Source organism: Methyloversatilis sp., assembly GCF_030696805.1.
GTDB lineage: Bacteria > Pseudomonadota > Gammaproteobacteria > Burkholderiales > Rhodocyclaceae > Methyloversatilis.
This window is the reverse complement of record NZ_JAUYRO010000079.1, coordinates 1-42,213: the sequence shown is the minus strand read 5'-3', so window position 1 is coordinate 42,213 and position 42,213 is coordinate 1. Positions and strand designations below refer to the sequence as shown.

Here is a 42,213-nt window from a genome sequence, read left to right as displayed (position 1 = left end):
CGTAGGTTGGGGTGAGCGCAGCGATGCCCGACATCACCCGGACAGAAAAGCGAAGGACCCGTAGGTTGGGGTGAGCGCAGCGATGCCCGACATCACCCGGACAGAAAAGTGCAGGACTCGTAGGTTGGGGTGAGCGCAGCGATGCCCAACATCACCCTCTCCAGGAAAGGTACCGACAAACCATGGACAGTCTCGATCTCGAAGTTCTGACCCGCGCGCGCGACTGGCTGCGCGCCGGTCACCGCGTCATGCTGGCCACCGTGGTGCGCACCTGGGGTTCTTCGCCGCGGCCGCCCGGGGCGCTGCTGGCGTTGCGTGACGACGGCCGCGCGGTGGGTTCGGTATCCGGCGGCTGTATCGAGGACGACCTCATCTACCGGCTGCGGCGCGACGGTCTGCCGGCCGCCGCGCATGTCGTGAGCTATGGCGTCAGCGCCGACGACGCGCGCCGCTTCGGTCTGCCGTGCGGCGGTACGCTGCAGCTGGTGCTCGAGCCACTTGCCGACGCGGCGGCGCTCGACGAACTGCTGACCCGCCTCGGACGTGGAGATTTGCTGACCCGCCGGCTCGATCTGGCCAGCGGCCGTGCCACGCTGCACGCCGGTCACGCCGACCAGGCGCTGCATTTCGACGGCCAGACGCTGATCAGCGTGTTCGGCCCGCGCTACCGGCTATTGCTGATCGGCGCCGGCCAGCTGTCGGCCAGTCTGGCGCGCATTGCGCAGTCGCTCGATTTCGCGGTCACCGTGTGTGACCCGCGCGCGGAGTACAGCGACGAGTGGGCCGTACCTGGCAGCACGCTGTCGCGCGACATGCCGGACGATCTGGTGATCGCGATGCAGCCGGATGCCCGCATGGCGGTAATCGCGCTGACGCACGATCCGAAGCTGGACGATCTGGCGCTGATGGAAGCGCTGAAGACGCCGGCTTTCTACGTTGCCGCCCTGGGCTCGCGCCGCAACAACGATGCACGGCGCGAGCGGCTGAAGGAATTCGACGTCAGCGATGCTCAGCTTGACCGTCTGCGTGGCCCGGCCGGTCTGTATATCGGCAGTCGCACGCCGGCGGAAATCGCGGTGTCGATCGCGGCCGAACTGGTGGCGATGAAGAACGGTGCCGCCGCCGACACATTACTGAACGTGCGCGACGCCAAGTCCGCACTCGACATCGCCGCCGACACGCTGAGCTCGTGCGCGGCGGGTCGATACTGAGTTCCGCTCCGATGGGTGCGCGCAGGCCCGGTATCCGGCCGCCCGTCGCGACGCTCTCCCCTCCGCTGCGCGCCTGGCTGGCTGACGCGCCACGGTCTGGGCGCACCCTCCGGAAGCGGAACATCCACTGATGCAGGGCATCCTTCTCGCCGCCGGCTATGGCCGGCGCTTCGACCCGACTGGCCAGACCAGCAAGCTGCTGGCGCGCCTGCCCGATGGTCAGACCGTCGCCGCCCGGGCGGCGCGCACGCTGTGCACGGCGCTGCCCGGCAGCATTGCGGTGATCCGGCCGGGTCAGACCGAACTGGCCGCGCAGCTGCGTGGTGCCGGCTGCCACATACTGGAAAGCGCAGAGGCCGAAGCGGGCATGGGCAGTGCGCTGGCGCATGCGGTGCGCGAGACGGCGGCTGCCGCGGGCTGGCTCGTTGCGCTGGCCGACATGCCCTGGGTGCCGGTCGCGGCCATCCGCGCCGTGGCTGCCGCCATCGACACCCCGAACCGCATCGCCGCCGCCGCATTCGACGGCCAACGCGGCCACCCGGTCGCCTTCGGCGCACACTGGGCGCCACAGCTGGCTGCCCTCAACGGCGAGCACGGCGCCCGCGACCTGCTGCGCGGCCCTGACCTGTGGCTGATCGACGCCGGCACCGCCGACGTGCTTCGCGACATCGACCTGCCGGCCGACCTTCCACGCTGACAGCGGCCGAGCGTGACCGGCGCCGGCCGTCGCTGCCGGCGCGCTCGAGCCTGCGAAGGTTCATAATCCGCTTACTCGTCTTGTCAGGTGTGTGCGATGCCAAACGCCGATTCGTTCGAAGTCCCTGCCGGTGATGCCGGCATATCGCTGACCGAGCAGATGCGCTGGCTGCACGCACGGGTGCGCCATCATCATCCGCAGGTGCACCGCATCGCCATCGCGCTGTATGACAGCCGGCACGACATGCTGAAGACCTATGTCGACAGTGGCGACGTGCCGGACCGACTGGCCTTGTACGAGCGCCCCCTGGCCGACGTCCCTTCCCTGTTCGATCTGGCGCACAACCACTCCGCGCGGGTCATTCACGACATGGCGCGCTTGCCGCCACCGCATGGCGAGCACACGTTGTGGCTGCTGTCGCATGGCTATCGCAGCAGCTATACGGTGCCGCTCTACCAGTCGGCGAAGCTGCTCGGCTTCCTGTTCTTCGATTCGCGCAGACCGGGCCTCTTCGACAGCCGGTTGCTGCATGCACTGCAGATGTACGTGCAGCTGTGCCGGCTGTCGGTGCTCAACATGTTCAGCCTGTGGCAGGCGGTCGCCGGGATTGCGACGAACGCGGGCGCAAGGGCGCACCTGCGCGACATCGAAACCGGTCGTCACCTCGACCGCATGTCGAGCTACAGCCGCCTCATCGCGAAAGCCGTCGCGCCGCAGTTCGGGCGCGACGACGAATTCGTCGAACACGTATATCTGTTTTCACCGCTGCACGACGTCGGCAAGGTGGGCGTCGCCGACAGCGTGCTGCTCAAGCCCGGGCCGCTGACTGTCGAAGAGCGTGCCGCCATGCAGGAACATGTGACGCTGGGCGCCTGGTTGATCGATTCGATGATGGAGGAGGGCGGCATCACGGCGACGCCGTATTTCGAGGTTCTGAACAACATCGTGCGCTGCCATCACGAATTCCTGGATGGCAGCGGCTACCCGCAACAGGTGGCGGGTGATGCGCTGCCGCTGGAAGCACGCATCGTTGCGATCGCCGACATATTCGACGCGCTCACCTCGGTACGCCCATACCGCACGCCGTGCAGCAATGACGAAGCGCTGACCGAACTGCAGCGCATGGCCGACGCTGGCCAGCTTGATCCGCATTGCGTGTCGGCACTCGCCTGCTCGCCCGGCGGCGTGACGGGCATCCAGCAGAAATTCGGGCTGACCGCCTGACGGGGCGCAGGCGCTAATTCGGGCCCGTCTCGATCCAGCCTTCGCAGGCGGGTCGCTCCACGCTGCGCACCTGCATCCAGCGCTTGAGCGCACCACCGCGCTCGCGCGGCCATCGGGTTTCGCGGAAATCGAGCACCGTGAACGCTTCCTTGTCGGCCTGGCGGCCACGCAGCGCCCGGAGCTGTTCGCGGTTGTAGGCGCAGACCGATGACTGCATCTGCTGGATCGACCGGGTGAGGCTGTGACGTTGCTGCACCGTTTCGCTGCCGGTTTCCGGCTGCGGAAAAAGCGGCAGCCTCATGGTGATCACGCCGTCGATGCCCTCGAACGGCAATTTCACGGTGTCGCCGACGGCGGGGGGTGCGGCCTGGGCGGCTGTCATGCAGGCGAATGCAGCCAGGGCAAGCAGGTATTTTGGATTCATCACACAGCGGGTCGGTTGGACACGGCAGCGATGGTACCGAACATTCAACCTCCGCCGCCCTGTGCCCGCGCAAGTTCGAGCATGTCGCGCGCCTCGACCGAATCCGGCTGCGCCATCAGCCAGCCACGACAGTGCTTCGCCAGCTCGTCCCAGCGCCCTTCGTGTTCGAACTGCACGGCCTGCAGAAAGGGTGCGCGCGTGGCGCTCGCCTCGGCCCAGAACGGCGCCTGATCGGGCTGGCGCGGCTTGATGCCGGCCGCCAGTACCTCGGGCACCCAGTCGGCCGGGATGGCGAAGAACATGCTCTTGTCCGGACTGAGCTTGTAGAAGGTCAGGATGCCGATGAGCCGACCCTCGTGGTCGAACAGCCCGCCGCCGGAGGCACCGGCGGCAAAGGCGGCGCTGCCGCGCAGCACGCGGCTGCCATCCATTGCATACATCTGCTTCACCTCGCCCACGTCGTAGGCGAAGCGCCCGGCGGTGAAGCCGAGGCTGAACACCACGTCGCGCTTGCTGACCTGGCTGGACGGAATCAGCGGCGCGGCGCGCGTGCCGATCTGGTCGGATTGGAGGATGCACAGGTCGCGCCGGTAGTCGGCCGCCACCAGGTCGACGGTCAGTGCCTCGCCGGTCTGAACCACCACGCCATGCGTCGCATCGCCCAGTACATGGCAGCTGGTCGCCAGCAGACCGGGGCCGACCATGACCGCCGACCCGCTCGAGGTGCCGCGCGCGCTTTTCGCGTACAGCTGGAACACCGTGCGGGCCGCGCCCGGCACGCGCTCGTAAAGGGCGTCGTTCGACACCGTCGTGTCATCGGCCGGGGCCCATGCACACAGCGCGCTGAGGCAGATTGCTGCCGACAATTGCTTCATGGAGCCCCCGGGAATGTCTGGATCGGATCACAAGCGCTTGGTGTCGCCAATCGGGCAACGGTTCCGTTGCCGCACTGCGTGCGGACAGTCGTTTACCATCGGGCGATGAATGCACCGCCGATGACCGCTTCGATGACTTCTTCCGCCGCGCAGGACGCTTCGACCGGCTGGCAGGCCCGCATCGCGCTCGACTACCGCCTTTCCGGTGGCCGCAGCGTGCTCGCACGGCGCGAGCACGTCGGACCGTTGCGCGTGCAAAAGGCGCTCTATCCGGAAGGTGACGCGGTGTGCCACACCCTGCTGCTGCATCCGCCGGGCGGCGTTGCCGGCGGTGACACGCTGCAGGCGGACATCGCCGCCGCCGGGGGCGCGCATGCGTTGATCACCACACCGGGCGCGACCAAGTGGTATCGCAGCGCCGGACCGGCGGCACAGTCCGGCCTGTCGATGCACATCGGTAGCGGTGCCTGCGTCGAATGGCTGCCGCAGGAAGCCATCGTGTTCGACGGCGCGCGAGCGCACATCGCCAGCCGCATCGAGCTCGATGCCGGCGCGTGCTTCATCGGTCTTGACCTCTACTGCCTCGGTCGCACGGCCAGCGGCGAGCGCTTTGTCCGCGGCGAACTGAAGCTCGACACGCGCATCACCCGCGCCGGCAAGACGCTGAGGCTGGAGCAGGCTCGGCTGGACGTCGCGGCGCCGCTGCTGCAGTCGGCGGCCGGACTGGCCGGTGCGCCGGTGTTCGGTACGCTGCTGTGCGCCGGGTTTGACGCCGACGACGCACTGCTTGCCGCCTGCCGTGCACTGCCCTGTGCCCGGGGCGACGGCGGCGTCACCCGCTTGCCCGGTCTGCTGGTGGCGCGCTACCGCGGGGCCTGCAGCCAGTCGGCCCGGGCATGGTTCGTGCATCTATGGTCGATGGTGCGACCGGCAATGACCGGGCGGGCGGCCCAGCCGCCCCGGATCTGGGCGACCTGATGGTCGATGGACAAGCTGTTCGACACCTCTGAAAGCGGAAGAAAAGAACCACGATGGAACTGACGCCACGCGAAAAAGACAAGCTGCTCATCTTCACCGCGGCGCTGCTCGCCGAACGCCGGCGCGCGCGCGGGCTGAAGCTGAACTACCCGGAAGCGGTGGCACTGATCACAGCCGCGATCATGGAAGGGGCGCGCGACGGTCGCAGTGTGGCCGAACTGATGAGCTTCGGAACGACCCTGCTTGCCCGTGACGATGTCATGGAAGGTGTGCCGGAAATGATTCCGGACATACAGGTGGAAGCCACATTCCCCGACGGCACCAAGCTGGTGACCGTCCACCAACCGATACAGTGAGGCGCACCGGTGAGCGATGAGGAAGTCGAACTGGCCCGTCGTCTTGCGCGCTTCAAGCTGAGCGTGCGGCGCACACTCGGCGTGTCGGTCAATCTCGACGCGCTGCTGGTCGACCTCGACTACCGCACCCGAACGCTGTCAGAGATCGAAGAATTGACCGACGACGAAGAACTGCTGGTGAACCTGCTGCTGGTGCGTGATTTGCTGTCGAAGAAGCGCGACAGCGCGGAGGACGAAGCGGGCACCAAGGCCGTGCGTGATTACCGTTTTGGTGCGCGTTCCGGGTGAGGCGACGGATGGACAAGCCTTGTGTCGCGGCCGGCACGCCATCGTTGTTGGGCATCGCTGCGCTCACCCCAACCTACGAAACCCGTCGCGTACGGCGAGAACCCGTAGGTTGGGGTGAGCGCAGCGATGCCCAACACCCCACCCGGAAATCCGGAATGAAGCCAAACATGAAACGACAGAAGATTCCCGCCAGCATCCGTAGGTTGGGGTGAGCGCAGCGATGCCCAACATCACCGCCTGCAAAACCGCACGACAGATATGAAGCCATTCAGGAACAGCCCATGATTCCCGGACAGATGCAGGTCGCCGAAGGCGACATCGAACTCAACGCCGGCCGCGCGACGATCACACTTGACGTGCGCAATACCGGCGACCGGCCGGTGCAGGTGGGCTCGCACTACCACTTTGCCGAAACCAACGACGGACTCGAGTTCGACCGGGCTGCGGCGCGCGGCTTCCGGCTGGACATCGCAGCCGGTACCGCGGTGCGTTTTGAACCTGGCCAGCTGCGCACCGTGCAGCTGGTCGCGCTGGCCGGCGACCGCCGGGTTTTCGGATTTCAGGGCCGCGTGCAGGGCCCGCTTGACCCCCTTGGAGACAGGACATGATCAGAACGACAGTGGCGCTTGTGGCGCTGTGGAGCAGTGCGGCCTCGGCGCACGAGGGCGAACATCACGGCAGCCTGCTTGCCACGCTGATGCATCTGGTCAGCCAGCCCGACCATGTCGCGATGATTGCCGCTGCGGCCATCCTCGGCGGCGTCGGTGCACTGGTGATGCGCCGGCGTGCGCGTGCCGCGCGCCGCATGTTCGGCAAGCAGTGAGCCGATGATCGCGTTCCGATGAGCACACGGATCAGCCGGCAGGCCTATGCGGAAATGTTCGGCCCGACCACTGGCGATCGGGTGCGGCTGGCCGATACCGGACTGTGGATCGAGGTCGAACGCGACTACACGATCTACGGCGAAGAGGTGAAGTTCGGCGGCGGCAAGGTGATCCGCGACGGCATGGGCCAGAGCCAGCGTATGAGCGCCGACGTGATGGACACGGTCATCACCAACGCGCTCATCGTCGACCACTGGGGCATCGTCAAGGCCGACATCGGCCTGAAGAACGGCTTCATCGCCGCCATCGGCAAGGCCGGCAATCCTGATATCCAGCCCGGTGTCGATATCGTGATCGGCCCGGGCACCGAAATCATCGCCGGCGAAGGCATGATCGTCACCGCCGGCGGCATCGACAGCCACATCCACTTCATCTGCCCGCAGCAGATCGAGGAGGCGCTGATGTCGGGTGTCACGACGATGCTGGGCGGCGGCACGGGGCCGGCCACCGGCACCTATGCGACCACCTGCACGCCCGGGCCCTGGCATATCCATTCGATGCTGGCCGCGGCAGAGGCGTTTCCGATGAACCTCGGCTTTCTTGGCAAGGGCAATGCCTCGCTGCCCGGCCCGTTGCGCGAACAGGTCGAAGCCGGCGTGATCGGGCTCAAGCTGCACGAGGACTGGGGCACCACGCCGGCTGCCATCGACAACTGCCTGTCGGTGGCCGAAGACATGGATGTGCAGGTCGCGATCCACACCGACACGCTGAATGAATCCGGTTTCGTCGAAACCACGATCGCAGCGTTCAAGGACCGCACCATCCACACCTTCCACACCGAGGGCGCGGGCGGCGGCCATGCGCCGGACATCCTGCGCGCGGCGTCGATGCCCAACGTGCTGCCGTCATCGACCAACCCGACGATGCCCTACACGGTCAACACCATCGACGAACATCTCGACATGCTGATGGTGTGTCACCACCTTGATGCGGCAATCGCCGAAGACGTGGCGTTCGCGGAAAGCCGCATCCGCCGCGAAACGATTGCGGCCGAAGACATCCTGCACGACCTCGGTGCCTTTTCGATGATGTCGTCCGACTCGCAGGCCATGGGCCGGGTCGGCGAAGTGATCCTCCGCACCTGGCAGACCGCGCACAAGATGAAACTGCAGCGCGGCACCTTGAGCGACGCGTCCGGCACTTCGCCGGCAGCCGACAATTTCCGCGTGCGCCGCTATATCGCCAAATACACGATCAACCCGGCGATCACGCATGGCATCGGCCACATCGTCGGCTCGATCGAAACCGGCAAGCTGGCCGATCTGGTGCTGTGGAAGCCGGCCTTCTTCGGCGTGAAACCCAGCCTGATCCTGAAGGGCGGCATGATTGCCGCTGCCGCCATGGGCGACCCGAACGCCTCGATCCCGACGCCGCAGCCGGTGCATTACCGGCCGATGTTCGGCAGCTTCGGCGGCGGCCTGCGCACCTCGCTCACCTTCGTGTCTCAGGCGGCGCTGAACAACCCTCGCGTCGCTGCGCTGGGTCTTGCCAAACGGCTCGAACCGGTGCGCAACACGCGTACGATCCGCAAGTCCGACATGGTGCTCAACAACTGGCAGCCGCAGATCGACGTTGATCCGGAAACCTACGCCGTGCGCGCCGACGGCGAACTGCTGGTGTGCGAGCCGGCCGAAGTGCTGCCGATGGCGCAGCGCTATTTCCTGTTCTGACACCGACGGGTTTTCATGCCGCGTGATCCGCGGCAGACACAGACATGCTGCTGATCGAATCCTTCGCGCCGACCGACGCCGTGCCGGCCGAAACACTGACTTTGTCGTTCGAGCTGCGCGCCAAATGCCGGCTGCGCACGCACCTCGATTCGGGCGAAGTGGTCGGCCTGTTCCTGCCGCGCGGCACGATACTGCGCAGCGGCGACCGGCTGGCCGGCAACGATGGCCGCGTCGTGCAGGTCGTTGCGGCCGCCGAAGCGGTCATCGAGGCGCGCAGCGACGATGCGCTGCTCGTTGCGCGGGCGGCGTATCACCTCGGCAACCGCCATGTCGCGGTCGAGGTACAGCCGGGCCTGCTGCGGTTGGCGGCCGACCATGTGCTGGCGCAGATGCTGGCGGGTCTGGGGCTGGATGTGAGCGAAACCCGCGCCCCCTTCGAGCCGGAAGCGGGTGCCTACGGCGGCCAGCCGGCGCACCACACGCACGCCCATGCCGAAGAAACCGGCGCGAAACTGCACCTGTTCGGTGGCGGTGCGTGACCCCGCTCGCGCTTGTCCGCCTGCTGCATCTGGCCAGCCCGACGCTGCCGGTGGGTGCGTTCAGCTATTCGCAGGGGCTGGAATGGCAGGTGGAGTGCGGTGCGATCCGTCACGAGGCGGACGCCGGCGACTGGATACAGGCCGTGCTCGATGCCGGTGTCGCGCGCTTCGAACTGCCGCTGCTGGCGACGCTGATGCGCGCCTGGGCAGCCGCCGATCACGCGGCGCTCGCGGCGCTCAATGACGATTATCTGGCCAGCCGCGAGGCGGCCGAACTGCGCGCCGAAACGGTGCAGATGGGCTATTCGTGCACGCAGTTGCTGAAGGCGCTCGACGCCTGCCGCGGCGTCGCCGATGTGCTTGCGGACATCCACGAGCCGGCGTTTCCGACCGCCTGGTCCGGTGCCGCAGTGGCGCTCGATGTACCGGTCGGGCCGGCGCTGACCGCCTGGACCTGGGCCTGGGCGGAAAACCAGGTGATGGCGGCGATCAAGGCGGTGCCGCTCGGCCAGACCGCCGGCCAGCGCCTGCTGATGATGCTGGGCGAGGCCATCCCGTCGCGCGTCGACGCCGCCATCGACCTGCCGCGCGCCGACTGGAGCAACTTCGCGCCGGGCCTGGCCATCGCCAGTTGCCGGCACGAAACGCAGTATTCGAGGCTGTTCAGGTCATGACGGCGGCACTCGATCCGTTGTCTCGGTCGGGCGCCGATCCGGCGCAGCGAGAGGTGACCAACCCGGGGCCTCTCGGTTGCTTGCAGACGGATCGCGGACAGGGTCCGCTCCTGCGAGAACCTTGCACGGTCCTGCCTTTCGTAGGAGCGGGCCCTGCCCGCGATCCGTCCGTCAATTACGTGCGCAGAATGATTTCAGCCTGAAAGGACACCCCATGACTTCACCCACTCCCCGCCCACCGCTGCGCGTGGGCATCGGCGGCCCGGTCGGTTCGGGCAAGACGGCGCTGACGCTGGCGCTGTGCCTTGCGCTGCGCAGCCGCTACAACATCGCGGCGGTGACCAACGACATCTACACCGAAGAAGATGCGCAGTTTCTGGTGCGCAACCAGGCGCTGCCGCCGGAACGCATCATCGGCGTGGAAACCGGCGGCTGCCCGCACACGGCGATCCGCGAAGACGCATCGATCAATCTCGAAGCCGTGGCGCGGCTCAATGCGCGCTTTTCCGGGCTGGATGTGATCCTGATCGAATCCGGCGGCGACAATCTTGCGGCGACCTTCAGCCCGGAACTGTCCGACCTTACGCTGTACGTCATCGACGTGGCAGCCGGCGACAAGATTCCGCGCAAGGGCGGGCCGGGCATCTGCAAGTCCGACCTGCTCATCATCAACAAGATCGATCTCGCGCCCATGGTGGGCGCGTCGCTGGAGGTGATGGAGCGCGACGCGAAAAAGATGCGCGGCGAGCGGCCGTTTGTATTCTCGAACATGAAAACCGGCCACAACCTCGACTTCATCATCGCCTTCATCGAGCGCGAAGGCATGCTCGGCGGCGTCTGAAACCAGGGTGAGAACCGGGCGAAATCCGCGTGAGCACCGGTTGATCATTGCGCTGCTGCACCGCAGCAGCCGCGTTGCAGCTACACTCGCGCAACTTTTTCGCAGGGTGGATGCGTGAAGATCATCATTCTGGGCGCCGGTCAGGTTGGCTCGTCAGTGGCCGAAAATCTGGCGTCGGAAGCAAACGACATCACCGTTGTCGATACCGACGCCGATCGCCTGCAGGCACTGCAGGACCGGCTGGACCTGCGCGTGGTGTTCGGCAACGGGGCCAGTCCATTGGTGATGCGCCAGGCCGGCGCTGAAGATGCCGACCTGCTGATCGCGGTCACCGCGTCCGACCAGACCAATCTATGCGCCTGTCGCATCGCGCAGACCCTCTTCAACCTGCCCACCCGCATTGCCCGGCTACGCTCGATCGATTACGCCGACTACCCGCAACTGCTGGACGACGACAACTTTGCGGTCGATTTCTCGATCTGTCCGGAACAGGAAGTCACCGACTACCTGAAGCGGCTGATCGCTTTTCCGGAAGCGCTGCAGGTGCTCGAATTCGGCAAGGGCCGGGTGACGATGGTGGCGGTGCGCGCGGTCGGCGGCGGGCCGCTGGTCGGCGGACCCGTGAAGGCGCTGCGTCAGCACCTGCCGGGCATCGATGCCCGCATCGCGGCAATCTACCGGCGCGACAACGCCATCATTCCTGACGGCAATACGGTGATCGAACCGGGCGACGAGGTGTTCTGCCTGGCGGCCAGCGAACATATCCGCGCGGTCACCGCCGAACTGCGCCGGCTCGACAAGCCGATGCGCCGCATCATGATCGCCGGCGGCGGCAACATCGGTTTCCGGCTCGCCACGTCGCTGGAAAAGGATTACGAACTCAAGCTGATCGAACACTCGCGGGTGCGCGCGGAGTTCCTGTCCACCCATCTGCCGAAAACGCTCGTACTGGCCGGCGACACCACCGACGAGGTGTTGCTGGAAGCCGAGAACATCGACGACATGGACCTGTATCTCGCGCTCACCAACGACGACGAGAACAACATCATGTCCAGCCTGATGGCCAAGCGCATGGGTGCGCGTCGCGTCGTCGCGCTGATCAACCGCAAGGCCTACGTCGACCTGGTGCAGGCGGGCGCGATCGACATCGCCATTTCGCCGGCCCAGGTGTCCATCGGTTCGCTGCTCGCCCACGTGCGCCGCGGTGATGTGGTCGCGGTGCACAGCCTGCGCCGCGGTGCCGCCGAGGCGCTCGAACTGGTGGTCCATGGTGACCGCAAGACGTCGAAGGTGATCGGCCGGCCGATCGAGGAAATCGGTCTGCCCGAAGGCGCCCTGATCGCCGCCATCGTGCGCCGCACGGATCGGCCGGTCACGATAGGCGTGTCCGACCAGGCGGTGCAGCAAACGCACGACGTGGTGATCATTCCGCACCACGACACGGTGATCGAGCCGGAAGACCACGTGATCGTGTTCTGCTCGAGCCAGAAGCTGGTGTCGCGCGTCGAACGGCTGTTCCAGGTCGGCTTCGGTTTTCTCTGATGCTGTCGGTCATCAATGTACTGGGTCGCCTGCTGATCGTGTTCAGTGCGGCCTACCTCGTGCCGATCGCCTGTGCGCTGATCTACGACGACGGCTCGGCGATGCCTTTCGTCGACGGCATGGCGATCAGTGCAGTCAGCGGACTGCTGCTCTACCTGGCTACGCGCGGCCGCTACGCCGAACTCAAGCCGCGCGACGGCTTCATGCTGGTCAGTTCGGCCTGGCTGTGCATGGCGGTCATCGCCACGGTGCCCTTCATGCTCACGCTCGATTCGCTGAGCTTCACCGACGCGCTGTTCGAGGCGATGTCGTCGCTGACCACAACCGGCGCCACCACGCTGGTCGGGCTCGACACCTTGCCGCCGGCGCTGAACCTGTGGCGCCACCTGCTGCAGTGGTTGGGCGGCATGGGCATCATCGTGTTTGCGGTTGCCATCCTGCCGCTGCTCGGTGTCGGGGGTATGCAGCTGTACAAAGCCGAAATGCCGGGCCCGATGAAAGAAAACAAGCTGACCGCCCGCATCACCGACACCGCCAAGGCGCTGTACTCGATGTACATCGGCCTGACCATCCTGTGCATCCTTTCACTGAAGCTGGCCGGCATGGAATGGATAGACGCCATCTGCCACGGTTTTTCGGCGCTCGGGCTGGGCGGGTTCTCGACACGGGACGCGAGCATCGGCGCCTTCGATTCGGTCGCCATCGAAGGGGTGCTGATCCTGTTCATGATCTTTGCGAGCATGAATTTCGCGACCCACTTCATCGCCTTCCAGCGCCGGTCGATCGGGCCCTATCTGCGCGATGCCGAAGCCAAATCCATCCTGCTCGTGCTGGGTAGCAGTTTTGTCGGGTTGACGCTCTACATCCATTTCCAGGACGTGCACGAAGATTTTCTGCTGACGGCGCGCCACGTGGCGTTCAACCTGGTGTCGATCGCGACCAGCAGCGGCTACGCGAGCACCGATTACGGCACCTGGCCACTGTTTGCGCCGCTGTGGATGCTGTTTCTCGGTGCAATCACGGCAAGTTCGGGTTCCACCGGCGGCGGCATAAAGATGATGCGCACCCTGGTGCTGATGGGCCAGAGCCGGCGAGAAATGGTGCGCCTGATCCATCCCGCAGCGGTGCATCCGCTGCGCGTCGGCCGCACCCCGGTGCCGGATCGCGTGGCGCAGGCGGTGCTCGGTTTCATCTTCGTGTACTTCATGAGCATCGTGCTCGTGACCTTCGTACTGCTGCTGTCCGGCGGCGATTTCCTGACCGCCTTCACGGCCGCGTTTTCGTGCATCAACAACATCGGCCCGGGCCTGCAGGAAGTGGGCCCGGCCACCAACTTTGCGTCACTGACCGACTTCCAGACCTGGGTGTGCAGCTTTGCCATGCTGCTGGGGCGTCTCGAAGTGTTTTCGCTGCTCATCCTCTTCACGCCGGGCTTCTGGCGCAAGTAGTGCCGCCTCGCCGAGGGGCGGTCGCATCGGCTATCCTTGCGGCCTGCGAAAACCCGATCGAACCAACCCTCCGGGACTCACCATGGCCGCTCCCCGCAACGACTCCTTCCTGCGCGCACTGCTGCGCCAGCCGACCGATCACACGCCGATCTGGCTGATGCGCCAGGCCGGCCGCTACCTGCCGGAATATTGTGCGACGCGCCGTCGCGCCGGCAGCTTCCTGCAACTGTGCAAGTCGCCGGCCATGGCCTGTGAGGTCACGCTGCAGCCGCTCGAACGTTTCCCGCTCGACGCCGCCATCCTGTTTTCCGACATCCTGACCGTACCCGACGCGATGGGGCTGGGGCTGTATTTTGCCGACGGCGAAGGCCCGAAGTTCGAGCGTCCGGTGCGCTCTGAAGCCGCCATCCACGCCCTGCGGGCGCCCGATCCGCACGACGAGCTGCGCTATGTGGTCGATGCAGTGAGCGAAATCCGCCGCGCGCTCGACAATTCGGTACCGCTGATCGGCTTCTCGGGCAGCCCATGGACACTGGCCAGCTATATGGTCGAAGGCGGCGCATCGGATGACTACCGACACCTGAAGACGCTGATGCTGGACCGCCCCGATTTGCTGCACCACCTGCTGGGCGTCACCGCGCGGGCGGTCACAGACTACCTGAATGCGCAGATCGAAGCCGGCGCGCAGGCGGTCATGATTTTCGATTCATGGGGCGGCGCACTGTCGGCGCACGGTTATCTCGAATTTTCGCTGGCCTACATGCAGCGCATCATTGCCGGCCTGAAGCGCGAACACGACGGCGAGCGCGTGCCGGTCATCATGTTCACCAAGGGCGGCGGCCAGTGGCTGGAAGCGCAGGCCGAAGCCGGCGCCGATGCGCTCGGACTCGACTGGACGACCGACATCGGTCTGGCGCGCCAGCGTGTCGGCCACAAGGTCGCGCTGCAGGGCAATTTCGATCCGACCGCGCTGTTTGCGCAGCCGGCATCGATCGCCCGCGAAGCCGAGCGCATTCTCGACAGTTACGGTCCGCACCCGGGCCATGTGTTCAATCTGGGACACGGCATTTCGCAACACACGCCCCCGGAGCACGTTTCCGCGCTGGTGGAAGCCGTGCACCGCCACAGCCGGTCGATTCGCGCCGCTGCAGGCGTGTAAACCGCGTCCTGCGGCGCTTTGCGCAAGGCGTGCAAAAGTGTCGCAGGGGTTGACTTATGCACAGTCAGCCGCTCAAGGCGCCGGCACGCCACGGATGGACAAGCTATTTTTTCCTTGACAGCCAAGCTGTTGGTTTTAATAGAGAATTTTTTTTCTTGACGCCCGTTCAAAAATTTGATGGAAAAAGCGTCCGGTCAAGTCACTGATCGCAACGAAGTTTCCCACAAAGTTATCCACAGCCTTTCCGCGCCTCAAACCCGTGTCGCCTGAGTGGCTTGCGGCCCGGATCGATCAGTCTTCTTGAACGACATGCCGCAAGTGACTGAATCCATTGATAGCGCCCGACAGGCCTTGGATAGCGCGGTGCTGCGACCACCCGGTAGCTTGTTGCAGGTGGCGCTGGCGCGGCCGATTCCGACGCTGTTCGACTATGACGCTTCGGCCTTCCCTGAAGTAGAACCTGGATGCCGTGTCCGGGTACCGTTCGGCCGCAGCGAAGTCTGGGGCATCGCCTGGGGCTGGTGCGCTGAGGCCGGCCTCGACCCGGCGCGCATCAAGCCGCTGCTCGCCGTGGACGCCCGCAGTGTGCCTTTGCCGGCCAGCTGGCGCGCACTGGTCGATTTCGTCGCTCACTACTATCAGCAGCCGATCGGCGAAGTCGCCGCGATGGCCGCGCCGCCGGCGATCAGCGCCACGCGTGCACAGCGCGCCGTGCGCCGGTTGCGCGTCACCGACGCCGGCCGGGCGGCGATCGACGCCCTGCCGGCGCGCGATGTCGGGCGCAAGCTGATCACTGCGCTGATGGCCGCCGAATCGCTGAATGAGGGCGAACTGCGTGCGCTGTCGGCGCGCGCCGGTGCGGTGATGCAAGCCCTGCTCGAACGCGGCCTGATCGAAATCGCACTGGCCGATGCGCCGGCCGAAGCGGGACATGCGCTGGGTACCGACCAGGCCAGCGCGCTGGCGACGCTGCTGGAACGCCCCGGCTACGCGGTCAGCCTGCTGCATGGCGTGACCGGCAGCGGCAAGACCGAGGTCTATCTGCGGCTGATCGAAACGCAGATCGCCGCCGGCCGGCAAAGCCTGTTGCTGGTGCCTGAAATCGCGCTGACGCCACAGCTGCAGGCGCGCGTCGCAGCGCGCTTTCCGCGCGCCTGCCTGCACGTGATGCACAGCGAAATGAGCGACGGCGCACGCGCCATGGCCTGGGCGGCCGCGCAGTCGGGCGAGGCGGACATCGTGCTCGGCACGCGGCTGGCGGTGTTCGTGCCGCTGCCGCGCCTTGGCTGCATCGTGCTCGATGAAGAGCATGACGCCTCGTTCCGGCAGACCGAAGGCGTGCGCTATTCGGCGCGCGACGTCGCGATCTGGCGTGCACGCGCTGAAAACGTGCCGATCGTGCTGGGCAGCGCCACGCCATCGCTTGAATCGCTGCGCCACGCCATCGACGGGCGCTACCGCTGGCTGCGCCTCACCACGCGCGCCGGCGAGGCCAGTCTGCCGTCGGTGAAGCTGATCGACACGCGAGTGCAACGCGCCCAGGAAGGCCTCAGCGTACCGATGCTCAAAGCCATCGAACAGCGGCTGGAACGCGGCGAACAAAGTTTGCTGTTCATCAACCGGCGCGGCTACGCGCCGGTGCTGAGCTGCCCGGCCTGCGGCTGGGCAGCGAGCTGCACCCAGTGTTCGGCCCATCTGGTGCTGCATGCGGTGGATCGCCGGCTGCGCTGTCACCACTGTGGCGCCGAAGGGCCGGTGCCGCGCGCCTGCCCGACCTGCGGCAATCAGGACATCCAGGGCTACGGTCGCGGCACCCAGCGCCTCGAGGAAACTCTGGCCAGCCGCTTTCCGGCGGCGCGCCTGCTGCGCATCGACCGCGACAACGTGCGCGGACGCGAACACTGGCAACAGCAGCTCGACCTGATCCGCTCGGGCGCAGTCGATCTGGTGGTCGGCACGCAACTGCTCGCCAAGGGCCACGATTTTCCGGGCATCACGCTGGTTGGCGTGGTCGGCGCCGATGCGTCGCTGCATGCGGCCGATTTCCGCGCGCAGGAGCGGCTGTTCGCGCAATTGATGCAGGTCGGCGGCCGCGCAGGCCGGGCCGGCACCGCAGGCGAGGTATTGATCCAGACGGCGCAGCCCGACCACCCGTTGTTCGCCGCGCTGCGCGCGCACGACTTCGACGGCTTCGCGCGCAGCCAGCTGGCCGAACGCGCCCAGCTCGGCCTGCCGCCTCACGGTTTCCAGATCATGCTGAGCGCCGATGCGCCCGAACTGGCGCTGGCCACGGAATTTCTCGCGGCTGCCCGCCGCGCGGCGCTGGCACTCGACGTCGGCGGCGTGCGCGTATACGACGTGGTGCCGATGCGCATGGTGCGCCGGGCCGGGCGCGAGCGCGCCCAGCTGGTGGTCGAATCGCGCAGCCGCCCGCCGCTGCGTGCGCTGCTCATCCCGTGGCTCGACAACCTGTACCGCTTGCGCCTCGCGCGCGGCCTGCGCTGGCACATCGACGTCGATCCGCTGGAGGTGTAGCGATCACCGTGCGCATCGCGGACAGGGTCCGCTCCTACAAAAAGGCGTCGCCGGGGCTTTGAACGTTTGATGGTTTTCGTAGGAGCCTGCCCCGCAGGCGATCCGCACCCCGAATACGCGGCTGGGCACGATCAACGTCCGGGTTCACTGAGCTGTTCGGCCTCGGCGGGCGGGTCCTTCGGCGGCCAGAAGAAGTCGCGCGGGCGGGTCAGGAAGCGCCGGGCCAGCTTGACCGACAGGCCGCGCGTATCGTCCGGCTGGATACCGCGCGAGCGCAGGGCCACACGCATCGCGAGGCTGAAGCTCACGGTCAGGTTGGTCAGGCCGATCAGCACGACGCCCAGCGCGCCGATGGCGATGGCGTGCCAGTCGACATCGAAGCTCAGCGCTTCCAGGCCGTAGGCGAGATTGGCCGACGCGAATGCGACGTGACGGATGTCCAGCGGCAATCCGAGCAGGCTGCCGATGACCGGTGTGCTGCCCAGCATGCAGCCGAACAGGAAGTTGCCCGCCAGCGCGCCAAGATTGAGTTCGATATAGCGCGCAAAGCGCGCCAGCCGGGCCTCGCCGAGCAGGCTGCGCAGCCATTTCACGCGCAGCAGGCGCTCCGGTACGCGGTGGTACAGCGACTGGTTGTCGTAGTAGCCGGAAATGAGGCCGCTGAGGAACAGGAAAATGCCGGCGATGGCCGCATGCACCAGTGCAAGGCTCTGCCAGGGGTGCAGGTCGTGCAGCAGATGGGCGCCCTTGACCGGATCGACCGGATGCCAGTCGATGAACTGGCCAGCCGTCATGGCGATGGACAACGCCATGATGAAGCCGATGCTGACATTGCCCGCGATCGATATCCACTGCGTGCGGCTCACCTGTGCCGCCAGTTCGACCAGCACGCCGAGGCGCGCGTCGCGGCTTTGCTGGCCATCGAGCGCGGCAGCCAGCGTGGCGGCCGTCATCGCCGGCTGTTTGGTGGCAATCGTCAGGTGCAGGATATGGATCAGCACGAAGCCCAGACCGTAGTCGAGGCTGTAGGCGACGGCTTCCCACACCGGCGGCAGCCCGAGTTTGGAAATGAGGATCTTGATCATCGCCATGGTGCCGATGATCACGCCGGCACCCGCCGCGGCGCGAAACATGGCTACGAATTCACTGCGCGTGCCGGTTACATAGTGTTCGCCCGAGCGGCTGGCCTGTTCGGTCACGCGCCGCGCCAGCAACTGCGTGGTGCCGGTGAACAGGTCACGCAGGCTGTTGCGGCGATTTTCCTGCTGCACCAGCCGCAGGAAGAAATCGATCGCGCGGGCGCGCAAGGCGGGCCGGTCATCGGCCTCGTCGGGCAGCGCCAGCGTGCGCAGCAGGCGCAGGCGGTCGGCGATCTGTTCGATGCGGGCCAGCAGGAACACCAGATTCACGCCCACGCCGGCTTCGCGCGAACGCCGCCTGATGGTGTCGATATAGCTGCTGCACTGATCAAGCAGCACTTCGAAATGGCCGTCGTAGGGTTGCGGCGTTTCGCCGCCGGCATGCAGCCGTATGAGTTCGCGTACTTCGTCGCTCTGCGCGAGGAAAGGCGACTCGTGCCGCGCCAGCGCCGGCATGTAGCGCAGCAGCGCCGGTTCCATGCCCAGTGCAGCCAGGCGGTGCGACGCCATGCGCATGGCTTCGAACAGTTCGTGCCGGCACTGCCGGCGCGCCGCGGCGAAGGCCTCGCCATCGAGATCGAGTCGCTCGAACAGCGTTTCCCAGTCTTCGCGCGGAATGGCCACCATCCATTCACCGTCGTCGGAGGCGTCGAAGACTTCGCTGAAAAGGTCGCGCAGGAAGTCGTCGTTGATCGCCGGCGGCAGCATGCGGCCGAGTACGCGGCTGATCAGGCCGCTGAAAAAGCCCTGGTTGGCCAGTACGCCGGATTCGGAATACAGCGTGCGGTGCATGCGTGCCAGCAACACCGTCTTCAGATAGTGCGACAACGCGGCCGCGAGGTCCGGGCGGCTTGCGAGCAGGCGCAGCAGGCCGTGAAAACGTGATTCGGCAGCGGCGAGACCTTCGCGCCCGTGCGGCCGGAGCAGCGCGACCAGGCAGGTCAGCCGGTCACCACTGCTGTCGTCCGGATGGCGCGCGGCGTCTTCAAGCAGGGCCAGCAGGGCCGACGGATAAGCGTTGTTGGCAGAGGTCATGCGAAATCCATGCGGAAACAGTCGGATCGAAACAACCCCGCTGCGCGGGGTCAGGCTGGTTCGGCAACAGACGTCGAAGCCGCGAGGCGGCCATCGACCAGTTCGATGCGACGGTCGCAGCGGGCGGCCAGTCGCGGGTCGTGCGTCACGATGAGGCAGGCGCTGCCCCGCTCGCGGTTGAATTCACGCAACAGCGCGAAGATATCATCCGCAGTGTGCGTGTCGAGATTGCCGGTCGGCTCGTCGGCCAGGATCAGGCGTGGTGACAGCGACAGCGCGCGCGCGATCGCCACGCGCTGCTGCTGGCCGCCAGACAGTTGACCGGCCTTCTTGTATTCGTGGCTTGCAAGCCCCACCCGCGCCAGCAGGTCGTGTGCCACCGCCTCGTCCTGCGCGGTGGCGACACCGTGCGCGATGATGGCCGGCATCATGACGTTTTCCAGCGCCGTGAAGGCCGGCAGCAGATGATGGAACTGGAATACGAAGCCGATGTGACGGCCACGCAACACCGTCAGCGCCTGTTCGTTCAGCCCGGTCGTGGATTGTCCGGCGACTGAAAGCTCGCCTGCAGTGGGCGGCTCCAGCAGGCCGATCAGGTTCAGCAGTGTGCTTTTGCCCGAACCGCTGGGGCCGATCAGCGCACAGAACTCGCCTTCGGCCAGTTCGACGTCGATGCCGTGCAGCACTTCGGTTTCCACCGGCGTGCCGATGCCGTAGGACTTGCGCAGGTTGCGCATCGAAATGATGGCCGGTTTGCCGGTCGCCTTATTCACGCCCGGCGTCATGTTCGACGTCATGCCCGACGTCATGCCCGTATCGCCTGCACAGGGTCCATCTTGGCCGCGCGCCGCGCCGGAATCAGCGCCGCCAGCACACCGACAGCCAGCGCAATGCCGGCGGCCGACAGTGCGATGCCGGTGTCGAGCTGAGGCTCGAAGATGGGCGCGCCGTCACCGGTGCGGTAGATGGTCGAGAAGATCTGCAGTAGCGCCCAGGCCAGCCCGACCCCCGACAGCGCACCGACGAAACCGACCAGCGCACCCTGCAGCAGGAACACGCCCATGATGCGGTTGGAACTGGTGCCCATGGCGCGCAGGATGCCGATCTCCTTCTGCTTCTGCACCACGCTGACCACCAGCACGCTGGAAATGCCGAGCGCCACGATGATGATGACGAAGCTGCGGATCAGGTTGTTCGATACCGACTGGTTGCGCAGCGCCGCCAGCAACTGCGAATTGGTCGTCATCCAGCTGTCCACCGTCATGCCGCTGCCCGCCTGCAGCCGCGCCGCCACCTGGCTGGCCTCGAAAATGTCGGTCACCGTGATGTCGATGTTCGATACGCCGCCCGGCAGGTCGAGCAGCGACTGCGCCAGCTTCATCGTCGTGAATACCCAGCGCCGGTTCAGGTCCTTGTTGCCGATGTCGAACAGGCCGGTCACCTGCAGCAGTTCGTCGCGCCCGCCGGCAGCGCGCAGGAACACCTTGTCGCCGACCGTCACGCCGAGGTCCTTCGCCAGTTCGGTGCCGATGATGGCGTTCGTGCCCTCGACCTGGAACTTGCCGCGCACCATATAGGTATCCATCTTGACGATGCGCCGGTAGCGGTCGGGTTCGATGCCGAGCAGCGCGACCGACTTGCTCGCCCGCCCGCGCAGCGCGAACGCGGGACCGCTCACCACCGGCGACACCGCCACCACGCCGGGCTGGTCTTCGGCCAGTTTCACAATGGCTTCCCACTGGTCGATCGAGCGCAGCCGCTGGGCACGCGGTTCGATCACCGCGGTACTGGCCGCATCGGTGCGGGCCCGCAGATTCACCTCTTCAAGCGGTCGCACGACCACATGCGCCTGGCTGCCCAGCACGCGGTCGATGATGGTGGACTGCAGCTGGGCGATCAGCTGCGACAGGAACACGATGACCGCCACGCCGCCGGTCACACCGAGCAGGATGAGCGCCGTCTGCATGCGCCCCTCGCGCAGGAAGCGCAGCGCAACGAGAAATTCGAACGGCAGTCTTGGTCTCGCCATCGTCAGATGCAGGATGCAGGATGAAAGATGCAAGCCAGACCGGCGCGGTTTTCCCTTGCATCTTTCATCTTGAAGCTTTCCTCTGCTTGACCCGGATGCGGTCGCCGTCGAGGGCGCCGCCGGCGGGCAGGATGGCGATATCGCCTTCGGTCACGCCTTCGGTGATTTCGATCCGGCCGACGCCGCGCAGGCCGGTCTTCACCGGCACCTTCACCGCCTCATCCGCTCGCGCCAGCAGTACCCAGGGTTCAGGCGTTTCGACGTCGCGCACCGCTTCGAGTGGCAGCGACAGCGCCGATTCGCTGCGACCGATCACCACTTCGACCGACACCGTCATGTCCGGCTTCAGGAAGGCCGGTGGTTCGGTCACGCGAAGGCGTACTTCGATCGTGCCACGCTGGGCGTCGATGGCCGGCGCGATGTAATAGACCACGGCTTCGAAGGCCTGGCCCGGGAAGGCATCCGCCACGGCTTGCGCGCGGGCATCGAGCTGCAGGTAGCGCAGATTCTTTTCGTCCAGCGTGGCGTAGATGCGGGTTTCGCCGGACTGCGCCAGCGTCAGCAACGCGCGCCCGGCCTGTGCCACGTCGCCCGGCTCGGCGTCGCGCGCAACCACCAGCGCGTCGACCGGGGCCCGCAACGTCAGCAGGTCGCGCCGCGCCTGGGCCGATGCCAGTGCCGCTTGCGACTGGGCCAGGCGCGCCTGAGCGCCCTGCCGCTCCGCGCCGCGCGGCAGGCTGGCGTCGCGTTGTGCCTGCGCGGTGCGCAGCTGGGAGCGCGCGTTGTCGAGCTGGCGCGCCGCCTCGTCGAGCTTCGACGGCGAGAAGAACTGCTGCGCCACCAGCGTCTGCGCGCGCTGGTATTCGGCGTCGGCCACCTTCAGATTGGCTTCCGCCTGGCGCACGGCCTGCTCGGCCACCGGCAGCGTGACGGCGTCGGTCTGGCGCAGTCGCGCCTGCGACTCCTGGATCTGGGTGCGCGCCTGTTCGACCGCCGCTTCGGCATCGGCGGCACGCAGCATCACCAGTGCGTCGCCCGCCTTCACCTGTGCGCCTTCGCGCACGGCCACGGCGTCGATGATGGCGGTGACCTGGGTGCCCAGTTCGATGCGCGCCGGCGTGGCGATGCGGCCGGTGGCCACGACGCTTTGGGTCAGCGCCGCACGGGTGACGGCTGCGGTGTCCACGGCGATGCCGCGCGGCCAGAACAGCCACGCAACGAGCACAGCAGCGGCCAGCAGCAGCGCGATCAGATAGCGGGATTTCATCGGGAAGAAGACGTCAGGGTCGGAGGTTCAGGACGGTGCGTCGAGCAGGTTTTCGATCAGCGCATCAAGCGCCGCATGGTCGGGAATGCCGATGATCTTCCTGACCACCTGGCCCTGCCGGTCGATCAGGTACGTGGTCGGCGTTGCATTGACGCCGCCGAAACCGCGCGCCACCTCACCGACCGGGTCGAAGCCTACGCGAAACGGCAGCGCCTCGCGACGGGTGAAGGCCTGCACATGGCTGGGCGCGTCGTAGCTCATCGCCACCGCGACCACGTCGAGGCCGCGTGCCTGATAGCGGTGGTGCGTGTCGGCCAGCGCCGGCATGCCGCGGATGCACGGCGCACACGAGGTCGACCAGAAGCTGACCAGCCTGACCTGGCCCTGCGGCTGCGAAAAGTCGACCCGGCCGCCGTCGAGCAGCGCAACCGGCACGGCCGGCGCCGCATCCGGAAAACCCTGGCCGCGCAGCAGCCAGACCAGGCCGAGCAGCACCGCCAGCACTATCGGTGACATCCATTTGCGGGACATAATCGTTGAGGAGTTCCGGTTAATCAGTTTGTTCGTTCAATCAGAAGGATTTCGACCATGCGTGCGATTGTCGGTTTTGTGGCCTGTCTTGTCATGTGTACCCAGGTGTGGGCCTTGTCGCTTTCCGACCTCTCCGACAAGGACGCAAGCGGCGGCCTGAAGGAAGCGCTGACCCAGGGTGCGGCCAAGGCGGTCGACATGCTGGGCAGGCAGGACGGCTTCCTGAAGAACAAGGCGGTGAAGATTCCGCTGCCGGACGGTCTGCAGCAGGCCGAAAAGCTGATGCGCACCTTCGGCATGAAGAAGCAGGCCGACGAACTGATCACTGCGATGAACCGTGCCGCCGAAGCCGCCGTGCCCGAAGCGAAGCAACTGCTGGTCGGAGCGGTCAGGGACATGAGTGTGGACGACGCCAAAAAGATCCTGACTGGCGGCGAAACGTCCGGCACCGAGTACTTCAAGGGCAAGACATCGGCCCAGCTGAAGGAGCGTTTCCTGCCCATCGTGCAGCAGGCGATGGACAAGGTTGGCCTGGCCAAGAGTTACGAGAAATTCGCGTCCAAGGGCGCGAAGTATGGCGTGATCAGCAAGGAAGACGCCGATCTCGACAACTATGTGACCGAAAAGGCGCTCGACGGCTTGTTCAAGATGGTGGCCGAGGAAGAGAAGGCCATCCGCCAGAACCCGGTCGGCGCGGCCGGCAGTCTGGCGAAGAAGGTGTTCGGCGCGCTCGGCCGTTAAGGGCGGCTGCGGGTGTCGCGCTTCATTCACTTCTTTCTGTGCCTGGCGCTGTGCGCGCCGCTTGTGTCCTGGGCGCAGGTCAAGCTCGACATCATTCCGCTGAAACACCGCACGACCGATCAGGTGCTGCCGGCGCTGCAGCCGCTGGTCGGCGAAGACGCGGCACTTTCGGGGGCCAACAACCGCATCTTCATTCGTGCCGACGCCGCCACGCGGCTGGCCGTGAAGCAGGCGATCGAGGCGATCGACACGCCGCTGCGCAGCCTGATGATTTCGGTGCGGCACGACAACGACGATTCGATCCGGCGCGACGGCGCCGCCGTGTCGGGCGACATCCGCGCAGGCGACGTGTCGGTCGGCGCCGCTGACGCAGGCAGCGAGGGTGCCGTCATCGAAGGCCGCAGCGGCGACAGCCGGGTCGCGACGCGTGTCTGGTCGACCCGCGGCAATTCGGCCGACCGGCTGTCGCAACGGGTGCAGGTGGTCGAGGGCGGTTCGGCCTTCATCCAGGTCGGCAGTTCGATTCCGGTGCCGTTCACGCAGATCATCGCCGGCCCGCGCGGCGGCGCCATTTCGCAGGGCACCGAGTACCGCGACATCGGCAGCGGCTTCTACGCCATGCCGCGCGTCAATGGTGACCAGGTGACGCTGGACATTTCGCCCCAGAAGGAATCGCTGTCCGACACGCAATACGGCGAAATCCGTACCGCACGGCTGGTCAGCACGGTGCGGGGCCGGCTCGGCGAATGGATGGAACTGGGCGGCAGCGGCTACAGCGAACAGGTCGACCAGCGCGGCATCACGCGCTACGGCACGCGCGACGCGCAGTCGCAGCGCCGGCTGTGGGTGAAGGTGGACGTCGTGCGGTGACCTTCATGAATTTCCTGAGCCGCGCTTAATTCCGCTGACGAGGCGGTGCGCAGCGGGGCGGTCGATACTGCAAGAGCGTTGCAACACAACGCATCTATTTCAAACGACCATCAGGAGACAAACATGAACTGGCAAACCCCCAAGGCTACCGACCTGCGTTTCGGCTTCGAAATCACGATGTACATCGCCAACCGCTAAGGTGGCGAGGACCCGGCGAGCGTTAGCTCCCGGGTCTCTGCAGCACCCGTCGGCGTCAAGCGACCGGCCAGACGAATACCGTGACGCGCCCTGAACGGGCGCGTTGCATTTGAATCAGAGTATCCGCACACGGATACCGGAGGAGGGGCATGCGACTGCACGTACTGGGGTCCGGCGCGGGCGGCGGCTTCCCGCAGTGGAACTGCAACTGTCACAACTGCGACGGCCTGCGCAAGGGCACGATCCGCGCCACGGCGCGCACCCAGTCGTCTATCACGGTGACCGGCGACAACGAGAACTGGGTGCTGTTCAACGCGTCGCCCGACATCCTGACCCAGTTCCAGCAGTTCCCCGAACTGCAGCCAGCGCGCGCGCTGCGCGACACCGCGGTCAAGGCCATCGTGCTCATCGACGGCCAGATCGACCACACGACCGGCCTGTACATGCTGCGTGAACACCGTCAGCCGCACGAAATCTGGTGCACGCCGCCGGTGCAGGAAGACCTGACGCAGGGAAACCCGCTGTTCCGTCTGCTCGGGCACTACTGCGGCGTGAACTGGAATGCGCTGCCGATCGACGAAAGCATGTTCGAAATGAAGCACGTGCCCGATCTACGTTTCCACGCCCACCATCTGCGCAGCAATGCTCCACCCTACTCGCCGCGGCGCGACAAACCGGTGCCGGGCGACAACATCGGCGTGACCATTGAAGACACGAAGACCGGCCGGAAGATCTATTACGCGCCCGGTCTGGTCGACATCGAGCCGCACGTGTGGGCGGCGATGCAGGCGGCCGACGTGGTGCTGGTCGACGGCACCTTCTGGACCGACGACGAAATGATCGCGCTCGGCGCCTCGAAGAAGTACGCACGCGACATGGGGCACCTGCCGCAGACAGGCGAAAGCGGCATGATGGTCTGGCTCGACAAGCTGCCGAAAACCACGCGAAAGATCCTGATTCACATCAACAACACCAACCCGATCCTGAACGAGGACAGCGCGCAACGGCGCGAACTCGAATCGCGTGGTATCGAGGTGGCTTACGACGGAATGGACATCACGGTATGAGTACGCAACAACCCTGGAATCACGCAGAATTCGAGGCGCAGCTGCGCGACAAGGGCAGCGCCTATCACATCCACCATCCGTTCAACGTCATGCTGAATACCGGCAAGGCGTCACCGGAACAGATCCGCGGCTGGGTGGCAAACCGGTTTTACTATCAGATCGCGATTCCGGTGAAGGACGCGGCCATCCTGTCGAACACGCCGGACCGCGAAATCCGCCGCCAGTGGATACAGCGCATCCTCGACCACGACGGATACGAAATCACCGCCCCGGATGGCGCGACGGCGCGCGACGAAGGCGGCATCGAAGCGTGGATCAGGCTGGGCGAAGCCACCGGCCTCACGCGCGAGGAAATCGTCGATCTGCGCCACGTGGTGCCCGGCGTGCGTTTCGCTGTCGACGCCTACATCAACTTTGCGCGCCAGCGGCCCTGGCAGGAAGCGGTGTGCTCGTCGCTGACCGAGTTGTTCGCGCCCAAGATCCACAAGGAACGGCTCGCCAACTGGCCCGAGCACTACCCGTGGATCGAATCGTCCGGCCTGCAGTACTTCCGCAACCGCGTGTCCCAGGCGCGACGCGACGTCGAACAGGGCCTGGCGGTGACGCTGAACCACTTCACGACACGCGCCGAGCAGGAACGCGCATTGACCATCCTGCAGTTCAAGCTCGACGTGCTGTGGGCAATGAACGACGCCATGGCCAACGCTTACGGCGTCAGCAAGTAACCCGGTGAGCGAAACGATGGCGATCACAACCGCAACCGTGCCGAAAGTGGGCCGCAACTTCCGCATCCAGTGGGAACCGGCGCAGGACGCCTACGTGCTGCTGTATCCGGAGGGCATGGTGAAGCTGAACCAGAGCGCCGGCGAAATCCTGAAGCGCTGCGATGGCGCAGCCGACGTCGCCGCCATCGTCGCCGACCTCGAAACGACCTTCAACGCGCAGGGGCTTGAAGCCGACGTGCTCGCCTTCATCGAACTGGCCGAGCAGCAGAAATGGGTGGATCTGACATGACCGATCTTTCCGAGGCAGTGGCCGTGCAGGACACCGCGAAGATCGGCCCGCCGCTGTGGTTGCTGGCCGAACTGACCTACCGCTGCCCGCTGCACTGCGTGTATTGCTACAACCCGGTCGATTTCGCCAAGACCGAAGACGAACTGACGACCGAACAGTGGTTCAAGGTGCTGCGCGAAGCCCGTGAGCTCGGGTCGGTGCAGTGCGGCTTTTCCGGCGGCGAACCCATGCTGCGCGACGACCTCGAAGTCATCGTCGCCGAGGCGCACCGCCTGGGCTACTACACCAACCTGCTGACATCGGGCGTCGGGCTGAACGAAAAGCGCATCGGCGCGCTGAAGGAAGCCGGGCTGGACCACATCCAGCTCTCGTTCCAGGACTCGACGCGCGAAATGAACGACTTCCTGTCGTCCACCCGAACCTTCGACCTGAAGCGCCGCGCGGCCGACATGATCAAAGCGCACGGCTATCCGATGGTCATGAACTGCACCATCCATCGGCATAACATCGACCACATCGAAGCCATCCTGCAACTCGCGTCCGACATCGATGCCGAATACGTCGAACTGGCCAACACGCAGTACTACGGCTGGGCGCAGGTGAATCGCGACCAGCTGCTGCCGTCGCGCGAGCAGCTTGAGCGCGCGGAACGCATCACCAACGAGTGGCGCGCCACGCACGGCAACAAGATGAAGCTGTTTTTCGTCGTGCCCGACTATTACGAAAAACGGCCGAAGAAGTGCATGAATGGCTGGGGCAACATCTTCCTGACCATCACGCCGGACGGCAAGGCGTTGCCCTGCCACACCGCGCGCATGTTGCCCGGGCTGGAGTTTCCGGACGTGCGCACCTCGTCCATCCGCGAAATCTGGTATGAATCCGAAGGCTTCAACCGCTACCGCGGCACCGGCTGGATGAAGGAGCCCTGTTCCAGCTGTCCGGAAAAGGAAAAGGACTACGGCGGCTGCCGCTGTCAGGCCTACATGATCGCCAACGACCCGGCCGCAGCCGACCCGGTGTGCGACAAGTCGCCGCTGCACAACCGGATCACCGAAGTCGTCGACCGCGCCCAGATCGCCGGCAACGCGGCGCAGGTCAAGCCTTTGATCTACCGCGGCCCGAAGGAATCGCTGCAGCTCGACCGGCCGTTCTGACGGCGGCCGGACACACCGGCCTCAACACACGCAAGGCAAAAAAAACGGCCCCCTGCTGGACAACGCAGGGGGCCGCTTCAATTCCGGCCAACGGCGCTTGCGCGCCGCCGACTGTTACAGCCTTGATTACGCCTTCGTGCGACGGCGGGCAGCCAGACCGATCAGGCCCAGACCGGCCAGCAGCATGGCGTAGGTTTCAGGTTCCGGGATCGCGGCGATGGGCGCGAAGCCTTCGAAGGTCGCGGTGCGCAGCGGCGGCGACATGCCGTCGATGCTCGGCGCCTGACGGATGGTGACCGCATCGATCAGGTAGGTGAATTCCGTTGCATTGGTCTTGAGCACATACCAGGCGGTCGACGGATTGCCTTCCTCGACCGAAATGTCGGTGCGGAAGTCGACCACGTTGTCGTCGAACACATCCACCGGGTTGGTCGGACGGGTTCGCACGCCATTCGAGGTATGGGCGGTCGATTGCAGGCGCAAATCGTCGTCGGTCGCGGCATACCATCCAACTGAAACGTCATAGTTGGCATAGCCACTGCGCAGGATGTCGTTGATTTCCGTCTCGTAGTCGAGGTCACCGATTTCGATTTCGCCAACATCCAGTTCGAAACGCGATGCGAACAGCAGCGTGCTGTCGGTGGTGCTGCGATAGACGAAGTCGTAGAAGGTGCCGATGTCGGTGCCGTCGTAGATTACCGAGCTGATGCGGCGGGCGGCGCGGGTGTAGCCGGCGCTTTCCGGCGTCCAGTCGAAGCCGAGGAACAGCGGGTCAGCCGCAGCGTTGCTGACGCCGACGATCCGCAGATCGCCGCTTTCCGGCAGGGCGACGAAAGCGTGCGCCGCGTGGGCGCCCAGGCCCAGCATCAGTGACAGTGCAATGGTTTTGATTTTCATGGAGTTGACCTCTTTGTTGAGTGGTGCGGAAAACTTCGGGTATCAGGCGCGCATGCGGCGGCGTGCAATCACGCCGATCATGCCCAGGCCCGCGAGCAGCATTGCGTAGGTGGACGGTTCGGGAATCGGCGCTGTGTTCGTCGGGACAAATCCGCCGATGAAGGCCTTCACGATCGGCTGGCCCTCTTCGCCCGCCTGAAAGTAGCCGATCGCGCTGTCGGCGACGGTGTAGTAGGTGGCGTTGGTCTTGATGAGATACAGGCCGCTGTATGGATTGTCTTCGGACAGGTTGATGTCCGACTGGAAGCTGATCGCATCCGGGTCGTACACGTCTGTCGACCCAAGGCCCTGATCGCTGCGTGCAGCGCTGTATAGCCGCAGATCGAAATCTGACATGTACATCCAAGCTGCCGCCGCGTCGAAAACGGTTCCGTTCTCCTCAAATCCGTAGCGGAAGACATTGTTCAGTTCAGCATTCTGCTGCTGGCCCGGAAGACCGAGAATCACACGAGTGCCAAATACCAGTTTATTGTCCCGCGAATCTCGATAAACGAAATCATACATATCGCCGATTGCTTGGCCCGCGAGCTGGACATCTTCCGTTAGCCGATAATCAAGTAGCGTAAGAACTCCACTGCCGGTAACCGTTCTCGGAATCGGACCTGATGTCGCGATCGAGTTGTAGCTGATACTGGAAGCGACTAGCGGAATTAATACATCTCCAATTTCGGTGGTGACGGTAAATGAAGATGTGATTGTTCTGCCAGTAGCATCAAGAAAGTAGCGGTCAGTGTTCTGATTATTAGCGCCACTAAGGCGAAACGGAAACGCCTTGTTAAGCTCAAAAAAATCACCCGCTACTGCGCCCAGACTGGCGCCCATCAAGACTGTCGCCGCGGCGACATGCGCTAATTTCATGATGCGATCTCCTTTTTGAAAAGATTCAGGGTGAGACAATGATTCGGCGGACACATGACGGGTTCGGCTGTGCCTCTTGTTGTAATCGATCCTTGTCCGATCGATGGAAAACGATCCGGTGCTCATGACCCGAATGCGTAGTTGAGGCCAAACCACACGGCGCGCGGGGCGCCGGGGCCGACAAAAAGCGAATGAGTCCAGTCGAACGAGTTGTAATTGAATCCTGAGGAATCCCGCGCGCCGAACGATCCGGAGGTGAATGGATTGACCGCGAGGTCGCCAGCGGTGGTGTATCGGCGGTCGAAGATGTTGTCGACCTTGCAGAACAGGGAAATATTTTTGTCTACCCGGTAATTCGCATTGAAATTGAATACCGCGAAGCCGGATGTCCTGCCCTTGCCGACGTAGCGTTTTCCAAGGCCGGGGATCTGTGCATTTCCGGTCAGGTCGGTGCCACCGGGTTCGGATTCATTGTTTTCGTTGCCGCGCGCAAATACGAAGGATTGCGCCACCATTGAAAATCCGAAGGTGAAATTGCTGGTGACATCCATGTTCCAGCCAAGGCGGAACGAATGCTTCGGAAGCCCCGGGATGACATCGCCCGGGTTGATTTCGAAGTCGTTCACACGTCCCTGGGTACGATCTGCGGAACTGTTCGACTGATTGACGATGGTGGCGCTGGATTCGAAGGTGGCATTCAGGCGGCTGTAGCCGGCACGCAGCGAATGGCGACCGAATCTGCCTTTCAGATTGAGTTCGAAACCGTCGCGTTCGGTCTTGCCGAAGGTGTCGAACACGCCGCGGTTGCGCTGGCCGAGCGACACGAACAGGATGTCGTCGGTCAGTTCGGTCCGGTAAGCCGTCGCGCTCCACGAAAGCTGGCCGTTCAGACTGGTACCCCTGAGACCGAGCTCCGTCGTCAGCGACCTGACCTGCGGCAGGAAAGGGTCGGAGGTCAGCGAGGTGGGAATGGTGCAGCCGAGATTCTTGCCGTCATTCAGCCCGTTCGGATCCTCGAGCGTCTTGTCGCGTGCGCAGCCCAGTTCGATGACCGAGGGAACCCGCGAACCGCGACTGACGTTGCCATAGACGTTCAGGTCCTGCGCGGGCAGCCAGGACACGCCAAGCGACGGATTCAGACTGCGGTAGCCGTAATCTCCTGTGGAGCAGAGAAATCGGGTCCCAACCGCAGATAAGGTTCCGCAAATTTCTGCGCGATTGTTGAAGAAATTCGAGGTGAATTGGTAAAGTGGAATTGGTTTGTCCGACTGCAGTTCGTTCTTGACTCGCGAGTAACTGAGCCGTGCGCCATAGGTGATGAACAGATTGGGCGCCGCGGTCCAGGTGTCGCTGAAGAACAGTGCAGCCGTCCGGCTCGACCCGGTCAGATTGTTTCGGACGATGTCCTGGCTCAGCGCGAGCAGACCCAGATCCGCCTCTCGTGAAGGATCGAGGAACACGGTGCGTTCGGAATCGATGAAGCCGAGCCGCTGGCTCTGCCGGAAGTCGACGTCGCTCCAGTCGAAGGAACTGCCGACGACGATCTGGTGCGTTTCGCTGATCTGCGTGAATTGCAGGGCGACACCTTCCGAGCGCTGATCCGAGCGGCTGAAATTGAACAGTCCGTTCGGTGCCAATCCTGCGCAGCCCGGGTAGGTCGGCCCGACGTTCTGGTCCAGCGCGCCATTCGGCGAACCGAAACCGTCCGGGCAACTGACACCCAGCCGGTTTGAGCTGGCCCCTTGGTCGAAGTCGTCCCACACGTCGCCACCCGTGCCCTTCTGCTTCAGGTCTCGGCGATACATCTGCAGGGCAACGCTGGACGAGTCGCTGATGTCGAAACGGACGCGACCCGTTAGATGATTCAGGTCGTTGATGTTCTCGTCCGGTGAGGTGAACACCGAATTCGGACTTTCACGCCACTGTTCTTCCGGGATCAGGCCGTTGCCGACCAGGGTGTTTTCGGCTTTCAGCAGGCTGAACGTGGCTTCGGTCGACCTGCCGCGGATGTCGATACGGCCGAAGTACTGACGCACGCTGGTCGGCGAGTTGGTTCGCCAGCCATCTTCATCGAACTTGTTGAGCGCGAAGAATCCCGCCAGCGGGCCCGAATTGCCACCGGCTGCAAGCTGGTACTGGCGTCTGCCAAACGCACCGCCGAGAGCCGAAAATTCCACTTTCGGGCTGGTAAAGCCCGATTTCGTATTGACCGAAATCGCACCGCCCAGCGTGTTGTGACCGAACATCGGATTGGACCCGGGCAGGAGGTCCATGCGCAGGATCGCGATGTTCGGGATCAGGTCCCAATTCACGACATCGCCGAACGCTTCGTTGATGCGCACCCCGTCGAGATAGACCGAAAGGCCCTGTGGTGTGCCGATCAGCGGCGACGCCGCGAAGCCGCGGAAGTTCAGGTCCTGCTGGAACGGGTTGCCTGCGTAGTCATTGACGTTGATCGACTGGAACTGCAGGTTCATTGCTTCCGTCAGCGACACTGCGCCCGACTGCTGCAGCTCGTCGCCGGTGAGGCTCTGGACGTTAGAGGTCGTTTGCTGCTCGTCGAGCACCACCCCCGGCAGCGGCGTGATCATTCGCGGGGCGCGGATTTCTACCGTCGGCAGTTCCTTGACCGGCTCTTCCTGCGCACAGACGAGGGCGCTCGCGCTCAGCAGGGCGAGCGCGGCCGGGGTCAGGCGCAAAGTCTGGGAACGCGAGGGTGTCATCGGGGTACGTGTAGGACGGCTCCCTACACGATCGATAGCTGTTTATTTCCCTCGCTTGTACCGACTGTTCCGACGCGACCACAGGGAAAAACTCCCGAGTTAGCGAGACAGGGAAACTTTCCCGTCGGTGGCGTCACCCGCTGTGCAAGGTGTGGTCATAAACGACGCGCCGCAAGTCCTTGATGGGGCGCAATCGGGCGTCGCGCTTAACATTCAGCAACATTTCCATGGGCGCGCCCGGCCCGTTCGACGGGTGCGTTGGTTCTTCAATGCACCACGCCCGAATCCGGAGCGGAAAGGGATGTTGCCTGCCGTTGACGGGTACCGGTCCCGCGGCCGGCTCAGCGCTTCGTTGCCTTCGCGAAAGCGGCCGCCAGCGCATTGTTGGCCGCCGGGGCATCCTGCCCGCGCTCGCTGCGTCGCGCGTCGCCCGGCCGTGCCGGCGGGCGGGCGTCCTTCGCGGCCGGCTTGCGTACCACCTCGTCGCCCAGCCGCATGGTCAGCGCGATGCGCTTGCGGGCGATGTCGACCTCGACCACCTTCACCTTGACGATGTCGCCGGCCTTCACCACCTCGGCCGGGTCCTTCACGTAGCGGTTGGCGATGGCCGACACATGTACCAGACCGTCCTGATGCACGCCGATGTCGACGAAGGCACCGAAGTTGGTCACGTTGGTCACCACGCCTTCGAGCAGCATGCCGGGTTCGAGGTCCTTCAGCTGTTCGATGCCGTCGCGGAAGGTCGCCGCGCGGAATTCCGGACGCGGGTCGCGGCCCGGCTTTTCCAGCTCGCGCAGGATGTCCTGCACCGTCGGCAGGCCGAAGCGGTCGTCGGCGTATTTCTGCGCCGACAGCGCCTTGACGGTCGCCGCGTCGCCGATCAGCTCGCGCGCCTTCTTCTTCACGTCGGCCAGGATGCGCTCGACCACCGGATAGGCTTCCGGGTGCACCGCCGAGGCGTCGAGCGGGTTGTCGCCGTTCATAATGCGCAGAAACCCCGCACATTGTTCGAAGGTCTTGTCACCCAGGCGCGGCACCGACAGCAGTGCCTTGCGCGACGGGAACGCGCCGTTGGCGTCGCGATGCGCCACGATGTTCTGCGCCAATGTGGCGTTCAGTCCCGATATGCGTGCCAGCAGCGGCACCGACGCGGTATTCACATCGACGCCCACCGCATTCACGCAGTCTTCGACCACGGCGTCGAGCGAGCGGGCGAGCCGCGTCTGGCTGACGTCGTGCTGGTACTGGCCGACGCCGATGGCCTTCGGGTCGATCTTCACCAGTTCGGCCAGCGGGTCCTGCAGCCGGCGGGCGATCGACACCGCGCCGCGCAGGCTCACGTCCAGCCCCGGAAATTCCTTCGACGCCAGTTCCGACGCCGAATACACCGACGCGCCGGCTTCCGACACGACGATCTTGGTCATGCCAAGCTCGGGTTTGAGCTTCATCAGGTCGGCCGCCAGCTTGTCGGTTTCCCGGCTGGCCGTGCCATTGCCGATGGCGATCAGCTGCACCCCGTGCTTCGCGGCGAGGCCGGACAGCACGTGCAGCGAGCCGTCCCAGTCGCGGCGCGGCTCATGCGGGTAGATGGTTGCGGTATCGACCAGCTTGCCGGTGGCGTCGACCACCGCCACCTTCACGCCGGTGCGGATGCCGGGGTCCAGTCCCATCACCACCCGCGGGCCGGCCGGCGCGGCGAGCAGCAGGTCCTTCAGGTTCTTGGCGAACACGCGGATCGCCTCCAGTTCGGCGCGCGCGCGCAGCTCGTTCATCAGATCGAGCTCGACATGCACCGACAGCTTCACGTTCCAGGTCCAGCGGGCCGTTTCGACAAGCCAGCGGTCGGCCGCGCGGCCGTTGTCGCGGATGCCGGCATGCACCATCACGCGCCGCTCGCACGGGTTCGGCTCGGCGCTGCGCGTGCCGTCTTCCGGATCGGTGTCGAGCGCCAGCTTCACCCGCAGCACGTCTTCGTTGCGGCCGCGGAACAGCGCCAGCGCGCGGTGCGACGGAATGTCGGCGAGTTTTTCGCGGTAGGCGAAGTAGTCGCGGAACTTGGCCGCTTCGGCGTCGGTGTCCTTGCCGTCGGCCACCGCCGCGACCACCACGCCGTGTTCGGCCACGTGGCTGCGCAGCGCGCCGACCAGTTCGGCGCTTTCGGCGAAGCGTTCCATCAGGATCTGGCGTGCGCCGTCGAGCACCGCCTTGGAGTCGGCAAATCCCGCTTCGACGTTCAGGTAAGCCGCAGCTTCGGCCTCCGGCGTCAGCGTCGGGTCGGCCAGCAGCGCGTCGGCCAGCGGCTCGATGCCTGCCTCACGCGCAATCTGCGCCTTGGTGCGGCGCTTCTGCTTGTACGGCAGGTAGAGGTCTTCCAGCCGCTGCTTGGTGTCGGCGTTCTCGACCTCGCCGCGCAGCGCCGGCGTGAGCTTGCCCTGTTCGTCGATGCTGGCGATCACCGCAGCGCGCCGTTCCTCCAGTTCGCGCATATATACAAGGCGCTCTTCGAGCAGGCGCAGCTGGGTGTCGTCCAGCCCGCCAGTCACTTCCTTTCGGTAGCGCGAAATAAACGGCACGGAAGCGCCTTCATCCAGCAGGGCGACGGCGGCATTGACCTGTTGCGGGCGCGCGCCCAGTTCGGCGGCGAGACGGTGTTCGATCGAGGGGAGCATGTGCGACGGGCAGGGGCAGCGTGGAAGGCGCGAACCCTACCCAAGCGCGCCCTGCGCCGCAAGCCTTGAACCCGCCGCAGCACGGGATGGCGACGACTTGCTGGATGATTGCCTTCGCCTGTCATGGAAGCGAAATGGACACACACAATATGACCGGCGACGCCGGCGAACATCCATTGCGACGGTGGTGGTGGTCACCCGTTCGATATGATGCGCGGGTGGATGCCTGAAACCGATCGGTGCCAAACACATGCAGAGCCACCACCGCGAACAGCCAACGCATGGTTTTCATTGCAAAATCGGCTTCAATTCGCCCCTGCTAGACTGAGGACGATTGAAGACGACTTTGAGGCCTTGACTCGAGCGCCGACGCCATGAATGCCGAACTGTGGGCCACCGCATGCGAAGTCGCCCACCATCCGGGCGTCGTGAAGGACACCGTCTATCGCTGGCCGGAACGCAAGGGCTTGCCCGCACACAAGATCGGGCGACTGTGGAAATTCCAGCTCTCCGAAGTTGCTGGTTGGGTACGTGCAGGCGGTGCCGACGCCGCAAAAGCGCACGCGTAACAGGAGAGCGCACGCCATGGACAAGTACACGCTCAGTGAGCGCGACGTTTGCACCAAATTCATCACCCCCGCGATCGTGCAGGCGGGCTGGCAACAGCACCAGTTCCGGGAGGAAGTGAAGCTCACTGACGGTCGTGTCATGGTACGCGGCACGCTCGCTTCCCGCATCAAGAACCCCGATGTCAAAGGCGGGCCGAAGCGTGCCGACTTCGTGCTCTACGCCAGACCCAATATTCCGATTGCTGTGGTTGAAGCCAAGCAGGCCCGATTCTCGGTGGGGCATGGCATGCAGCAGGCGCTGGCCTATGCCGAAATGCTGGACGCCCCTTTTGCGATCAGCAGCAATGGCGATGGATTTCTGATTCACGACCGTACCGGCATCACCCAGCCTGTCGAGCGCGAACTTCAGGTCGGCGAGTTTCCGTCATTGGACGAACTTTGGCCGCTGTACCAGCAATGGAAAGGTCTGGCGGCGCCCGAAGCCGTCAAGCTGATCGAGCAGCCGTTCTACACCGACGGCAGCGGCAGGGAACCCCGCTACTACCAACGCGTTGCAATAAATCGTGCCGTCGAAGCGATTGCGAAAGGTCAGCAACGTGTGCTGTTGGTCATGGCCACCGGCACCGGCAAGACTTACACCGCTTTCCAGATCATCTGGCGCATGTGGAAGGCCAAGGCCAGGCAGCGCATCCTGTTCCTGGCTGACCGCAACATTCTCATCGACCAGACCATGCAGCAGGATTTCGCGCCCTTCGGCGAGGTGATGCACAAGATCACCCACCGCGAAATCAAGAAGAACTACGAGATCTACCTTGCCCTTTACCAGGCAGTCACCGGCAAGGAAGAATGGAAGCAGATCTACAAGCAGTTTCCGGCGGACTTCTTCGATCTGGTCGTTGTCGATGAATGTCACCGCGGCAGCGCCGCTGATGACTCGGCCTGGCGCGAAGTACTTGAGTATTTCAGCAGTGCCACGCATCTGGGTCTGACCGCCACGCCGAAGGAAACCCGGGAAGTCAGCAACATCACCTACTTCGGTGACCCGGTTTACACGTACTCGCTCAGGCAGGGCATCGAAGACGGCTTCCTCGCTCCGTACAAGGTCATCCGCATCGCCACCGACGTCGATGCAGTCGGCTACACGCCCGAAAGAGGCAAGGTCGACAAGTTCGGTCAGACGGTTGAGCAACGCCAGTACGGCACCCGCGATTTCGACCGCATTCTGGTGCTGGAAAAGCGCACCAGGCTGGTTGCCGGCAAGGTGTGGGAATACCTCAAAGCCACCGACCCGATGGCCAAGACCATTATCTTCTGCGACGACCAGGACCATGCCGAGCGCATGCGGCAGGAACTGGTCAAGTTGATCCCGGCCGCGGCCAGCAATCGTCGCTACGTGATGCGAATTACCGGGGACGACACCGAAGGCAAGGCGCAGCTTTCGTACTTCATCGACAACGACGAGCTCTATCCGGTCATCGCCACGACATCCAAGCTGCTCACCACCGGGGTCGATGCCAAAACCTGCAAGCTCATCGTGCTGGACCAGAACATCAATTCGATGACCGAGTTCAAACAGATCATTGGCCGTGGTACCCGCCTGCGTGAGGACTACCAGAAGCTGTACTTCACCATCATGGATTTCAAGGGCGCGACGCGCCTGTTCGCCGACCCGGATTTCGACGGCGAACCTGTGGTGATCTACGAGCCCGGGCCCGGCGAAACCGTGGTGCCGCCGGACGATACGAACGCGCTGGGTGTGGGCGAACCCGAGCCGCCGCAGTATGGCCCTGGCGCGACAGGCAGCGACGGCACCGGCGGCGGTGAAGGCCGCACCAGATACGTGATCGATGACGTCAATGTGCGGGTTGCCGTCGAGCGCTCGCAATACCTCGATGCAGACGGCAAGCTCATCACAGAGGACTATCGTGTTCTGCTCAAGGACGACATCAGGAAAGCGCTGCGAGCCGAGTTCGGCACGATGACCGATTTCCTGCGGCGCTGGAACGAAGCCGAGCGCAAACAGGCCATCGTGGAAGAGCTGGCCGGGCACGGCGTACCACTGAAAATCCTGCAGCAGGCGGTGGCCAACGGTAACGAACTCGATGTGTTTGATCTGGTCGCCCACGTCGCCTTCGACCAGAAGCCGCTGACCCGTCGCGAACGCGCCAACAACGTCAAGAAGCGCGATGTGTTCGGCAAATACGGCGAGCAAGCCCGTGCAGTGCTTGGAGCGCTGCTGGACAAGTTCGCCGACCATGGCGTGCAAGACATTGAAGACGCCAAGGTGCTCGAGTTGCCGCCGTTCGACCAATTCGGCAGCAAAACCCAGATCCGGCGCGGCATTTTCGGCAGCGTCGAGCAATACACCCTGGCCGTGCACGAACTCGAACAGGCGCTCTACGACTCCCCGGAGCCGAAGCAGGCCTGATCGATAGAAAAGCGTCACCACTCAAGCCGAACGACCAGAAGAGAGCCCGATGAATCTCAGCAGCACCATCAAGTCCATCCAGGACATCATGCGCAAGGACGACGGCGTCGATGGCGACGCCCAGCGCCTTGGTCAACTCACCTGGATGCTGTTCCTCAAGGTATTCGATCAGCGCGAGGAAGAATGGGAGGACGACAATGCAGCCTACCGATCCCCCTTGCCAGAGCGCTTCCGCTGGCGTAATTGGGCGGCCTACAAGGCCGATGCCGACGGCAAGAAAAAACCGCAGATCGCCGGCAGCGAGCTGATCGGCTTCGTCAACAACGAACTGTTCCCGGCGCTGAAAGACCAGATCGACGCCAGCCAGAGCCCGCAGCACAAGGTCATCAAGCAGGTATTCGAAGACGCCAACAACTACATGAAATCCGGCCCGCAAATGCTGGCCGTGATCGAGAAGCTGGAAGACGCCATCAACTTCCACGACTTCAAAACCCGCGCCAGCCTGGGCGATGTCTACGAGCAGATGCTCAACGACCTGCGCGGCGCCGGCAACGCGGGCGAGTTCTACACCCCGCGCGCCATCACCGCCTTCATGGCCGACCGCGTCAACCCGCGCCTGGACAAGCGCGAAAAGGTGATGGACCCGGCCTGCGGCACCGGCGGCTTCCTGACGGCTGCGATCGACCACTTCCGCAATCAACTCACCACCCGATCCAGTGCCGAAGACAAGCGCGCCATCGAAGCGCTGATCCACGGCATCGAGAAGAAACAGCTGCCTCACCTGTTGTGCACGACCAATATGTTGCTGCACGGTATCGACGTGCCCAGCCAGATCGAGCACCGCAACACGCTGGGCATCGGCTGGAACGAGTGGAGTGCCAACGACAAGGTCGATTGCATCATCACCAACCCGCCCTTTGGCGGCTATGAAGATGATGGCGTGGGCAGCGACTACCCGGCCGACCTGCGCACCCGCGAAACCGCCGACATGTTCATGGCGCTCATCATCAAGAAGCTGCTGAAGGAAAACGGCCGCGCCGCTGTGGTGCTGCCTGATGGTTTCCTGTTTGGCGACGGCATCAAGGGCACGCTGAAAAAACTGCTGCTGCGCGACTGCAAGCTGCACACCATCATCCGCCTGCCCAAGGGCGTATTCGCCCCCTACACCACCATCAAGACCAATCTGCTGTTCTTCACCCGAGGCGCAACGACGGACGACGGCACCGAACACTTCCACACCGACACCATCTGGTTCTACGAGCATCCCTACCCGACGGGCTACAAGAGCTATTCCAAAACCAAGCCCATCCGGCTCGAAGAATTCAAACCCGAGCAGGAATGGTGGGGCGATGAGGCCAACGACTTTGCCGGCCGCGTGGAAACCGAATTCGCCTGGAAGGTCGATTTCAAAACCAGGCGCGAACAGGCCGAAGCCGCCGCGCAACCGCACTGGCAACGCGCCGAAGACCTGAACAACCAGGCCGCCGCGCTGGAAGGCGAAGCAGGCGACTTGCGCAAGAGCCTGGTCGGCACCACCGACGCGGCCTACCGCGAAAAGATCGACGCCCAGATTGCCGAGCTGCGCGCCAGGGCCGAACCGCTGCGCCTGCAAGCGCGTGATGCGCAGGCCGCAGGCGACCGCATCTACTGGCCCATCTTCAACCTCGACATCAAGAATCCCAATGCGCCGGAAGAAGAAACCCACGACCCGGACGTGCTGCTGGAGAAATACAAAAAGCTGCTGGGCGAAATCGAAGAAACCGAAAACCAGCTCAAAAGCGAACTGGCCGCCGCACTGGCGCACCACTTCGGCCCGGAGGCCGAAGCATGAAGCCCGTGGCACCGGAAATCGCCGCACCGCAATTGCTGGGCGATATCCGCCAACTGATCGAACAAAGTCGCAGTCAACTGGCCGCTGCAGTCAACAGTGCGCTGACGCTGCTTTATTGGCACATCGGCCACCGTATTCGCACCGAAGTGCTGGGCAGCGAACGCGCCACCTACGGCGAACAGATTGTCTCGGCACTGTCGAGACAATTGGAAACTGACTACGGGCGCGGCTTCTCCGCCAAAAACCTGCGCCACATGCTGCGTTTTGCCGAAGCCATGCCCTCGGAAGAAATTGTCTCCGCAGTGCGGAGACAATTGAGCTGGACACACATCAAAACCCTGATCTACATCGACGACCCGCTCAAACGCGACTTCTACCTGCAAATGTGCCAGCAGGAAGGCTGGAGCACCCGCACCCTGCAAGACCGGCTGGACTCCCAGCTCTTCGAGCGCACCGCCTTGTCAAAGCAACCCGAGCAACTGCTGGAACAAGAGCTGGTCAGCCTGCGCCAAACCGGCACCATCACTCCCGCGCTGGTGCTGAAAGACCCCTACGTACTCGACTTCCTTGGCCTGCAAGACCGCTATCTGGAGAAAGACCTGGAGGATGCCATCCTGCGCGAGCTGGAAAACTTCCTGCTGGAACTGGGTGCCGGCTTCACCTTCGTCGCCCGGCAAAAGCGTATCCAGATCGACAACGACGATTTCTTCATCGACCTGCTGCTTTACAACCGCCGCCTGAAAAGGCTGGTGGCCATTGAGCTCAAGTTGGGCGACTTTAAAGCCGCCGACAAAGGCCAGATGGAGCTGTACCTGCGCTGGCTGGCGATATACGAACAAGAAGCCGGCGAGGCACCGCCATTGGGCATCATCCTGTGCAGCGGCAAAAAGCAGGAGCAGGTCGAACTGCTCGAACTGGATGCCAGCGGCATCCATGTCGCCGAGTACCTAACCAGCCTGCCACCCAGGGAAGTGCTGCAAGCCAAACTGCATGAAGCCATCGTCCGCTCACGCGCCCGGCTGGAAAACCGTGGGGAGGACGCCTGATGGACGCGCAGCAGTTTTTGGCGGAGTTCGGGCATATTGCCAATGCGCCGGGGGGCGTCCAGCAGCTCCGTGAAATGGTTTGCCAGTTGGCAATTACAGGCGCATTGACACCTCGCCTTGATACCGATGGTGATGCACGTCAACTCTTAGCAGACATCGCAACATTGAAGGAACGCTTGATTCACGAAAAAAAGTACAAGCGCCTGTCAAAACTGGAGAGCGAAGCGCTTGATATTCCGCCGTATATCGAGCTTCCCGCATCATGGTGTTGGACTCGCTTACTTGATATTGGCGAAATCAGCCCGAGAAACGACGCGCCAGATGAAGCTATTGCTTCTTTTATCCCAATGAGCGGGTTTTCGGAAATCCACAGGGGAGCACTGGCGCCTGAGGTGGAACATTGGGGAAAGATAAAAAAGGGGTTCACCCACTTCAAAAACGGCGACGTGGTTGTTGCCAAGATCACGCCATGTTTTGAAAACGGAAAGGCCGCTGTTATTGAAGGACTTGAGCACGATATTGGCGCTGGTACGACCGAGCTGCACGTATTCCGCTCGATCCATACCGGGATATTGCCGGGGTATGTCTATCTGTTCTTGCGGTCACCGTATTTCGCCGTTGAAGGTGAGAAAAACATGACTGGAACCGCAGGTCAGAAACGATTGCCCACTGAATACTTCGCGACCCGTGCCTTGCCACTACCTCCATCCGCAGAACAAACCCGCATCGTCGCCAAAGTCGA

38 protein-coding genes and 1 pseudogene are annotated in these 42,213 nt (G+C 64.3%); 28 read left to right on the top strand and 11 right to left on the bottom strand.

The genetic code is table 11. The features are described from left to right. Positions 1-182 precede the first annotated feature (182 nt). The 3 genes from Q8R75_RS12805 (at position 183) to Q8R75_RS12795 (ending at position 3,132) form a co-directional block, all read left to right on the top strand. The gene (locus Q8R75_RS12805) at positions 183-1,211 is read left to right on the top strand and encodes an XdhC family protein (protein WP_305611130.1); all 1,029 of its coding nucleotides are present in this window, start codon (positions 183-185) and stop codon (positions 1,209-1,211) included. Positions 1,212-1,341: 130 nt separating this feature from the next. After that, positions 1,342-1,908 (top strand): nucleotidyltransferase family protein, encoded by a 567-nt coding sequence (locus Q8R75_RS12800; RefSeq protein WP_305611132.1) that lies wholly within the window; start codon positions 1,342-1,344, stop codon positions 1,906-1,908. Positions 1,909-2,004: 96 nt separating this feature from the next. Continuing rightward, positions 2,005-3,132 carry an HD domain-containing phosphohydrolase gene (locus Q8R75_RS12795; RefSeq protein ID WP_305611134.1) on the top strand — a complete coding sequence of 376 codons (1,128 nt, stop codon included), beginning with the start codon at positions 2,005-2,007 and terminating at the stop codon, positions 3,130-3,132. A gap of 13 nt (positions 3,133-3,145) precedes the next feature. Here the strand turns inward: Q8R75_RS12795 and Q8R75_RS12790 are convergent, their stop codons facing one another. Continuing rightward, a complete protein-coding gene (locus Q8R75_RS12790) occupies positions 3,146-3,556 on the bottom strand; it encodes a hypothetical protein (protein WP_305611136.1) in 411 nt (136 codons plus the stop codon). Between the two features lie 44 nt (positions 3,557-3,600). Then, the gene (locus tag Q8R75_RS12785; RefSeq protein ID WP_305611137.1) at positions 3,601-4,431 is read right to left on the bottom strand and encodes a serine protease; all 831 of its coding nucleotides are present in this window, start codon (positions 4,429-4,431) and stop codon (positions 3,601-3,603) included. A 132-nt stretch (positions 4,432-4,563) separates the two neighbouring features. On the opposite strand from Q8R75_RS12785, the gene Q8R75_RS12780 reads away from it, so the two are divergent. The 13 genes from Q8R75_RS12780 to Q8R75_RS12720 all read left to right on the top strand — a co-directional run bounded on the left by Q8R75_RS12780 (position 4,564) and on the right by Q8R75_RS12720 (position 17,345). Further along, a complete protein-coding gene (locus tag Q8R75_RS12780) occupies positions 4,564-5,409 on the top strand; it encodes an urease accessory protein UreD (RefSeq protein ID WP_305663692.1) in 846 nt (281 codons plus the stop codon). A gap of 53 nt (positions 5,410-5,462) precedes the next feature. Next, positions 5,463-5,765, top strand: coding sequence for an urease subunit gamma (locus tag Q8R75_RS12775; RefSeq protein WP_305611140.1), 303 nt, complete (start codon positions 5,463-5,465; stop codon positions 5,763-5,765). Positions 5,766-5,774: 9 nt separating this feature from the next. Beyond that, positions 5,775-6,053, top strand: coding sequence for a hypothetical protein (locus Q8R75_RS12770; RefSeq protein ID WP_305611142.1), 279 nt, complete (start codon positions 5,775-5,777; stop codon positions 6,051-6,053). Between the two features lie 281 nt (positions 6,054-6,334). After that, positions 6,335-6,661, top strand: a complete 327-nt coding sequence (locus Q8R75_RS12765; RefSeq protein ID WP_305611144.1) for an urease subunit beta — start codon at positions 6,335-6,337, stop codon at positions 6,659-6,661. Next, complete coding sequence (locus Q8R75_RS12760) at positions 6,658-6,876, top strand: hypothetical protein (protein WP_305611145.1); 219 nt, start codon at positions 6,658-6,660, stop codon at positions 6,874-6,876. The genes Q8R75_RS12765 and Q8R75_RS12760 overlap by 4 nt, the downstream gene beginning before the upstream one ends. 18 nt (positions 6,877-6,894) lie before the next feature. Continuing rightward, positions 6,895-8,607, top strand: coding sequence for an urease subunit alpha (gene ureC, locus Q8R75_RS12755; RefSeq protein ID WP_305611147.1), 1,713 nt, complete (start codon positions 6,895-6,897; stop codon positions 8,605-8,607). A gap of 44 nt (positions 8,608-8,651) precedes the next feature. Then, on the top strand, positions 8,652-9,146 hold the full coding sequence (gene ureE, locus Q8R75_RS12750; RefSeq protein ID WP_305611149.1) for an urease accessory protein UreE: 495 nt from the start codon (positions 8,652-8,654) through the stop codon (positions 9,144-9,146). Continuing rightward, the gene (locus Q8R75_RS12745; protein WP_305611151.1) at positions 9,143-9,820 is read left to right on the top strand and encodes an urease accessory UreF family protein; all 678 of its coding nucleotides are present in this window, start codon (positions 9,143-9,145) and stop codon (positions 9,818-9,820) included. Before ureE ends, Q8R75_RS12745 begins: the two co-directional genes overlap by 4 nt. Before the next feature lie 214 nt (positions 9,821-10,034). Then, positions 10,035-10,661, top strand: a complete 627-nt coding sequence (gene ureG / locus Q8R75_RS12740; RefSeq protein WP_305611153.1) for an urease accessory protein UreG — start codon at positions 10,035-10,037, stop codon at positions 10,659-10,661. 114 nt (positions 10,662-10,775) lie between these two features. Further along, a complete protein-coding gene (trkA, locus tag Q8R75_RS12735; protein ID WP_305627099.1) occupies positions 10,776-12,203 on the top strand; it encodes a Trk system potassium transporter TrkA in 1,428 nt (475 codons plus the stop codon). Next, on the top strand, positions 12,203-13,651 hold the full coding sequence (locus tag Q8R75_RS12730) for a potassium transporter TrkG (protein ID WP_305611157.1): 1,449 nt from the start codon (positions 12,203-12,205) through the stop codon (positions 13,649-13,651). Before trkA ends, Q8R75_RS12730 begins: the two co-directional genes overlap by 1 nt. Before the next feature lie 82 nt (positions 13,652-13,733). Beyond that, positions 13,734-14,810, top strand: a complete 1,077-nt coding sequence (hemE, locus tag Q8R75_RS12725) for a uroporphyrinogen decarboxylase (protein WP_305611159.1) — start codon at positions 13,734-13,736, stop codon at positions 14,808-14,810. Positions 14,811-15,173: 363 nt separating this feature from the next. After that, positions 15,174-17,345, top strand: a complete 2,172-nt coding sequence (locus Q8R75_RS12720; protein WP_305611161.1) for a primosomal protein N' — start codon at positions 15,174-15,176, stop codon at positions 17,343-17,345. A 131-nt stretch (positions 17,346-17,476) separates the two neighbouring features. On the opposite strand, the gene Q8R75_RS12715 is transcribed toward Q8R75_RS12720, so the two are convergent. From Q8R75_RS12715 to Q8R75_RS12695, 5 genes are all read right to left on the bottom strand, one after another. Then, complete coding sequence (locus Q8R75_RS12715; protein ID WP_305611163.1) at positions 17,477-19,519, bottom strand: site-specific recombinase; 2,043 nt, start codon at positions 19,517-19,519, stop codon at positions 17,477-17,479. A 50-nt stretch (positions 19,520-19,569) separates the two neighbouring features. After that, positions 19,570-20,304, bottom strand: coding sequence for an ABC transporter ATP-binding protein (locus tag Q8R75_RS12710; RefSeq protein ID WP_336623623.1), 735 nt, complete (start codon positions 20,302-20,304; stop codon positions 19,570-19,572). A 20-nt stretch (positions 20,305-20,324) separates the two neighbouring features. After that, complete coding sequence (locus tag Q8R75_RS12705; protein ID WP_305611165.1) at positions 20,325-21,548, bottom strand: FtsX-like permease family protein; 1,224 nt, start codon at positions 21,546-21,548, stop codon at positions 20,325-20,327. Positions 21,549-21,612: 64 nt separating this feature from the next. Further along, entirely contained in the window at positions 21,613-22,815 is a 1,203-nt protein-coding gene (locus Q8R75_RS12700; RefSeq protein ID WP_305611166.1) for an efflux RND transporter periplasmic adaptor subunit, read from the bottom strand. A 27-nt stretch (positions 22,816-22,842) separates the two neighbouring features. After that, entirely contained in the window at positions 22,843-23,331 is a 489-nt protein-coding gene (locus Q8R75_RS12695) for a TlpA disulfide reductase family protein (protein WP_305611168.1), read from the bottom strand. A 72-nt stretch (positions 23,332-23,403) separates the two neighbouring features. Between Q8R75_RS12695 and Q8R75_RS12690 the strand changes: the two genes are divergently transcribed. The 7 genes from Q8R75_RS12690 to pqqE all read left to right on the top strand — a co-directional run bounded on the left by Q8R75_RS12690 (position 23,404) and on the right by pqqE (position 28,390). Then, positions 23,404-24,087, top strand: a complete 684-nt coding sequence (locus Q8R75_RS12690; RefSeq protein ID WP_305611170.1) for a DUF4197 domain-containing protein — start codon at positions 23,404-23,406, stop codon at positions 24,085-24,087. A gap of 12 nt (positions 24,088-24,099) precedes the next feature. Next, on the top strand, positions 24,100-24,957 hold the full coding sequence (locus Q8R75_RS12685; RefSeq protein ID WP_305611173.1) for a hypothetical protein: 858 nt from the start codon (positions 24,100-24,102) through the stop codon (positions 24,955-24,957). A 123-nt stretch (positions 24,958-25,080) separates the two neighbouring features. Further along, positions 25,081-25,155, top strand: coding sequence for a pyrroloquinoline quinone precursor peptide PqqA (gene pqqA / locus Q8R75_RS12680; protein ID WP_083224124.1), 75 nt, complete (start codon positions 25,081-25,083; stop codon positions 25,153-25,155). Positions 25,156-25,304: 149 nt separating this feature from the next. Then, positions 25,305-26,222: a pyrroloquinoline quinone biosynthesis protein PqqB gene (gene pqqB, locus Q8R75_RS12675; RefSeq protein ID WP_305611174.1), complete on the top strand. Its 918-nt coding sequence runs from the start codon at positions 25,305-25,307 to the stop codon at positions 26,220-26,222. Further along, positions 26,219-26,947: a pyrroloquinoline-quinone synthase PqqC gene (pqqC, locus tag Q8R75_RS12670; protein WP_305611176.1), complete on the top strand. Its 729-nt coding sequence runs from the start codon at positions 26,219-26,221 to the stop codon at positions 26,945-26,947. The genes pqqB and pqqC overlap by 4 nt, the downstream gene beginning before the upstream one ends. A 16-nt stretch (positions 26,948-26,963) precedes the next feature. Beyond that, on the top strand, positions 26,964-27,236 hold the full coding sequence (gene pqqD, locus Q8R75_RS12665) for a pyrroloquinoline quinone biosynthesis peptide chaperone PqqD (RefSeq protein WP_305611177.1): 273 nt from the start codon (positions 26,964-26,966) through the stop codon (positions 27,234-27,236). Further along, positions 27,233-28,390 (top strand): pyrroloquinoline quinone biosynthesis protein PqqE, encoded by a 1,158-nt coding sequence (gene pqqE, locus Q8R75_RS12660; protein ID WP_305611179.1) that lies wholly within the window; start codon positions 27,233-27,235, stop codon positions 28,388-28,390. The genes pqqD and pqqE overlap by 4 nt, the downstream gene beginning before the upstream one ends. Before the next feature lie 126 nt (positions 28,391-28,516). Here the strand turns inward: pqqE and Q8R75_RS12655 are convergent, their stop codons facing one another. The 4 genes from Q8R75_RS12655 to Q8R75_RS12640 form a co-directional block, all read right to left on the bottom strand. Further along, positions 28,517-29,287, bottom strand: coding sequence for a PEP-CTERM sorting domain-containing protein (locus Q8R75_RS12655; protein ID WP_305611181.1), 771 nt, complete (start codon positions 29,285-29,287; stop codon positions 28,517-28,519). 42 nt (positions 29,288-29,329) lie between these two features. Beyond that, the gene (locus tag Q8R75_RS12650) at positions 29,330-30,331 is read right to left on the bottom strand and encodes a PEP-CTERM sorting domain-containing protein (protein WP_305611183.1); all 1,002 of its coding nucleotides are present in this window, start codon (positions 30,329-30,331) and stop codon (positions 29,330-29,332) included. Further along, the gene (locus Q8R75_RS12645) at positions 30,328-32,928 is read right to left on the bottom strand and encodes a TonB-dependent receptor (RefSeq protein ID WP_305611185.1); all 2,601 of its coding nucleotides are present in this window, start codon (positions 32,926-32,928) and stop codon (positions 30,328-30,330) included. Before Q8R75_RS12645 ends, Q8R75_RS12650 begins: the two co-directional genes overlap by 4 nt. A gap of 341 nt (positions 32,929-33,269) precedes the next feature. After that, the gene (locus tag Q8R75_RS12640) at positions 33,270-35,597 is read right to left on the bottom strand and encodes a Tex family protein (protein WP_305663691.1); all 2,328 of its coding nucleotides are present in this window, start codon (positions 35,595-35,597) and stop codon (positions 33,270-33,272) included. Between the two features lie 374 nt (positions 35,598-35,971). Between Q8R75_RS12640 and Q8R75_RS12635 the strand changes: the two genes are divergently transcribed. From Q8R75_RS12635 to Q8R75_RS12615, 5 genes and pseudogenes are all read left to right on the top strand, one after another. After that, the gene (locus Q8R75_RS12635) at positions 35,972-36,166 is read left to right on the top strand and encodes a helix-turn-helix domain-containing protein (RefSeq protein ID WP_305611189.1); all 195 of its coding nucleotides are present in this window, start codon (positions 35,972-35,974) and stop codon (positions 36,164-36,166) included. Between the two features lie 16 nt (positions 36,167-36,182). After that, a complete protein-coding gene (locus Q8R75_RS12630; RefSeq protein ID WP_305611191.1) occupies positions 36,183-38,594 on the top strand; it encodes a DEAD/DEAH box helicase family protein in 2,412 nt (803 codons plus the stop codon). 49 nt (positions 38,595-38,643) lie between these two features. Beyond that, positions 38,644-40,425 carry an N-6 DNA methylase gene (locus Q8R75_RS12625; protein ID WP_305611193.1) on the top strand — a complete coding sequence of 594 codons (1,782 nt, stop codon included), beginning with the start codon at positions 38,644-38,646 and terminating at the stop codon, positions 40,423-40,425. After that, on the top strand, positions 40,422-41,471 hold the full coding sequence (locus Q8R75_RS12620) for a PDDEXK nuclease domain-containing protein (protein WP_305663690.1): 1,050 nt from the start codon (positions 40,422-40,424) through the stop codon (positions 41,469-41,471). Before Q8R75_RS12625 ends, Q8R75_RS12620 begins: the two co-directional genes overlap by 4 nt. Beyond that, positions 41,471-42,213, top strand: a pseudogene (locus Q8R75_RS12615) (restriction endonuclease subunit S); the annotation flags it as partial. The gene Q8R75_RS12620 and the pseudogene Q8R75_RS12615, both read left to right, overlap by 1 nt.

Bases quoted from the DNA above. Each gene is read 5' to 3' on its own strand.
- Q8R75_RS12805 (WP_305611130.1), top strand. From the start codon at position 183: ATGGACAGTCTCGATCTCGAAGTTCTGACCCGCGCGCGCGACTGGCTG.
- Q8R75_RS12800 (WP_305611132.1), top strand. From the start codon at position 1,342: ATGCAGGGCATCCTTCTCGCCGCCGGCTATGGCCGGCGCTTCGACCCG.
- Q8R75_RS12795 (WP_305611134.1), top strand. From the start codon at position 2,005: ATGCCAAACGCCGATTCGTTCGAAGTCCCTGCCGGTGATGCCGGCATA.
- Q8R75_RS12790 (WP_305611136.1), bottom strand. From the start codon at position 3,556: ATGAATCCAAAATACCTGCTTGCCCTGGCTGCATTCGCCTGCATGACA.
- Q8R75_RS12785 (WP_305611137.1), bottom strand. From the start codon at position 4,431: ATGAAGCAATTGTCGGCAGCAATCTGCCTCAGCGCGCTGTGTGCATGG.
- Q8R75_RS12780 (WP_305663692.1), top strand. From the start codon at position 4,564: ATGACTTCTTCCGCCGCGCAGGACGCTTCGACCGGCTGGCAGGCCCGC.
- Q8R75_RS12775 (WP_305611140.1), top strand. From the start codon at position 5,463: ATGGAACTGACGCCACGCGAAAAAGACAAGCTGCTCATCTTCACCGCG.
- Q8R75_RS12765 (WP_305611144.1), top strand. From the start codon at position 6,335: ATGATTCCCGGACAGATGCAGGTCGCCGAAGGCGACATCGAACTCAAC.
- Q8R75_RS12760 (WP_305611145.1), top strand. From the start codon at position 6,658: ATGATCAGAACGACAGTGGCGCTTGTGGCGCTGTGGAGCAGTGCGGCC.
- ureC (WP_305611147.1), top strand. From the start codon at position 6,895: ATGAGCACACGGATCAGCCGGCAGGCCTATGCGGAAATGTTCGGCCCG.
- ureE (WP_305611149.1), top strand. From the start codon at position 8,652: ATGCTGCTGATCGAATCCTTCGCGCCGACCGACGCCGTGCCGGCCGAA.
- ureG (WP_305611153.1), top strand. From the start codon at position 10,035: ATGACTTCACCCACTCCCCGCCCACCGCTGCGCGTGGGCATCGGCGGC.
- Q8R75_RS12730 (WP_305611157.1), top strand. From the start codon at position 12,203: ATGCTGTCGGTCATCAATGTACTGGGTCGCCTGCTGATCGTGTTCAGT.
- hemE (WP_305611159.1), top strand. From the start codon at position 13,734: ATGGCCGCTCCCCGCAACGACTCCTTCCTGCGCGCACTGCTGCGCCAG.
- Q8R75_RS12715 (WP_305611163.1), bottom strand. From the start codon at position 19,519: ATGACCTCTGCCAACAACGCTTATCCGTCGGCCCTGCTGGCCCTGCTT.
- Q8R75_RS12710 (WP_336623623.1), bottom strand. From the start codon at position 20,304: ATGACGCCGGGCGTGAATAAGGCGACCGGCAAACCGGCCATCATTTCG.
- Q8R75_RS12705 (WP_305611165.1), bottom strand. From the start codon at position 21,548: ATGGCGAGACCAAGACTGCCGTTCGAATTTCTCGTTGCGCTGCGCTTC.
- Q8R75_RS12700 (WP_305611166.1), bottom strand. From the start codon at position 22,815: ATGAAATCCCGCTATCTGATCGCGCTGCTGCTGGCCGCTGCTGTGCTC.
- Q8R75_RS12695 (WP_305611168.1), bottom strand. From the start codon at position 23,331: ATGTCACCGATAGTGCTGGCGGTGCTGCTCGGCCTGGTCTGGCTGCTG.
- Q8R75_RS12690 (WP_305611170.1), top strand. From the start codon at position 23,404: ATGCGTGCGATTGTCGGTTTTGTGGCCTGTCTTGTCATGTGTACCCAG.
- pqqB (WP_305611174.1), top strand. From the start codon at position 25,305: ATGCGACTGCACGTACTGGGGTCCGGCGCGGGCGGCGGCTTCCCGCAG.
- pqqC (WP_305611176.1), top strand. From the start codon at position 26,219: ATGAGTACGCAACAACCCTGGAATCACGCAGAATTCGAGGCGCAGCTG.
- pqqD (WP_305611177.1), top strand. From the start codon at position 26,964: ATGGCGATCACAACCGCAACCGTGCCGAAAGTGGGCCGCAACTTCCGC.
- pqqE (WP_305611179.1), top strand. From the start codon at position 27,233: ATGACCGATCTTTCCGAGGCAGTGGCCGTGCAGGACACCGCGAAGATC.
- Q8R75_RS12655 (WP_305611181.1), bottom strand. From the start codon at position 29,287: ATGAAAATCAAAACCATTGCACTGTCACTGATGCTGGGCCTGGGCGCC.
- Q8R75_RS12650 (WP_305611183.1), bottom strand. From the start codon at position 30,331: ATGAGCACCGGATCGTTTTCCATCGATCGGACAAGGATCGATTACAAC.
- Q8R75_RS12645 (WP_305611185.1), bottom strand. From the start codon at position 32,928: ATGACACCCTCGCGTTCCCAGACTTTGCGCCTGACCCCGGCCGCGCTC.
- Q8R75_RS12640 (WP_305663691.1), bottom strand. From the start codon at position 35,597: ATGCTCCCCTCGATCGAACACCGTCTCGCCGCCGAACTGGGCGCGCGC.
- Q8R75_RS12635 (WP_305611189.1), top strand. From the start codon at position 35,972: ATGAATGCCGAACTGTGGGCCACCGCATGCGAAGTCGCCCACCATCCG.
- Q8R75_RS12630 (WP_305611191.1), top strand. From the start codon at position 36,183: ATGGACAAGTACACGCTCAGTGAGCGCGACGTTTGCACCAAATTCATC.
- Q8R75_RS12625 (WP_305611193.1), top strand. From the start codon at position 38,644: ATGAATCTCAGCAGCACCATCAAGTCCATCCAGGACATCATGCGCAAG.
- Q8R75_RS12620 (WP_305663690.1), top strand. From the start codon at position 40,422: ATGAAGCCCGTGGCACCGGAAATCGCCGCACCGCAATTGCTGGGCGAT.